This is a genomic window from Falsiroseomonas sp. HC035 (assembly GCF_050563525.1).
Taxonomy (GTDB): domain Bacteria; phylum Pseudomonadota; class Alphaproteobacteria; order Acetobacterales; family Acetobacteraceae; genus Falsiroseomonas.
In genome coordinates, this window is the sequence record NZ_JBNXUN010000018.1 from 1 (window position 1) to 54,555 (window position 54,555).

Consider the following 54,555-nt stretch of genomic DNA (forward strand, 5'->3'; position numbering starts at 1 on the left):
CCGGCGCCTCCGGCCCCGACGCCGGCTGCCCCGGCACCGCCACGTCCCGCGACACCGGCGCCGGCCGCGCCCGCCACGCCCGCACCCCCGGCGGATCGCCCGGTGCCGCTGCCACCGCCCGCCGCGCCACCCTCCACGCCGCAGGCCGCCGGCACCGGCACGACGCCGCCGGTGGCACGGCCGGAGGAGCGTTCGAACAGCGTGCTCAACACGCTGGAGCGCCTGCGCCAGCAGCAGGCCGCGAACCGTCCGCCGACCGCGCGCCCGACGCCGCAGCCCGGCCGCCCCGCACCGGCCGGCGGCGCCCCAACAGGCACGGACCTGCTGAATGCAGGGGAACGTGCCGCGGTAGGCGAACGCATCGCGGAATGCTGGCGCGTCGATCAGGGCATGCTCGGCCTGTCCGAGATGCGGGTCAGCCTGGTCGCCATCGTCGATCGCGCAGGCGTCATCCGGAATGTCGAGCCGGGGCCCGACGGGGTGCCGGGCGAACCGCGTGCGCGTGCGCTATATGAGCAGGCGCGCCGTGCGCTGCGTGACCCGGCCTGCAGCCCCCTGCCGGTGCCGCCGGGCCGCCTCCAGGCCGGTGAGAACCGGTTCCAGTTCAATTTCACTCCGAGGGGATTCCTCCGATGACACTGCCAGGCTTCGGCTTCACGCGCCGCACGGTGCTGACGGGTCTTGGCGGAACCGTGGTGGCGAGCCTGCTGCCCGATTCGCTTCATGCACAAGGTAGCGCCCAGACAACCGTCATCGACGTCACCCGTGCCCGCACCGACCCCGTGCCGATCGCGGTTCCGGACATGGCCGGCGCCAGCCCCGACGCGCAGCGCACCGGGCGCGACATCGCCCGCGTCATCCAGGCCAACCTGCGCAATTCCGGCCTGTTCCGCCCGGTGGACCGGCAGGCCTACATCCAGACGCCGGAGACCGCCGCCGCCAATCCACGCTTCCAGGATTGGCGCGTGATCGGCGCGCATGCCCTGACCACCGGGCGCGTCCAGGTCACCGGCGGCCAGGTGCGAGTGGAATTCCGGCTGTGGGACGTGCTCGCCGACACGCAGTTGCAGGGCACCGCCTTCACCGCCCCCGCCGCGCAGTGGCGCCGCATCGCGCATCTGATCAGCGACGTGATCTATGAGCGGCTGCTGGGCGAGAAGGGCTATTTCGATACGCAGATCGTCTATATCGCCGAGTCCGGCCCGCGCGACCGCCGCACGCGGCGCATGGCGCTGATGGACCAGGATGGGGAGAACCACCGCTTCCTGACCGATGGCAGCTTCCAGGCGCTGACGCCGCGCTTCCATCCGACGGCGCGGCAGGTCGCCTTCATGTCCTATTTCCGCAACCAGCCGCGCGTGTATCTGTTCAACCTTGACAGCGGCCAGCAGCAGGTGCTTGGCAGCTTCGGCGGCATGACCTTCAGCCCGCGCTTCGCCCCCGATGGTCGCAGCGTGATCCTGTCCGCCAGCCGCGGCGGCGATGCGAACATCTACGTCGTGGACATCGCCTCTCGCCGCGAACGGGCGCTGACTTCGGGCGGGTCGCTGGACGTCTCGCCCTGCTATTCGCCGGACGGCACGCAGATTGTCTTCAACTCGGACCGTGGTGGCGACCAGCAGTTGTACGTCATGTCCGCCGATGGTGGCGGGGCGCGGCGCATCTCCTTCGGTAATGGCCGCTACGCGACTCCGGTCTGGTCGCCGCGCGGCGACCTCATCGCCTTCACGCGCATCTCCGGCGGGCAGTTCGGCATTGGCGTGATGCGCCCGGATGGCTCCGGCGAGCGTATTCTCAGCGAGGGTTGGTCCATGGAGGGACCGAGCTTCGCGCCCAACGGCCGCGTGCTGGCCTTCTACCGGGAGACACCGTCGCGCGATGCGCGCGGCGGCGGCTATTCCTCCCGTCTCGCGCAGATCGACATCGCCGGCTTCAACGAGCGGCAGATGGTGACACCCACCGACGCCTCCGACCCCGCCTGGGGGCCTTTGCTTTCGTGATCACCCGATTGCCTTGTTGCCGCCACACGCAGTGTTGATAATGAGGCGTTGGGGCGTGTTCCGCATGGGCACACCCCAGACCCGACCTGAAGGATCCTGATCGCGATGAACACCAAGCTCCTCGGCGCGCTGGGCGCCGTGGCCCTGCTGGCTGCCTGCGGCAGCGGCACCGAGCAATCCTCCGCCGCGACCGGCGGCGGCGCCGAGACCACGGCCAGCGGCCCGCGCCCGGGCAGCCAGGAAGATCTGGTCGCCAATATCGGCGACCGCGTCTTCTTCGACACGGACCGCAGCAGCGTCCGCGCAGACCAGCGCGTGGTGCTGGATCGCCAGGCCGGCTGGCTGCAGCGCTACCCGCAGGTCCAGGTCTCCGTGGAGGGCCACGCCGACGAGCGCGGCACCCGCGAATACAACCTGGCGCTCGGCCAGCGCCGCGCCAATTCGGCTCGCGACGTGCTGGTCGCCGGCGGCGTTGCCCCGGCCCGCATCGAAGTGATCTCCTACGGCAAGGACCGTCCGGCCGCCCTCGGCTCGAACGACCAGGCCTGGGCGCAGAACCGCCGCGCCGTCACCGTCACCCGCTGACGCCACCAAGCCCTCTCCCCTTTTGGGGGAGAGGGTTGGGTGAGGGGGCCAGGCGCGCTACGAAGCCCGGGTCGGTTTGCCAGCCTCGGCACGACGCCCCAGGGACGACGACGAAGGAACCCATCATGCACCTGACCCGAGCCGTCCTGCTGTGGGCGCTGCTCCTGGCCGGCGCGCTGGCGCTGCCCGGGGCTGCGCGCGCGCAGATGGAAACGCGGGAAGGCATCGCCCTGCAGAACCAGATCCTGCAATTGCGCCAGGAAATCGAGATTCTGCGTCGTGGCGGCGCCACAACGCTGCCGCCGCCTAGCTCCGGTGGCTCCTCGCTCGGCGGCCGTCCGCCGGTGGCGGGCGTGGCGCCGCAGGGCGAGCTGGTCGGCGCGCTGCTCGACCGTGTTGCGCGGCTGGAGGAAGACCTCCGCATCCTGCGCGGCCGGGCGGAGGAAGCCGAGTTCCGCCAGCGCAGCCTCCAGGAAAGGCTGGAGAAGCTGGAAGGCGACATCGACTTCCGGCTGCGCCAGATCGAAGGCCAGCGCCAGGGCAGCGCGGCACCCACCGGCCCGGCCACGGCCGCCGCACCGCCCGCGGCCCGGCCTGCCACACCGCCGGCCACTACGCCCGCACAGTCCACGCCCGCACAGTCCACGCCCGCACCGGCCGCCGTCGCGCGGCCGCCACAGCGCGCGCTGGCCGAGGGCCAGGCGGCATTGGATCGCCGCAACTTCGCAGCGGCCGAGGCGGCGGCGCGCGAAGTGCTCGCGAGCCGCGAAACGGCACGCCATGGCGATGCGCAGATCCTGCTCGGCGGCGCCCTGGCTGGGAGGCGCGATTTTGCCGGTGCCGCGGTGGCCTATGACGACGCCTTCCGCCGCGCCCCGCGCGGCAGCCGCGCGCCGGAGGCGATGCTCGGCGTCGCCAATGCGCTGATCGGCCTGAACAACAACCGCGACGCCTGCGCCCAGTTGGCCGACCTCCGCGGCCGTTTCCCGGACCTGCGCGGCCCCGTGGCCGAACGCGTGGCCGATGCCCGCCGCCGCGCCCAGTGCCGCTGAGGCCCGCTTTCCCGACCTGACCCCCGGTGCCCCGGCCGCCGCCTTTGCGGAGGCGATGTCGCGCCTCGGCCCCTTCGGCCCCACCCCCGTCCTGATCGCCGGCGTTTCCGGTGGACCGCACAGCCTGGCGCTTGCGCTGCTGCTTGCGGCCTGGGTCGCGCCCTGCGGTGGCCGGCTGTTGGCCGGCATCGTCGATCACGGCCTGCGACCTGAGAGTGGCGCGGAGGCGGCGCAGGTCGCGGGATGGCTTTCGGCACGCGGTATCGACGCCCGGATCATCGCCCTCGGCCTGGCACAGGGCTCGGCTGCCCAGGCGCGGGCGCGGGCGGGCAGGCTGGAGGCACTGCTGCATTTGGCCCGCGAGCAGGGCGCGGGGTGGGTGGCGCTCGGCCAGCATCGGGGCGACCAGGCGGAAACCGTCCTGCTCCGGGCCTTGGCCGGTAGCGGCGCGTCCGGCCTCGCCGGCATGGCGCAGGACCGCAGCGCGGGCGACGCGCTGCTGATCCGCCCCCTGCTCGAGGCAAGCCCGGCGGCGCTGGAAGCGGTGGTGGCGCTGGCCGGACTCACCCCGCTGCGCGACCCGTCCAATGGGGATGCCCGCTTCACGCGCGTCCGCCTACGCGGGGCGCTGGATGACCGGGGCGGGCAGGGGACCGCTACCGAGGCCTTGGCCGTCGCCGCGCAAGCCTTCGCGCGGCGACGCGCGGATCTGCGGCGGGCCGTGGCAGCGCGGATTGCTGGCGCCGCCTGCATTTCGGAGGCTGGTTTCGCACGGCTGGACCTGCCGGCGCTTGGCCGGGACCCGGTGGCGTGCGCGGCGCTGGGCGCGCTGGTCCGCGCCATCGGCGGCGCCGAACACACGCCGGCCCCGTCGGCCGTGGCAGGTCTGCTGGAGCGTGCCGCCGGCAGCCTCGGCGGCGCTATTCTCGCCCGGGACGGCCTGCTGTTGCGGGAGGAAGCGGGGCTGGCGCCGGCGTGCGCGGCGCGGGATGGCGTGACCTGGGACGGACGCTTCCGCCTGTCCGGCCAGCCGGCGCCTGGCCTGCTGGTGGGCGCGCTCGGACCCGCGGCCGCCAGCCTGCCGCGCCCGCGCTGGCTGCCGGCCGCCGTGGCACGGACCCTGCCGGCTTTCTTCGCGGCCCATGACGGCGCGCTGGTCGCGGTGCCTTCTCTGTCCTATCCTTGGCCGGAATCCTGCCCTGGTGTCCGGCTGCGCTTCGCGCCGCGGGGCGGCGCGGTGGGGTAGCTGCCAGGAATATGCCGATCCCTGCCGTCACCGCGGCCGAATGGGATGGAAGCATGGCGCCGGGCACCTATGTTTGAAGTCGGAGCGGCCCTCCGTTGCGGGCTGGGTAGTGGCTCGGTCCAGCGGGGAAGCCCCAAAGGGATGCAAACGTGAACAATTTTGGCCGGAACCTGGCGCTCTGGGTCATCGTGGCGCTGCTGTTGGTGGCGCTTTTCAACCTGTTCCAACCGTCCGGCACCGCCACCCGTACGGCGCAGCAGGTCGCCTATTCGGACTTCCTGAACGAGGTCAACGCCGGGCATGTCCGGGACGTGACCATCCAGGGCCGCACCGTCACCGGTCAGCTCAATGACGGCCGCAGCTTCTCCACCTTCACGCCGGAAGACCCGCAGCTGGTCAGCCGCCTGACGGACAGGGGCGTGCGCGTCGTCGCGCGGCCGGAGGAGAGCGACGTCAACCCGCTGTTCCAGATCCTGATCTCCTGGTTCCCGATGCTGCTCCTGATCGGCGTCTGGATCTTCTTCATGCGCCAGATGCAGGGCGGCGGTGGCCGCGCCATGGGCTTCGGCAAGTCCAAGGCGAAGCTGCTGACGGAAAAGCAGGGCCGGGTGACCTTCGACGACGTGGCCGGGATCGAGGAAGCCAAGTCGGAGCTCGAGGAGATCGTGGAGTTCCTGCGTGACCCGCAGAAGTTCCAGCGCCTTGGTGGCAAGATCCCGAAGGGCGTGCTGCTGGTCGGCCCGCCGGGTACCGGCAAGACCCTGCTGGCGCGGTCGATCGCCGGCGAGGCGAATGTGCCGTTCTTCACCATCTCAGGCTCCGACTTTGTTGAGATGTTCGTGGGCGTCGGCGCCTCCCGCGTCCGCGACATGTTCGAACAGGGTAAGAAAAACGCCCCCTGCATCATCTTCATCGACGAAATCGACGCCGTGGGTCGCCACCGCGGCGCCGGCCTCGGCGGCGGCAATGACGAGCGTGAGCAGACGCTGAACCAGATGCTGGTGGAGATGGACGGCTTCGAGTCGAACGAGGGCGTCATCATCATCGCCGCCACCAACCGTCCGGACGTGCTGGACCCGGCACTGCTGCGCCCGGGCCGCTTCGACCGTCAGGTGGTCGTGCCGAACCCGGACGTGAACGGGCGGGAGAAGATCCTGCGGGTCCACATGCGGAAGGTGCCGTTGGCCTCCGACGTGGAGCCGAAGGTGATTGCGCGCGGCACCCCGGGCTTCTCCGGTGCCGACCTGGCCAACCTGGTGAACGAGGCGGCGCTGCTTGCGGCCCGTACCGGGCGGCGTACGGTCGGCATGGCGGAATTCGAGGCGGCCAAGGACAAGGTGATGATGGGTGCGGAGCGCCGCAGCCTGGTCATGTCCGAGGATGAGAAGCGGATGACCGCCTATCACGAGGCGGGTCACGCGCTGGTCGCGATGCACGAGCCGGAATGCGACCCCGTCCACAAGGCCACCATCATTCCGCGCGGCCGCGCGCTGGGCCTGGTGATGTCCCTGCCGGCCGGCGACCGCTATTCCAAGCACAAGTCCAAGATGAAGGCCGAGCTCGCCATGGCGATGGGCGGCCGTGTCGCGGAGGAGCTGATCTTCGGCCCGGACAAGGTTTCCAACGGCGCCTCGGGCGACATCAAGATGGCGACCGACCAGGCGCGCCGGATGGTGACGGAATGGGGCATGTCCGAGAACCTGGGCATGATCGCCTATGGCTCGAACGACCAGGAGGTGTTCCTGGGCCACAGCGTGACCCAGTCGAAGAACCTGTCCGAGGAAACCGCCCGGAAGATCGACGGCGAAATCCGCAGCATCATCGACGCCGCCTATGCCCGCGCCACCAAGGTCCTGTCCGAGAACATCGACGAACTGCACCTGCTGGCCAAGGGGCTGCTGGAGCACGAGACGATCTCCGGCGACGAGATCAAGCTGATCATCAAGGGCGAGCCCATCGTGCGGGTCCGCCCGGATGAGCCGGTGAACCAGGGCCGTGGCAGCGTGCCGACCAGCGGCCGCCCGAACCCGCGGCCGAGCGCCGGCCCCGGTCCTGGGCTGGCACCCGCGCCCGGAACCTGAGGTTCCGACCTGGCTTCGGAACGGCCCGCGCTGCAAGGCGCGGGCCGTTCCTGTTTTTGCGGCTTTGCCCGCCGACCTGGGCAGGGCATCGTCGCGGGTCATCGCAGCCGGGGGCCGCCGAGTCGTGACCGAAACCTGGGTCGAACCGCTCGGCCTGATGGGGGGCCAGGCCGCTGCCGCCGCGCTCGCCGCCGACCTCGCGCTGCCGCTGTCCGGTGGGCCGCTCGCCTTTTCCCTGGTCCGGCTGATCGGCCGCGATGCGCCGACCCTCCCCATCCCGCTCACCGAAGTGCCGGAGGCCTGGCAGCCCCAGGTGCTCGCCCTGACCCGCGCCCTGCCGCGCTTCGCCGGGCTGGAGATGCCGTGTGACTTGGGCCGGCCCCTGGTCATGGGCGTGGTGAACGTCACGCCGGACAGCTTCTCCGATGGCGGCCGCGGCATTGCCGAAAGCATCGCCGCCGGCCACGCGATGCTGGAGGCCGGGGCGGACCTGCTCGACATCGGCGGCGAAAGCACCCGGCCCGGCGCCACGCCGGTGGCGCCGGAGGAAGAGTGCCGGCGGGTGCTGCCGGTGATCCGCGAACTCGCCAAGGCGGCGACCATCAGCGTCGATACCCGCAACGCCGCGACAATGCTGGCGGCGCTCGAGGCCGGCGCCGAGATCGTCAACGACATCACCGCGCTGCGCCATGACCCCGCCGCCGCGCGCGTGCTGGCGCGGTCGGAGGCCAGCGTCATCCTGATGCACATGCTGGGCGAGGATCCCCGCACCATGCAGCAGGACCCGCGCTATGCCGACGTGGCGCTGGAGGTTGCGCAATTCCTGGCCGCCCGGGTGCAGGCGGCGGAGCGCATGGGCCTGCCGCGGGAGCGTCTCGCGGTGGACCCCGGCATCGGCTTCGGCAAGCGCCTGCCGCACAACCTGGCACTGATGGACCGCCTGCCGCTGCTGGCCGGCATCGGCTGCCCCATCGTCTTCGGTGCCAGCCGCAAGCGCTTCCTCGGCACGCTGGCGGGAATCGAGCAGGCCGCGGCGCGCGTGCTGCCTTCCGTCGCGGCCGCGCTGGCGGCGGCGGGGCAGGGGGCGGCCATCATCCGCGTGCACGATGTTGCGGAAACCGTGCAGGCTCTCGCGATCTGGAACGCGCTCGCCTCGGGCTTCGAGGCAGCCGACGAATCCTGAGGTCGTCGCGGCGTGTGGGGCCATCTGAAGCTTGACCTTGGCGTGCGCAAGGGCGGAGGCTTCGTGCAACCGCGGCCGTTCGTGCCGCCCGTCAGGGGAGAGAAACATGCACAACATGCTGTCGCGCCGGCTGCTCCTTGGCTCGGTCCTTGCCGCACCCGCACTGATCGCCCGCGCGCAGGGTCGCGGTCCCGTCGTCGGCGTCTCCTGGTCCAATTTCCAGGAGGAGCGCTGGAAGACGGATGAAGCGGCGATTCAGGCGGCGCTGCGGGCCGGCGGCGGCAGCTACCTTTCGGCCGATGCGCAATCCTCCCCGGCCAAGCAGTTGACGGATGTGGAAAGCCTGCTGGCACGCGGCGCCAAGGCGCTGATCATCCTGGCGCAGGATGCCGCCGCCATCCGCCCCGCGGTGCAGAAGGCGATCGACGAGGGCGTTCCGGTGCTGGCCTATGACCGCCTGATCGAGATGCCGGAGGTGTTCTACCTGACCTTCGACAATGTCGAGGTCGGCCGCATGATGGCGCGCAGCGTGCTGGCGCAGAAGGCCGAGGGCAACTACGCCTTCATCAAGGGCAGTTCCTCCGACCCCAACGCGGATTTCCTGTTTCGCGGCTCGATGGAAATCCTCAAGCCGCACATCGATGCCGGACGCATCCGCAACGTCGGCGAGGCCTATACCGATGGCTGGCTGCCCGCCAATGCGCAGCGGAACATGGAGCAGATGCTGACCCGCAACAACAACCGCATCGATGCCGTCGTCTGCGCGAATGACGGTACGGCGGGCGGCGCCATCGCGGCGCTGGCGGCGCAGGGCTTGGCGGGCAGCGTGCCCGTCTCCGGCCAGGATGCCGACCGGGCCGCGCTGAACCGCATCGCGCTCGGCACGCAGACCGTGACGATCTGGAAGGATTCGCGCGACCTTGGCAAGAACGCGGCCGAGATCGCGCTGCGGCTCGCCGGCGGCGCGCGTCTGGCGGATGTGCCGGGTGCGACGCAGTGGAACGAGGGCCCGCAGAAGCGCGCCATGACCGCGCGTTTCCTGACGCCCGTGCCGATCACGCGCGACAACCTCGGCACCATCATCGAGGCCGGCTGGGCGCCGAAGGATGCGGTGTGCCAGGGCGTCGCCGCGGGGCGCGTGCCGGCCTGCACCTGAACAGCGCGACGGCTTGAAGCCTTCGCCCCCAAGGGGGGAATCGGGTTGGGTGAGGGGAACTGCAGGATCTTGAACACGCTCGTCATCTGGCGCGGCCCTCCGCACCCGACCCTCTCCCCCCTTCGGGCGGAGAGGACGTTCGCGATCGGCTGCTGAGGGATGCGGCATCTCGAGGTCGATCCACGGCTGGTCGGCATGCTGGCGGCGCTGGCCGTCATCTGGGTGGGGTTCGACGTGCTGTCGGGTGGCGCCTTCCTGACGCCGCGGAACCTGTGGAACCTGTCGGTGCAGACCGCCTCCATCGGCATCATGGCCTGCGGCATGGTGCTGGTGATCGTGACACGGAACATCGATCTCTCGGTCGGCGCCATCCTCGGCTTCGTCGGCATGGTGGTGGGCGTGGTGCAGGCGCGGCTGCTGCCGGAGTTGCTGGGGCTGGAACATCCGGCGACGGCCTTCATCGCGGTCGCCGTCGGCATCGGCCTCGGCGGCCTCATCGGCCTGCTGCAGGGCGGGCTGATCGCCTATCTCGGCATCCCCTCCTTCATCGTCACGCTCGGCGGGCTGCTGGTCTGGCGCGGTGGGGCATGGTGGGTGACGCAGGGGCAGACGGTGGCGCCGATGGATGGACGCTTCCGGATGCTGGGCGGCGGCATCGATGGCGCCATCGGCGCCACGGCCTCCTGGGTCCTGGCCGCGCTGGCCTGCGCGGCCATCATCCTCGGCATGGTGATGCTGCGCCGCCGGCGCCTCGCCTTCGGGTTCCCGGTGCGCGCCGCCTGGGCGGAGGGCGCGCTGATGGGCCTGTTCTGCCTGACGGTGATCGGCGCCGTCGTGATCGCCAACGCCTACCCCATCCCGGCCGGCGTGGCGCGCCGCATGGCGGAGGCACAGGGCATCGCCTGGCCACCGGGTGGGCTGTTCATCCCGCATGGCCTGGCGCTTCCGGTGATCGTGGCGCTGGCCGTCGGCATCGCCATGACGGTACTGGCGACGCGCACGCGCTTCGGCCGCTACGTCTTCGCCATCGGCGGCAATCCGGAAGCGGCGGAGTTGTCCGGCGTCAACACGAAGCGCACCTTGGCCATGGTGTTCGGCCTGATGGGCGCGCTCGCGGGCCTGTCAGCCTGCATCGCCACCGCCCGGCTGAACGCCGCAACCAATGCCGCGGGCACGCTTGATGAGCTGTATGTCATCGCCGCAGCGGTCATCGGCGGCACCTCCCTCGCCGGGGGCCTCGGTTCCATCGCCGGCGCAATGCTGGGCGCGCTGGTGATGCAGTCGTTGCAATCCGGCATGGTGCTGCTCGGCGTCGACACGCCGTTGCAGAACATCGTGGTCGGGCTGGTGCTGGTGTTCGCCGTCTGGCTTGACGGCGCCTGGCGGAGGCGGCTGAAGTGAGCGCACCCCTCGTCGAGCTGCGCGACATCTCCATCGCCTTTGGCGGCATCAAGGCCGTTGATGGCGTCTCCATCGACCTGATGCCGGGCGAGGTCGTGGCCCTGCTCGGCCACAACGGCGCCGGCAAGTCGACCTTGATAAAAATCCTGTCGGGGGCCTATCGCGCCGATGCCGGGGAGATTCTGGTGGATGGCCAGAGGGCCGAAATCCACACGCCGCGCGACGCCAAGACCTACGGCATCGAGACGATCTACCAGACGCTCGCCTTGGCCGACAACGTCGATGCCGCCGCCAACATCTTCCTGGGGCGGGAGATCACGACGCGCTGGGGCATGCTGGACGATGCGGCGATGGAGGCCGAGACGCGCAAGGTGATGGCGCGCCTCAATCCACATTTCCGGCGCTTCAACGAACCGGTGCGCGCCCTGTCCGGCGGCCAGCGGCAATCCGTCGCCATCGCGCGGGCCATCCACTTCAACGCCCGCATCCTGATCATGGATGAACCCACCGCGGCGCTCGGCCCGGCCGAGACGGCGCAGGTGGGTGAACTGGTCAAGCAGCTGAAGGCGCAAGGCATCGGCATCTTCCTCATCAGCCACGACATCCACGACGTCTTCGACCTGGCGGACCGCGTCAGCGTCATGAAGAACGGACGGCTGGTGGGCACGGCGCCGACCAGTTCCGTGACCAAGGACGAGGTGCTGGGCATGATCATCCTGGGCAAATGCCCGCCGGCCGCGGTGCGCGGGCCGGGCGCCATGGCGGATTAGGCCGGCGGGAGGGAAGCCGGCGCGGCGTCGTTGCCCGTGGCCATGCCGCTCATCCTGCCCCCGCCTGCGCCACGCGGCCCTGCGCCAGTCGGACCGCGCGGCGATCAAGGGCCGCCCTGGGTCGTCACCGGTGCGTCCTCCGGCATCGGCCGTGGCGTCGCGGAACGCGCCGGGCAGATGGGTGCCAGCGTCGTGCTCGCCGCCCGCCGGGCGGAGGCGCTGGAGGATGTGGCCCGGACGATCCGCCACAATTGGCGGCCACGCCCTGGTCGTGCCCACCGATGTCAGCGACGCTGGCCAGGTCGCGGCGCGGGCCGAGGCCGCCCGGCGCCGCCCAGGGTCGAGAGCGGCTTCGTAGATCCCTGATGATGCAACAGGCGTCGCTGACGCAGGGTTGAGCGGCGCGACCGTGGACCCGATCGTTGCGCTGCGGTAGATCACGCCAACCGGCATCGGATTTGCCCGCCATGAGCACCCCTTCACGCAAACTCTTCGGCACCGACGGCATCCGGGGCACGGCGAACAAGCCACCGATGGATGCCGGCACGGCGCTGCGCCTCGGCCAGGCCGCCGGCAAGTTCTTCAACCGCGGCAGCCATCGGCATCGCGTCGTCATCGGTAAAGATACGCGCATTTCCGGCTACATGCTGGAACCGGCGATGACGGCCGGCTTCGTCGGCGCCGGCATGGATGTGATGCTGGTCGGCCCGCTGCCGACACCGGCCATCGCGATGCTGACCCGCAGCCTGCGCTGCGACCTCGGCGTGATGATCTCGGCCAGCCACAACCCGTTCGAGGACAACGGCATCAAGCTGTTCGGCCCGGACGGACTGAAGCTGTCCGATGCGCAGGAGGCCGAGATCGAGGCGCTGATGGAGGAGCCCAACTTCGCGACCTCCCTCGCCGCGCCGAAGAAACTCGGGCGCGCCAGCCGGCTGGACGATGCGCCCGGCCGCTACATCGAGGCCGCCAAGGCCGCCTTCCCGAAGGGCCGCAGCCTGGAAGGCCTTCGCATCGGCATCGATTGCGCGCACGGCGCCGCCTACAAGGTGGCACCGACCGTACTGTGGGAGCTGGGGGCGGAGGTGGTGTCCACCGGCGTCTCTCCGGATGGCTTCAACATCAACCACGATTGCGGCGCCACCGCCCCGGGCCGTCTGGCGGAGCTGGTGCGGGAACGCCGCGCCGATCTCGGCATCGCCCTCGATGGCGATGCGGACCGCGTGGTGCTGTGCGACGAGCGCGGCCGGATCATCGACGGCGACCAGATCCTGGCCGCCATCGCCGGTGCCTGGCACCGCGAGGGGCGGCTGACCGGCGGCGGCGTGGTGGCCACGGTGATGTCCAACCTCGGCCTGGAACGGCATCTGTCCGGCCTCGGCCTGGCGCTGCACCGCACCAAGGTGGGTGACCGCTATGTCGGGGAGAAGATGCGCGAGGCGGGCTGCAACCTGGGCGGCGAGCAGTCCGGCCACGTCATCCTCTCGGATTTCGCCACGACGGGAGACGGCCTGGTGGCGGCGTTGCAGGTGCTGGCGCTGCTGGTCGAGGAACGCCGCCCCGCCAGCGAGGTCTGTCGCCGCTTTGCACCGCTGCCGCAGCTGCTGGAGAATATCCGCTTCACCGGCAGCTCGCCGCTGGCGGATGCCGAGGTGACCTGCGCCATCGACGCCGCCGGCACCCGCCTCGGCACCCGCGGCCGCGTGCTGGTCCGCGCCTCGGGCACGGAGCCCCTGATCCGGGTGATGGCGGAAGCCGAGGACGAGGCGGAGATGCGGGCGACGGTCGCGGACCTATCCGCGCTGATCCGGGCGCGCGCCGCGGCGGGGGCGGTGAAGAAGGCGACCGCCGCCGAATGAGGCCGCAGGGCCGGGTCCTGGTCTGCGCCGGCTCCGATTCCGGGGGCGGCGCCGGCATCCAGGCGGATATCAAGACGATCACCGCACTCGGCGGCTATGCCGCCACGGCCGTCACGGCGCTGACGGCGCAGGACACGCGGGGGGTTCAGGCGGTGATCGGCGTGCCGGCCGACTTCATCCGGCTGCAGATCCGCATGGTGCTGGCCGATATCGGCGCGGATGCGATCAAGACCGGCATGCTGGCCGATGTCGCCACCATCATGGCCGTTTGCGACGCGCTTGCCGAATACGCCCCCGGCATTTCCCTCGTCGCCGACCCGGTGATGGTCGCCAAGGGCGGCCACCGGCTGCTGGCGGAGGATGCCGTCGCGACGCTGTCCGAACGCCTGCTGCCCATGGCGGCCCTCATCACCCCAAACCTGCCGGAGGCCGAGGCGCTGGTCGGCTTCCCGGTGGTCGATGTGGCGTCGATGCACCGCGCGGCGGAGGCGTTGCTGCGCCGCGGCGTGCGTGCCGTGCTGCTGAAGGGCGGGCACCTGGATGGAGCCCTGCTGACGGATATCCTGGCGACGCCGGATGGCACCGAGACCTTCGAGAGCCAGCGCATCGCCAGCCGCAGCACACATGGCACCGGCTGCACCCTGGCTTCCGCCATCGCCTGCGGCCTGGCGCAGGGCATGCCGCTGCGGGACGCGGTGCGGCGCGGCCGCGCCTATGTCCGGGCTGCCATGCTGGCCGCGCCGGGCCTCGGCCACGGGCATGGACCGCTTGGGCATGGCGTGACATTTGACCCCGCGCGACTGCGGGAGTTGGACGGGTGCGACGCTACGACTTCGTGACGGTGGACGTGTTCACCGACCGCCGCTTCGGCGGCAATCCACTGGCCGTCTTCCCCGATGCGCGCGGCATGACGACCGCCGAGATGCAGGCGCTGGCCGCCGAGTTCAACCTCTCCGAGACCACCTTCGTGCTGCCGCCGGCGGATCCCGCCAACACCGCGCAGGTCCGCATCTTCACCCGCACGCGGGAGATGCCGTTCGCAGGCCACCCGAATGTCGGCACCGGCTTCGTTCTGGCGGACCGTGCCGTCAGCGGTGTCCTGCGCTTCGAGGAGATCGCGGGGCTGGTCGAAGTCCGGCTGCAGGATGGCATCACCACCATTGCCGCGCCGCAGCCCTTGACGCTCGGCGCCGAGTTCCCCGCCGCCACCATCGCGCTGTGTGCCGGGCTGGAGCCGTGGGAGGTGGTGACCGACCGCCACGCGCCGGTGCTGGCCTCCGTCGGCAATCCCTTCGTGCTGGCGGAGGTCGAGCCCGCCGCGCTCGGCCGCGCCGCGCCGGATTTCGCCGCCTTCCGCGCCGCGCTGGCCGCCGCGCCGGCGCTGGAGGGGCGGCTCGCCCTGTACCTCTACGCCCGCGAAGGTGCCGGCGTACGCGCCCGCATGTTCGCACCGCTCGGCGGCACGCTGGAGGACGCGGCGACTGGCAGCGCGGCGACGCCGCTGGCCGCGCTGCTGCTGCACCTGTCCGGTGAGGCCGAGGGCTCCTGGGACATCACCCAGGGTGTCGAGATGGGCCGCCCCAGCCTGCTGCGCACCACCGCCCGCCGCGGTCCCGACGGCATCCGCGCCACCGTCGGCGGCGGCTGCGTGCCGGTGCTGCGTGGGGAGGCGCTGCTGTGAGCGGTACCCGCAAGCCGCGCGCAGCGAAAAACAACGCGAAGCCGCCGAAGCGGGTCGTGGCGGTCCCGGCCGAGGCCGCGCCGATCGACGCCGGTGCCCGCCCCGCTGTCGCCATGCCGACGCCTCCCTTGCCGGCGCCCGCGCCCATCGCCGCCGTTCCCGTGCCCGCCGCGCCGCCCGGCCTGGCCCACCTTCCGATGCCGCTGCTGGTGCTGCCCATGGGCCTCGGCGGTGCCGGCCTGGCCTGGCGCGCGGCGGCCACGACGCTCGGCGCGCCGAGCTTCGTGGGAGAGGCGCTGCTGCTGCTGACGGCGCTGGCCTGGTTGGTGCTGGTCGGTGCGCAGGTGCTGCGCGGCCTGCGCCATCCACAGGCTGTCCTGGCGGAGACGCGGCACCCGGTGCGCGTCGCCTTCGCGGCCGCGCCGACCATCGGCCTGATGATCCTGGCCTCCGCCGCCTTTCCCTACTGGCCGACCCTGGGTGCCACACTTTGGTGCATCGCGGTGCCTCTGCACCTGGTGTTCGCGATGCTGCTGCTGCGCCGCCTGCTCGCGGGCCGCGGCGAGGCCGCAATGTTGGCGCCGCCGCTGCTGATCCCCTTCGTCGGCAGCATCCTGGCGCCGGCGCTCGGCGTGCGGATGGGCTTCGTCGAGGCCTCCTGGATGATGTTCGGCGTCGGGCTGGTGATGTGGCTGGTGCTGCTGCCGCTGCTGTTGCACCGGCTGGTGGCCGGGCCGCCGCTGCCGGGGCCGATGCGGCCGAGCCTCGCCATCTTCCTAGCCCCACCGGCTGTCGGCGCGCTGGCGCTGCTGGAATTGACCGGGCAGGCCAGCGGCTTCGCGCTCGCCCTCGTCGGCGTGGCGCTGTTGGTGGCGGCCACGCTGCTGTCCCTGGCGCGGGAAATCGCGGCGACGCCATTCAGTCTCTCCTGGTGGGGCGTCACCTTCCCGAGCGCGGCCTTCACCGTGATGGTGCTGGATTTCGGCTTCCACCCGCTGCTCGGCTGGCTGGCACTGGCGCTGAACGCCGCGCTGACGATCTGGGTGGCCTGGCGCACCCTGCGCGCCGCGCGGGCGGGCATCTTCCTGCGGCCCGAGGCGGCCTGACCGGGCCGCTTCACCGGGCCGCTTCACCGGGCCGCTTCACCGGGCCAATTTACCGGGCCGCTTGCAGCTTCCGTGACGCAGGTCTAACCCTTCCGGCGGGCCACGCCCCCCCACCGGGGCGCATCTGCTTCTGGAAGGGAGCCGCTTATGACCGCCAAGCCGGACCTGCGTCCGCACAATCCCCGCTTCTCGTCTGGTCCCTGCGCCAAGCGTTCCGGCTGGACGCTGGCGGCGCTGGAGGGCGCCGAACTGGGTCGCAGCCATCGCGCCGCCAGCCCCAAGGCGCGGCTGAACGAGGTCATTACCAGGTCCAAGGCGATCCTCGGCATGCCCGCGGATTGGCGCCTCGGCATCGTCCCGGGCTCCGACACCGGCGCGGTCGAGATGGCGATGTGGTCGCTGCTTGGTGTGCGCGGCGTCGAGATCCCGGCCTGGGAATCCTTCTCCGCCGACTGGGCGGCCGATGTGGTGAAGGAGTTGAAGCTGGCCGATGCGCGGGTGCTGAAGGCGCCCTACGGCCAGTTGCCGGACTTGGCCGGGCTGGATTGGTCGCGCGATGTCGTCTTCGTCTGGAACGGTACCACCAGCGGCGTGCGCGTCCCGAACGCGGACTGGATTCCGGCGGACCGCGAGGGCCTCGCCATCTGCGATGCCACCAGCGCCGCCTTCGCCATGGACCTGCCTTGGGACAAGCTCGATGTGGTGACCTGGTCCTGGCAGAAGGTGCTGGGCGGGGAGGCGGCACATGGCATGCTTGCGCTGTCGCCGCGTGCCGTCGCCCGGCTTGAATCCCATACGCCGCCTTGGCCGATGCCGAAGGTGTTCCGCCTCGCGAAGGGCGGCAAGCTGGCGGAGGGCATCTTCAAGGGCGAGACCATCAACACGCCCTCCATGCTCTGCGTCGAGGACGCGCTCGACGGGCTGCGCTGGGCCGAAGGCGTCGGCGGCCTGAAGGGGCTGGTCGCACGTTCGGAAGCCAACCTCGCCGCCATCGCCGCCTGGGTCGCGAAGACGCCTTGGGTCGACTTCCTGGCGGAGGATGCGGCGACGCGGTCCTGCACCTCGATCTGCCTGAAGATCGTGGCGCCCTGGTTCCAGGCGCTGGACGCCGAAGGGCAGGCCACGGCCGCGAAGAAGCTTGCGGGGCTGTTGGAAAAGGAGGGCGTGGCGCTCGATGTCGCGAACTATCGCGATGCGCCGCCGGGGCTGCGCATCTGGGGTGGTGCGACCGTCGAGACCAGCGACATCCAGGCGCTGCTGCCCTGGCTGGACTGGGCGTTTGCGGAGATCGAGACCGCACAGAACAAGGCCGCCGCCTGATGCCCCCGAAGGTCCTGATCAGCGACAAGCTCTCGCCCGCCGCCATCGCGATTTTTCGGGCGCGTGGGATCGAGGTCGACTTCAAGCCCGGAATGAAGCCCGCCGAGTTGCGGGAAATCATTGGTGGCTATGACGGCCTTGCCATCCGCAGCGCCACCAAGGTGACGCGGGAGGTGCTGGATGCCGCGCCGCGCCTGCGCGTCGTGGGCCGCGCCGGCATCGGCGTCGACAATGTCGATGTCTCCTCCGCCACCGCACGCGGCGTCGTGGTGATGAACACGCCATTCGGCAACGCCATCACCACCGCCGAACACGCCATCGCCATGATGTTCGCCCTTGCCCGGCAGATCCCGGAGGCCTCGGCATCCACCAAGGCGGGGAAGTGGGAAAAGAACCGCTTCATGGGCGTCGAGCTTTCCAGCAAGACGCTCGGCCTGGTCGGTGCCGGCAACATCGGCAGCATCGTCGCCAACCGCGCCATCGGCCTGCACATGAAGGTCATCGCCTTCGACCCCTTCCTGTCCGAGAAGCGCGCGCTGGAGATCGGCGTGGAGAAGGTCGACCTCGACGCGCTGGTGGCGCGCGCCGACTTCATCAGCATCCACGCCCCGATGACGGAGCAAACTCGGGGCATCCTGTCGCGGGAGCGCATCTTCGCCATGAAGAAGGGCGCGCGGCTGATCAACTGCGCCCGCGGCGGCCTGATGGACGAGGCGGCGCTGCACGATGCGCTGGTGCAGGGCCACCTGGCCGGCGCCGCGCTCGACGTCTTCGAGACGGAGCCCGCCACCGACTCGCCGCTGTTCGCGCTGGAGAACGTGGTCTGCACACCGCATCTGGGTGCCGCGACGGCCGAGGCGCAGGAGAACGTGGCGTTGCAGGTGGCCGAGCAGATGAGCGACTTCCTGCTGTCCGGCGCCGTCTCCAACGCCATCAACATGCCCTCCGTCACGGCGGAGGAAGCACCGCGCCTGCGACCCTACATGGAATTGGCGCGGCAGCTCGGCGCGCTGGCCGGGCAGCTCACGGTGGAACAGGGCGCCGCCATCAAGGCGATCCGCGTGGAGTATGAAGGCCAGGCGGCGGAGCTGAACCAGCGCCCGCTGACGGCCGCGGCGCTGGCCGGCGTGCTGACGCCGATGATGGGCGCGGTGAACATGGTGAACGCGCCCGTGGTGGCGCGCGAGCGTGGCATCGAGGTGGCGGAGACGGTGACCGAGCGGCGCGGTGACTACGCCACGCTGGTCCGCGTGACGGTGGTGACGGAGGGGCTGGACCGCAGCGTCGCCGGCACGCTGGTCGGCACCGGCCGCCCGCGCCTGGTCGAGATCAAGGGCATCGCGGTGGAGGCCGATTTCGCGCCGCACATGCTGTACGTCACGAACCAGGACAAGCCCGGCTTCATCGGCCGCTTCGGCACGACGTTGTCGGAAGCGGGCATCAACATCGCGACCTTCCACCTCGGCCGCGACAAGCCGGGCGGCGATGCGATTTGCCTGGTCGGGCTGGATGCGGCCGTGCCGGATGCGGTGCTCGCCACGGTCCGCGCGCTGCCGCTGGTGGTCCGCGCCGTCCCTCTGGCCTTCTAAGACAACGCCCTCTCCCCCGCTCGGAGGGAGAGGGCTGGGTGAGGGGGGCCTTCAGGCGGCCGCGTTGTTCAGCGCCTCGCCGAGTTCCCTGATCTTCTCGGCCTTGGCGCCTTCGCTGCGGCCGGCCATCGTCACCGTCTCCTTGCCCAGCTTGGCCACCACGGTCTTCACCGCCTCGCCGTCGATCTCCTCGGCCTGGAGGAGCTTCTTCAGGCGTTCCAGGTCGCGCACCATGGTCTTGGCGCCGGTCACCTCCATCTTGCCGAGCGTCTCCTCCCAGCCTTCGATGTTCTTCACCGCGGCGCTGATCGTGAAGCCCTTAACGCCTTCCTTGATGTGCTTGATGGTGGCTGCAAATTGCGGCATCTGCGTTCCTCTCCGTGTGACGCGGGCTGCGTCGTCCTGCGGGGAAAAGCGCCGCGTTGCCGGGCTGGTTGCGGAAGTTTATTTCGCAACGTGCCATCTTGCGGGTTGGCGCGGCGGCCCACGCGAACGAACGTCACGCTTCGTGACGTGACGCACGGCCGCGCCCGCGCCCAGATGCGCCGCACTCCGGAGGTTCGCATGCTCCTCATCCCGCGCCGCGGCCTGATCCTCGCCGCCCCCGCCTTGCTGCCCGGCCTGGCCTGCGCGCAGCCGCTGGTTCAGGGCACGCCGTCGCAGACGGAAGGCCCCTACTACCCCGCCGCCATCCCGCAGGACGCCGATGCCGACCTGCGCCACGTCGCCGGCGCGGCGCGGGAAGCGTCCGGCCGGCCGCTGCTGCTGACCGGTCTCGTGCGGAACCTGGACGGCGCGCCGCTGCCCGGCGCACGGGTCGAAATCTGGCAGGCGGACGAGGCCGGCATCTACCTGCACCCGCGCGACGGGCGCCAGGCGCAGCGCGATACGGGCTTCCAGGGCTATGGCCGTGCCGTTGCCGATGCCGGGGGGCGCTACGCCTTCCGGACCATCCGGCCCGGTCGCTACCCTGGCCGCACGCCACACATCCACCTGCGCGCCCACCCGCCGCGCGGCACCGCGCCGCTGACCACGCAGGTGTATTTTCCGGATGAGCCGCAGAACGCCCAGGACGGCCTGCTGCGCCGCGTGGCAGAGGCGCGGCGTGCCCTGCTGCTGGCACGGCTGTCGCCAACGGACGAAGGCCAGCGCGCGGAATTCGACGTCGTCCTGGCGTAAAGCCCCGCAGGGGTTGCCCCGGGAGCGCCCCCCTGCCACACACGCGCCCGTCACGCGCCCAGACCCGCATGCGCTCCAGAACCGAATGACCGACGATCCTCCGAATCCCGCCCTGCTGCCCGCCGGCCTCATCGATGTCCTGCCACCCGAGGCGGAGCGGGAGGCGATGCTTGTGGAGGTGCTGGCGGAGACCTTTGCCCGTCATGGCTATGAGCGGGTGAAGCCGCCGCTGCTGGAATTCGAGGATTCGCTGCTGGCCGGCTCCGGAGCCGCCGTCGCCGACCAGACCTTCCGGCTGATGGACCCGGTCAGCCATCGCATGATGGGACTGCGCGCGGACACCACGCCGCAGGTCGCCCGCATCGCCGCAACCCGTCTCGCCCGCATCCCGCGCCCGCTGCGGCTGAGCTATGCCGGCCAGGTGCTGCGGGTGCAGGGCACGCAGTTGGCCCCAGCGCGGCAATTGCCGCAGGCGGGCATCGAGCTGATCGGCCCGCAGAGCCCGGAGGCTGATGCGGAGGTCGCCGCCGTGGCGGCCGAGGCGCTGGCCGCCGTCGGCATCACCGAGGCCTCGCTCGACATCACCCTGCCACGCCTGGCGCCGGCCTTGCTGGATGCCGCCGGCGTGCAGGGCGAGGACCGCCGCCGCCTGGCCCGGGCGCTGGACCGCAAGGATGCCGCCGCCGTTGCCGAACACGCGACCGCGGCCGGTGGCGCCGCGCTGCTGCTGCCTGCGCTGCTGGCGGCCGCCGGCCCTGTCGATGCGGCGCTGGCCGTGCTGCATGCGGAGGCGCTGCCGGCCGCTGCCCGGACCATCGCCGACCACGCCGCCGCCGTGGTGGTCGCGATCCGCGCCCGCGCGCCGGGCCTCCGCATCACGCTGGACCCGCTGGAGTTCCGCGGCCTGCGCTACCACACCGGCGTCGCCTTCACGATCTTCGGCGCCGGCCGCACCGGGGAACTGGCGCGCGGTGGCCGCTACCTGTCCGGCGAGGAGCCCGCAACCGGCATGACGCTGTACCCGGACGCCGTGCTGCGCGCCGTGTCGCCGCTGCCGCAGCGGCTGCGCGTGTTCCTGCCGGAGGGCGCCGATGCCGCGCAGGCCGCGGCGCTGCGCGCCGCCGGACACGCCACCCTGGCGCGGCTCAGCCCCGCCGATACCGCGCAATCCCTGCGCTGCACGCATGTCATGGACGGCACCGGCGCACCGGTCCCGGTTGAGGAGCAGTAGCGATGGCCAATGTCGCCGTCATCGGCGCCCAGTGGGGCGACGAGGGCAAGGGGAAGGTCGTGGACTGGCTCGCCAGCCGGGCCGACATCGTCGTGCGCTTCCAGGGGGGCCACAACGCCGGCCACACGCTGGTGGTGGGCAACCAGACCTACAAGCTGTCGCTGCTGCCCTCCGGCGTGGTGCGCGGCAAGCTCGGCATCATCGGCAACGGCGTGGTGCTGGACCCGGACGCGCTTTTGTCCGAGATCGCCCGCGTCACCGCGCAGGGCCTGTCCGTGACGCCGCAGAACCTGCGCATCGCGGAGAACGTGCCGCTGATCCTGCCGGTGCATCCGGCGCTCGACATCGCGCGGGAAAAGGCGCGCGGCGCCAGCGCCATCGGCACCACCGGGCGGGGCATTGGCCCGGCCTATGAGGACAAGGTCGCCCGCCGCGCCATCCGCCTGTCGGACCTCGCTGAGCCGGAGGTGCTGGCGCACAAGCTGGATGAGCTGCTGCTGCACCACAACACCCTGCTGCGCGGCCTCGGCGCCGAGACCTTCGAGAAGCAGGCGCTGCTCGATCGGCTGCTGGAGTTGGCGCCGAAGCTGCTGCCATTCGCCGAGCCGGTCTGGCAGTTGCTGGACGCCGCGCATCACGAGGGCAAGCGCGTGCTGTTCGAGGGTGCGCAGGCGGTGATGCTGGATGTCGACCACGGCACCTACCCCTATGTCACGTCATCGAACACCGTCGCCGGCAACGCCGCGGCGGGGGCGGGCGTCGGGCCGAAGCAGATCGGCTACGTGCTGGGTATCGCCAAGGCCTACACCACCCGCGTTGGCAGCGGCCCGTTCCCGACCGAATTGTCGGACGCAACCGGGCGTCTGCTGGGGGAGAAGGGGCGCGAATTCGGCACTGTCACAGGGCGTCCGCGCCGCTGCGGCTGGTTCGATGCCTGCATGGTCCGCCAGGCGGTGAAGGTCGGCGGCGTGGAGGGCCTGGTGCTGACCAAGCTCGACGTGCTGGACGGGCTGCCCGAACTGCGCATCTGCACCGGCTACCGGGTGGATGGCGAGTTGCTCAACCGCCTGCCGGCCTCGATCGCCGCGCAGCAGAAGGCGGTGCCGGTCTATGAGGTGCTGAACGGCTGGCCCGGCTCGACCAAGGGCGCCCGCAGCTATGCCGAACTGCCGGCCGAGGCGGTAAAGTATGTCCGCCGCATCGAGGAACTGGTGGAGGCGCCGGTGGTGCTGCTGTCCACGAGCCCGGACCGCGACGACACGATCATGCTGCGCGACCCCTTCGCGGGGTGAAGCCCGCGTAATACGTCTAGACGTCTGGTTGTCTGACAAGCCGCGGCCTGTCACAGTCGTGACATGCCGAAGCTCCGCGACAGCCGCCCGGACGACATTCCCGCCATCACGGCGATCTACGGCCACTGGGTCACCCACGGCCTCGCCAGCTTCGAGCTGGCGCCACCCGACGCGCCGGAGATGGCGCGGCGGCGCCAGGCCGTGCTGGACGCCGGTTATCCGCATCTGGTCGCAGTGGATGCGGCCGGCCGCGTACTCGGCTACGCCTATGCCAGCGCCTATCGCCCGCGCACGGCGTATCGCTTCGCGGTGGAGAACAGCGTCTACGTCGCCCCGGACGCCGGGCGCGGCGGCATCGGCCGGGCGCTGCTGGCCGGACTGATCGAGCGCTGCACCGCCAGCGGGCACCGGCTGATGGTCGCGGTGATCGGCGATTCAGCCAACGCCGCTTCCATCCGTCTGCATGAAGCCGCCGGCTTTACCCGGGCCGGGCTGATCCCCGCCGTCGGCTGGAAACACGAGCGCTGGGTGGACAGCGTGCTGATGGTGCGCCCGCTCGGAGAGGGCGCCGCGACGCCACCCACACCATGACCCGCGCCGAGGCCGATCGCGCCTCCCGCGACGCGTCCATCGTGCTCGGCCTGACCCTGCCGGGCGACACGGTGCTGTACCTGCTCCTGCCGCTGCACGCCGCGGCCTTCGGTGTCTCGCTGGCCGAGGCCGGGTTGCTGCTGGCGGCGAACCGGCTGGTGCGCATCATCGGCTATGGCTGGGTGGCCCGCGCGTACGAGCATTTCGGGCCACGCCGAGCCTGCCTGGTGGCGGTGCTGGCGGCCGCCTGCGCCACGGCAGGCTATGCGGTGCTGCCGGGGGTCTGGTGGCTGCTGCCGGCCCGCCTGCTTTGGGGTCTCGCCTTCGCCGCCATGAATATCGCCACCCAGGCACTGGCCACAGCGGAGACGGGCGGGGCGGCCCGCCGTAGCGGCACCTCCCGCGCCATCATCGCGACCGGGCCGATGCTCGGCCTGCTGGCTGGCGCGGTGCTGGCGGAATTCGCCGGGCCGCGCGTGGTGTTCCTGTGCCTCGGCGCCGTCTCGCTGCTGGCGCTGCCCTTCGCCTGGCGGCTGCCGGACGAGGAGGGGGCCAGGCTGCGTTCCGGCGGCCCGCGATTCGCGCTGCCGAAGCCGCTGGATGTCTGGTCCTTCGTGCAGGGGCTCGCGCTGGATGGGCTGTTCGTGCTCGGCCTTGCCTTCCTGGCCGCCGCCGCCCTGCCGGAGGGAGCGGCGCTGGCCGCCGGCGCGGCGCTGGCGGCGCGCTACCTGGCGGAGGTGCTGCTGGGCCAGCCAGCCGGGCGCCTGGCGGAACGCTTCGGCGCTGCGCGGGTGCTGCTGCTGGTCTCACTCGGCTCGGCGGTGGGGCTGGCGGTGATTGGCGTCGGGTGGCTCTGGGTCGGCAGCCTGCTGGTGGTTGGGCTGCGCGGTCTGCTGCAGCCGCTACCGGCGCCGGTGGCGGCCGCTCGTGCACCGGTGGAGGAACGTGTGGCGGCTTTGGCGCGGCTCGCCACCTGGCGGGACATCGGCGCCGGCGTCGGGCCGCTGGTGGCGGGCGTGCTGCTGCCGCTGGTGCCGGCGGTGGTTCTTTATCTTGGGGCCGCCGCCCTGCTGGCGGCGGCCTCGATCGTGGCGCTCAGCCCGCCTCGGCCAGCAGCGCCCGCAGGTCCAGGCGCTTCGTGACCATGGCAAGGGTGCCGTCCGGCTGGCGCGGCCAGTCGGCGCGTGGCCGGTCTCGGTACAACTCCACACCGTTGCCGTCCGGGTCACGCAGGTACAGCGCTTCCGACACGCCATGGTCGGAGGCGCCTTCCAGTGGCCAGCCGGCCTCCGCCAACTGCTTCAGGGCGCGCGCCAGGGCCCGGCGGTCCGGATACAATAGCGCCACATGGTACAGGCCGGTGGTGCCGAAGCCGGGCGGGCTGCCGCCGGCGCTTTCCCAAGTGTTGAGCGCGATGTGGTGGTGATAGCCGCCGGCCGAAAGGAACACCGCCTGGTCGCCGATGCGCTGCTGCACCTCCAGCCCGATCAGGTCGCGCCAGAAGGACAGGCTGCGCTCCAACTCTGCCACCTTCAGGTGGACATGGCCGATCCGGGTTTCCGCGGCGACGGTGTAGGGCGCGGCGGGAGCCGGCGCTTCGATGGTGGCCGACATGGCGAGTCTCCTCGTGTTCGTGCCACCAAGATGCGGAGTCGGGCCGTCCGGTTCCAATCCGCGCTTCGGATACGCCTCATGGTCCCGGCTGATGACGCGAAAAGGGCGCCCACCCTGCGGTGAACGCCCCTTCCAAGCTTCAGGCTGACAGCATCAGGCGACGCCGAGGCGGCGCTCCACAATCTGTGTCTTCATGCTCTTCTGCAGCTTCTCGAAGGCGCGGACCTCGATCTGGCGCACGCGCTCGCGGCTGATGTTGTACTGCTGCGACAGCTCCTCGAGCGTGGTCGGCTCGTCCTTCAGGCGCCGCTCGATCAGGATGTGGCGCTCCCGATCATTCAGCGTCTTCAGCGCCTCGCCGAGCAGCTCGCGGCGGTTGGTCATGTCCTCCCGCTCGGCCAGCTCGGTTTCCTGGCTCTCGCCGTCATCCACCAGCCAATCCTGCCACTCGCCATCACTGTCCGCGCGAACCGGCGCGTTCAGGCTGTTGTCGGGCGAGGCGAGGCGGCGGTTCATGGAGATGACGTCGGCTTCCGGCACGGCCAGGACACGGGCGATCTTCTCCACCTGCTCCGGCTTCAGGTCGCCTTCCTCCAGCGCCGCCATCTGGCCCTTCAGCCGGCGGAGGTTGAAGAACAGCTTCTTCTGTGCAGCCGTCGTCCCCATCTTCACCAGAGACCAGCTGTGCAGGATGTACTCCTGGATCGCGGCACGGATCCACCACATGGCGTAGGTCGCCAGGCGGAAGCCACGGTCCGGGTCGAAGCGCTTGACGGCCTGCATCATGCCGACATTGCCTTCGGAGATCAGCTCGCCGACCGGCAGGCCGTAACCGCGATAGCCCATGGCGATCTTGGCAACCAGGCGAAGATGCGACGTGACCAGACGATGGGCGGAGGGCTCGTCACCCTCGTCCTTCCAGCGCTTGGAGAGGTTGTACTCCTCATCCGGCGTCAGCATCGGGAACTTGCGAATTTCCTGAAGGTACCGGGACAGGTTGCCCTCGGGCGCCATCGGGATGGACATGGTGGAAGCCATGATGAGAACTGCCTCCTTCGTCGCCTGGTGCCCCCCGTGACGGCGGAGCCCGTGGCGGCTGTGCTGTTCTGCCAACGTCGACCGGGCCCTCCCTTTCCATGGACACCCCGGTCACGACGGCGTGAGGCATGGTGGGCGCTCTCGTTCCGGATCTTGAAATCCGAGGAGCGAGGGTGCGAAGCGGCACCCGACCGATTCTGGCTTGACGCTTTTCTAGGACCAATCCAGGCCGGGATCAAGAGAAACCCGACCTGCAAGGTAGGTTTACGTTTGGTTACCTCGCTGTAACACCCGCCTCCAGAAGCCGCAGCAGCGCAATCATATCGGGCGGCAATTCCGCCGAGAAGGATAGCGCCTCACCCGTTACCGGATGGCGAAAGCCCAGGGTTGCCGCATGCAGCGCCTGCCTGGGGAATGCGAGGAGTGCTTCGCGCGGGGCCTCGGGAAGGTTACGCGCGGCGGCAGGGGTGCGGCGCAGATACACAGGGTCGCCGACCAGCGGGTGGCCCAGATGCGCCAGGTGGACGCGGATCTGGTGGGTCCGCCCGGTCGCCAGCCGGCAGCGCAGCAAGGCGCAGGCAGCGCCGAAGCCGCGTTCGGTGCGGTAGCGGGTCAGCGCGTGCTTGCCGTTGCGCGCCACCACCGCCATCCGCTTGCGGTCCATCGGGTGGCGGCCGATGTCCCCCTCGATCTCGCCGGCCGCCGGTGCCGGCAGGCCCCAGACCAGGGCGAGGTATTCCCGGTCCAGGTCGCGCGCGGCGAAGGCTTCGGACAGCGCCGTGTGCGCCCGCTCCGACTTCGCGACGACCATGACGCCGGAGGTGTCCTTGTCCAGCCGGTGGACGATGCCCGGCCGCTTCTCCCCGCCGATTCCCGTCAGATCCTCAGCCGCATGGGCCAGCACGGCATTCACCAAGGTGCCGTCCCGGTTGCCGGGGGCGGGGTGCACGACAAGGCCCGCGGGCTTGTCCAGAACGATCAGGTGCCGGTCCTCGAACAGCACCGTCAGCGGGATGTCCTGCGGTTGCGGCACCGCATCTTCCGGCGGTGGCAGGTGCAGGGCGTACAATTCGCCCGGCCGCACCGGCTCCGCCGGGTCGTGCACCCGCACGCCAGCCCGGCTGGCCTGGCCGGCCTCAATGAGAGCCTTGACCCGGGACCGCGACAGCCCGCCTATCGCATCCGTCAGGAAGCGGTCGGCGCGCAGGCCGGCAGCCTCGGGCGGGGCGAGGATTTCGCGGGTTTCGCCCAAGGGATGGTCCTGTGCATCGGCGGAAAGGGGAGTTTGCGTGGCGGCGCTCAAATGGTTGGTTGGCGTTATGGGGGTTCTGATCGTGCTCGGCACGGTGGGCCTGGTTTTCGTCCTCGTCCAGCGCCTCGGTGGTGCGGCGGGCGAAGTGGCGCTGCCGCCGGCCTCGCTCGGGCAGCCGGCGGGGACGCGGATGCTGTCGCTGGCGACGGTTGAGGGCCGACTCGCGGTGCTGGTGGCGCGACCGGATGGCACGGAACGCGTGCTGCTGCTGGATGCGCGGCGCAGCCGGGTGGTCGGCGAAGTGCGGGCCGCCGATTGATGGCGCACAACAAGGCGACGCTGCCCGAGAAGATCTGCGCCGCCTGCGCCCGGCCCTTCGCCTGGCGCCGGAAATGGGCGCGGGACTGGGACCAGGTCCGCTTCTGCTCCGACGCCTGCCGCAGCGGCCGCCGCGATGTGGCGCTGGCCGAGAAAACCGCCAAGGGGCGTCTTGATCCGGCGGCCCGGGGGCGCTAATCAGCCCGCCTCGCGACGTTCCAACGTCGCGGGTTGTCTGGGTCCCCTTCGTCTAGAGGCCTAGGACACCGCCCTCTCACGGCGGTAACAGGGGTTCGAATCCCCTAGGGGACGCCATCGACTCTCGATCGCGCTCACGCAGTGGCTGCGTCAACATGCGGTCGATCCGCAATTCGCGTGGATCGCGGAATTGCGCGATTCCCACCGTCATCGCCGCGTGCCCCGCGGCTGGCTGCGCGCGGTAGGTGCCGAAAAGCCGGTCCCAGAATGCCAGGTTGAAGCCGAAGTTGCTGTCGGTTTCCTGCGGCAAGACGGAATGGTGCACCCGGTGCATGTCCGGTGTCACCACAACCAGGCGCAGCCCGCGGTCGAGCCAGGCGGGCAGGCGCAGGTTGGCGTGGTTGAACATTGAACTCGCGTTCAGCAGCACCTCGAAGACCAGCACCGCGACGGCGGGCGCGCCCAGCGCCACCACCACCATGAGCTTGATGATCGTGGACAGGATGATCTCGACAGGGTGGAAGCGCAGCCCCGTCGTCACGTCGAAGTCGAGATCCGCATGGTGCATGCGATGCAGGCGCCACAGCGCCGGCACGGCGTGGAACAGCACGTGCTGGAGGTAGATGGCGAGGTCGAGCAGGACCACCGCCACCAGCACCGCCATTGGCTGCGGCAGGTTCATCCAGGGCAGCAGGCCAAAGCCCTGAGCCTCCACCGCCAGGGCGACGCCGACCGCCGCGGTCGGGAAGAGAAAGCGGACGACCAGCGCGTCAAGGGCGACTACGCCAAGGTTGCTCGGCCAGCGCCGCAGCCGAGCGAAGGCGCGTGCCCGGCGCGGCAGGCCTGCTTCCAACCCCGCCATCACGGCCAGCACGCCGGCGAAGACGCCGAGGCGGATCAGGGGCTCGTTGGTGAGCAGGGCATCCATGCTGCGCGTCCGGCGGCTTAATGCGAGGTTTGGCTGACGCTGCCGGCTCAGCGCAAGCCGAACAGCGGCCGCAGCCGGATGCCGACCCAGCAACCCGGCATTGCCGCCAGGACCCAGACGAAGCCATGCAGGCTGCCGGAGGACGCGCCGCCGAGGAACGCGCCGACATTGCAGCCGAAGGACAGCCGGGCGCCCACCCCCATCAGCAGACCGCCGATCGCCGCGCCGGCCGCGCCGCGCCAGCCGATTGGCGTGCCGTGGCGCAGCCGCCCCTGCGCCGCCGCCGCCAGCAGGGCGCCGAGCACCAGGCCGATGTTGGTCAACGAACCGTGCAGGGCCAGCAACGGGCCCTCCAGCGCCTCCCGCGTCCAGCCGCCCGCCCAGAATTCGAAGCGCGTCAGATCAAGGCCCAGCGCCTGCACCGCCTGGCCGCCCCACAGCGTCAGCCCCATGGTGATGCCCCAGGGCATCCCGGAGACCAGGAACAGCAACACCACCACGACGCCGACCGCGAGTCCGGCCAGCACCTTGTCCCGCTGCGGCCGCGCCCCGCGCAGGACCAGCAGCGCGCCCGCCAGCAGCAGGCCCTCCGTCACGGCAAGCCCGCCCCAGGTTCCGAACACAGCCGGCAGGTCGACCGCGCCCAGGTTCGGCAGGCGCAGCGCCGCCGGCAGCACCAGGCTGCCCAGCACGCCGCCCAGGCAGAAGAACGGCAGCGCCACCCACATGCGGCGCGATCCCTGTCCCATCGCGACCAGCGTGCCGGAACCGCAGCCACTGGCGATCTGCATGCCGATGCCGAACAGCGCCGCGCCGACCACCAATGGCGGCCCGATCGGCGCGACGAAGCGGCCAAAGCCCTCGACCAGCGTCCCAATCGGCAGGATCGCCAGCGCCGCCACCGCCGGCACGATGAAGCTGGCGCCGAGGGTCCGGCCATCCCGGTCCACCAGCAGGCGGCGGAAGCCACCGGTGAAGCCGTAGTCCAGCACCACGAACATCGCCCCCAGCAGCATCGCCACTGCCAGCAACGGCAGCAGCGCCGCGTCGCCGAGGCCCAGCACGGCGAGGGCCGTTCCGACGACGCCCAGCAGCAGGCCCGGCAGGTGCGCCCGCGGCGGTGCGGCCGCGAGCGCGCCCGCCATGCTAAGCCGCCGCCTTGCGCACCAGCCCTGCCAGGAAGGTCTCGGTGTTGCGCTGGCCCTCCGGCGGAACCGTCACGCCGTGGCGCGCGAAGACCCGCGCTGCGAGGTCGGCGCCGGTGCTGCGGGTGAGGAAGGTGCGGCCCTGCTCATCCTCCCACACCAGGATGCGCATCGGCAGGTCCAGCGCCAGCGTCGGGTTGGCGGCCATGCCTGGCGTGCCCGCGCGCGGGCTGCCGAACAGCAGCACGGTGCGCGGCCGCAGCGTCATGCCGACCTCGCGGGCGGCGGCGAGAAGGAGGCGGCGGCGCATCAGCCTGCCCGTCGGTGCGGCCATGATGGGCGAGGCGGCTTCGACATTGCGGGGTCCTCCTCGGGATGAAGGCGCAGCCGGATGCGTCGCCACCAGCGCCGCCAAGGTTACGGTACCTCGCCCGGCACCATGACCATGAAGGGCTGAACCTCCACCGCCGCGCCGGGCCGTGCCACCAGCACATGGTTGGCCGCCACTGGCTGCCAGCCGGCGTTGCGCTCATCCACCGGCTCCGACACCACCAGCACGTTGCCGCCGACGCGGCGCCAGTACAGCGAGGGGGGCCTGTGGTCCGACGACCAGCGGAAGCAGGTCAGGGTGGTGCCATCGCTCTGCGCGGCGGCGAAGCGCAGCGGCTGTGTGCTGCCGGCCTGGCGCATCAGCGCCAGCACGCGGCCGAGGGTGCGGGACAGGGCGCCGACCGGGTCCTCCGCAAGCCCATCCGCCATGGCGGCCAGGAAGATCGCCTCGGTGTCGCCGGTGCCCAGGCGGTGCTCGTACAGCCGGTCGGGGATCAGCTCCTCGATCCGCCGCTTGACGCGGGCATAGTCGCCAACCTGGCCGTTGTGCATGAACAACTGCCGGCCGAGGCCGAAGGGATGGCAGTTGGCGCGGGTGGTGGAGGTGCCGGTCGAGGCGCGGACATGCGCGAAGAACAGGCGCGAGCGCACCTGCTCGCACAGCGAGCGCAAATTCTCATCCGACCATGCCGGGCGGATCTCCCGGTACAGGCCGGGTTCCTCCCGCTCGCCGTACCAGCCCAGGCCGAAGCCGTCGCCATTGGTCGGCGCCTTGCCCTCGTCGGCATGCATGGATTGGTGGATCAGCGAATGCGCTGGGGCGCAGACCAGGTCGGACAGGAAGATCGGTTCGCCGAGATAGGCGAGGAAGCGGCACATCGTGGCGTGGTCCGGAGGGTGGCAACGCCGCAGGTTGCGACCGCCCCGAGGCGGGAGCAAGGCCTGGAGTCAGCCCCCGCGTAGCGGCCATCCCCAATGCGGCGGCGGATGGCCGGCGACCGGCATCGGCGTGCGCATGATGCGGTCCGCCAGCAGGCAGCCCAGCCAGGCTTCCCGCCGCCCCGGCCCGGCGAAGGCGAGGGAGGAGACGTTGGCGAGCGGGCTGCCGCCGGCCTCCGCCATGTCCTGCGGCGCCAGCGTACCGGCGGCGCTGCCGCGCGCGATGCGCGCGATGTGCTCGGGCACGCCGGCATCGAGGTGGCGGGTGACGCGGCCTGTGGTGGGGTCCACCCGCAGCAGGCGGTTGGCGACGATGGCGGTGACCCAGACCTGGCCTTCCTCGTCGAAGGCTAGGCCGTCCGGATATTCACCCGCTGCGAATTCCGCCACCACCTGCTTCGGGCCGAGCGTGCCGTCCGCGCGCAGCGGGAACCGCGACAGCTTCTGCGTGTAGGTCTCGTTCACATACAGGTAGCGGCCATCGGGGGAGGGCATGCACTCATTGGTGTAGCCCAGGCCATCCGCCACGATGCGGCTGCCACGCTCGTCCTGCAGCACGATGAAGCCGGTGCAGGCGCGCGGCGTCCAGTCCAGGTGCCGCGGCGACAGGCGGGTGGAGACGGTGGCCCAGAGCCGCCCTGTGGCATCGCGCACCGCGTAGTTCGTCGGCGGCAGCGCTACGCCATCGACCTCGCGCAGCAGCGGGGTCACCTGGCCGTCGCGCGCTAGCCGGAACACGCCGCCCTCTGCGTTGCCGAGATGCGCCAGGATGAAGGCACCATCCGGCTCGAAGGCGATGCCGTTCGGCTTCAGCCCATCCGGCAGCTCCGCCGTCTCGCCGCGGATGAGCCGGTGCGATCCATCCGCCGCCAGTGCTGCAACGCCGCCCCGGAAATCCGCGCTGAACACCGCGCCGTCCGGCGCCACCAGCACGCATTCCGGGCGCACCAGCCCACTGCCGTGAAAGGAGACATCCTGCATCTGCATCAGCGGAACCATGCGACGGGGGCCATGACGAAGGCGGGGAAGTAGGTGACGATCACCAGCACCAGGCAGCACAGCGCGAACATCGGGCCAAGCTCCTTGGTGATGCCCCACATGCGGGCATCGGCGATCTTCGCCGAGACGAACAGCGTGCCACCGACCGGCGGCGTGAACAGCCCGATCGCCAGGTTGCACACCATGATGAGCCCGAGATGCACCGGGTCGATCCCGAGGTCGCGCGCCACCGGCAGCAGCAGCGGTGCCGTCAGGATCAGCGCCGGCACCGGCTCCAGGAAGATGCCGAGCAGCAGCAGCGCGATGTTCACCACCAGCAGGAATTCCCACTTGCCGAGGTCCCAGGCGCGCAGGATCGCGACCAGGTCCATCGGCACACCCTCCATCGTCATCACCCAGGCAAAGGCGGTGGTGGCGCCGATGACCAGCATGACGGTGGCGGAGGTGATGAAGCTGTCGCGCAGGATGCGCGGCACATCGGCCAGCGCCAGTTCGTTATAGACGAAGCGGCCGACCAGCAGCGCGTAGAACACCGCAACGGCCGCGGCTTCCGTCGGGGTGAACACGCCGCCGAAGATGCCGCCCAGGATCACCACCGGAAACAGCAGCGCCGGGATGCAGCCCTTGAAGGATGTGATGAGTTCGTCGGCGGAAGTACGCTGCCCGCCCGGGTCCCAGCCGCGGGATTTGCCGACATGCATGCACCACAGGATCAGCGCGCCGCCGAACAGCAGGCCGGGCACGAAGCCGGCCAGGAACAGCTCCTTCACCGAGACATTGCCCATGAAGGCGAAGATCACCATCGGGATGGAAGGCGGGATGATGATGCCGATGGTGCCGGCCACCGCGACCAGTGCCGCGGCGAATTCCTTCGTGTAGCCGCGCTGCTTCATGCCCGGGATCATGACGGAGCCGATCGCCGCGCTGTCCGCGACCGCGGAGCCCGAGACACCGGAGAACAGCATGGAGGAGGACACCGTCACCACGCCCAGCCCGCCACGCAGGAAGCCGAGCGCCTTGGAGGCAAAGTCGATCATCCGCCGGCCGACGCCGCCGGCCACCATGATCTCGCCGGCCACGATGAACATCGGCACGGCGAGCAGGTGGAACGGCTCGACGCCGCCGATGAAGGACAGCAGCATGCCCTCCATCACGTAGAAGTTGTCCGACATCTGCATGTAGGCGAAGGTCGCGATCAGCATCGCCCAGACCAGCGGCACGCCGAGCATGGCGATTGCCATGAACAGCGCGAAGATCGTCAGGAACAGCGACATCAGGCAGCCCTTTCCCGCACCGGGCCGCACAGCAGGCGCTGCGCGATGAACAGCAGGCCGAGCACCGATCCCACCGGCATCGCGGCATAGGCCAGGCCCATCGGGATGTAGGTGACCGACAGCGTCTGCTGCATCATCTGCGCCGACAGGCTCCAGCCATAGACCAGCAGCGTGACCAGTACGCCCGCCGCCGCGGCGTCGGCGATCCAGCCGAGCAACCGGCGCAGCCTGGGCCCGGCGGCATCCACCATCTCCGTGATCGAGAGATGCGCGCCAAGTTGCAGCGCCCGCGCACCACCCAGGAAGGTGAGCCACAGGAAGACGAACTCGCCGATCTCGTTCACCCAGGCGAGCGACAGGTTGAAGACGTAGCGGGCGATGACGTTGACCAGCACCACCAGGCACAGGCCACCACCGCCGATGGCGAGGAACAGATCCAGCGCGCGCCCGAGCAGGGCACAGCCGCGGTCGAGCGCGCGCATCCCTCAGGCCCGCGCGCGCAGTGCGGCGGCTTCGGCCATGAAGGCGTCCACCTGTTCCTGGCCGTATTCCTGCCGGGCCCGCGCGATAGCGCCCTGCGAGGCATCACGCCACGGGCCGAGCTCCGGCCGCGCGATGGTGGCGCCCTTTTCCGTCATCTGCCGCAGCAGCGCCTCGTCATTCGCCGCAACCTGCTGGCGATTGTGCTGGCCGCTTTCGCGCCCGGCCTGCATCAGCGCCTCGCGCGCCTTTTCCGGCAGCGACTGCCAGACGCGCTCCGAGGCACAGAGCCACAGCGGGGAGTAGATGTGGTTGGACAGCGTGATGTGCTTGGCGACTTCGTGGAAGCGCTGGCTGAAGATGGTGTCGATGGGGTTTTCCTGGCCGTCCACCGTGCCCTGCTGGATTGCGAGGTAGACTTCCGTCACCGGCAACACCACCGGGTTCCAGCCCTGACTTTCCATGATCCAGCGGATCATGTCGACCGGCGCGATGCGCAGCTTGCGGCCGCGCACCGCAGCCGGGGAGGGCAGGGCGAAGGTGGTGGAGAAGCAGCGGAAGCCGGCTTCCCAGTCGCCCACGATGCGCATGCCGCGGCCGATCAGTGCCTGCTTCTGGGACGCGATGAAGCGGCTTTCGTCGTAAAGCCGCCAGCCCTGCTGGTAGTTCTCCGCCAGGTAGGGCAGCGCGATCAGGTTCAGCGGGCGCGTGTGCGTGGCGTAGGTGACGACGCCGGTGATGGCGAGGTCGATGGACCCCACCGCGACCTGTTCCAGGCTGCGCGCGTCGTTGGCGAGCTGTCCCGAATGGAACACCTGCACACGGTACTGCCCCTCCGTCAGTTCCTGCACGCGGCGCCCGAACAGCAGGGCGGCTTCCTGCCGTGCGCCGATGTCGGTGTCCGTGTGGTTCAGGCGCAGTGTGCGGACACGCCCCTGCGCCGTTGCGATGGCGGGCGCCGCGAGCAGCCCCGCGGTGCCGAGCAGCGCGATGCGCCGCGTGGTCCTGATCTGGTCCATTGTTGCTTCCTCCCCTTCTATTGCGTGGCAGGCTAGACAGGCACGAGACGACCCTCCGCGGCGGAGCGGTAGATGGCCTCCTCGATCTCCATGTTGCGTAGCCAGGCGCGGCCGGTATTCGGCACCGGTGCCTGCTTCGCCACATGCGCCAGCGCGGCGCGGGACTGGCGGAACACGCAGTCCCCGCCATAGCCGCGGCGTTCCCAGGCGTAGGCGTGCTCGGCTTCCGTACCGCCATGCGGGCGCAGGAACAGGCGGCCATGGCCATCCAGGCGCAGCTGCCCGCCGGTGCCCTCCACCAGCAGCACGCCGTTCGTCATGCGCGGGTCGTCGCTCGGGTGGTCGATCAGGCGGTTGCCGTCGACGATCCCGCTGCGGCGCGGCTCCGCGAAGCTGAACAGCACGGTCGCCGCGTCCTCGCCGACGATGGCCGGGTTCAGCGTGCGCAGCCGCGCGAACACGCCGGCAACCTCGCCGAACAGCAGGCGGAACACGTCGATCAGGTGGATGATGGTTTCATGCACCAGGAAGCGCGGCATCGTGCGGAAGTAGGGCTGGCGGGACAGGTAGGCGTCCGGTCCCTGGCCGTCCCCGGAGCGCAGGCGGAAGGACAGGTCCAGCGGCTCGCCAATGGCACCGGCCCGCACCAGCCGCGCGGCTTCTTCGAACCATGGCATGAACCGGAAATTCTCATGCACGATCAGCGGACTACCGGCCTGCTCCGCCTGCCGCACGATGGCCAATGCCGTTTTGTAGTCCGGCGCCAGCGGCTTCTGGCAAATCACCGGGATGCCGCGCGTGGTGCACAGCCCCACCAGCGCCGCATGGGTTTCGGGCGGCGTCACGATATCGACCAGCCCCGGCCGCACCGCATCCAGCATCTCCGCCGCATCCGTGAAGCCACGGGCCGGCGGGAAGCGCGCCGCTGCTTCCTCCGCCTTGGCGCCGGCCCGGTCGCAGATCGCGGCAAGCTCCACCGGCAGCCGCGACCACGCATCGTGGTGGAACTGCGCGAAGTAGCCTGCCCCGATCACGGCGACCTTCATGCCGGGATCTGCGCCGCCACGGCCTTCGCCACCTCCATGGTGCCGACGCCGCCGAACTCCGCTGTGCGAAGGCCCTGGGCGAAGGCGGCATCCACCGCCGCCTCCAGCTCCGTCGCCGCATCGGACCACGCCTGCCCGGCGCCGCGCGTGCCCAACCAGTCCAGCATCAACGCGGCCGACAGCAGCATCGCCGTCGGGTTCGCCACGCCCTTGCCGGCGATGTCCGGCCCGGTGCCGTGGCTCGGCTGGAACACGGCGTGCGTGTCGCCGATATCGGCCGAGGGCGCGTAGCCCATGCCGCCGACCAGCCCGGCGCCGAGGTCGGAGATAATGTCGCCGAACATGTTCTCCATCGGCAGCACGTCGAAATCCCAGGGCCGCCGCACCAGGTCCAGCGCCATCGCGTCGATGTAGTGGTGGCCGGAGGGTACGCCGGGGAACTCGGTCGCCACTTCCTCGAAGATGCGGCGCATGAAGGCCATGCTGAGGAAGACGTTCGCCTTGTCCACCAGCGTCACCTTCTGCGGCCGCCGCAGTCGCTCGGCGCGGCGCTCCGCCAGGCGGAAGGAAAAGCGCGCCAGGCGTTCGGTGGTGGCGCGGGTTATGACCATGGTGTCGCGCGCCTCGCGATCCTCGATCATCTCGCCGCGGCCGCGCGCCCAGAACAGGCCCTCGGTGCTCTCGCGCAGGATCACCAGGTCGATCTTTTCCGCGCGGGGATCACGCAGCGCCAGCGGCACGCCGGGGATGGCGCGGATCGGGCGCACGCCGGCATAGAGGCCGAGGCGAAACCGCAGGTCGAGCTGCGGCGCGATCTCGGTGCCATCGGGGTAGCGGATGCCAGGCCAGCCCATGGCGCCGAGCAGGACGGCATCGGAGGCTTCCGCCTGCCGGAACACCTCCTCCGACATCGCCGTGCCGGTCTCCTTGTAGACGAAGGCGCCGGCGGCGAGCGTTTCCGTCCGCAGGCCGAGCCCGTGCCGGCGTACCAGCTTCTCCAGCACCGCCGTGGTGGCGTCCGTCACTTCCACGCCGATGCCGTCCCCCGGCATCACGGCGATGCGGACGGCGTTCGAGTTCATAGCCATGCAAGGCCGCTCCGTTCGATCAGGGCAATCAGTTCGGCACCGCCACGGCGGCGGTGCTGGCGGTACAACTCGCGGGCGCCATCGGCGTCCCCGGCGCGAATCGCGACCAGCGTCGCGCGGTGCTCGGCGGTGGACCGGGCGGGCAGGGGGCGCATGTTCAACGTGAACATCCGCGCGCGGTGGGACTGGTCCCACACCTGCATGACCATGGCCGACAGCCGCCGGTTGCCGCAGCTTTCGGCGAGGCCGAGGTGGAAGGCCTCGTCCGCCCGCGCCCAGCCGGTGCGGTCCTCGGCGGCGATCGCCGCCTCCATCGCGTCGCAGGCCTCCGCCAGCGGGCGCAGGGCGAGGTCGGACAGGCGGCGGCGGGCCAGCAGTTCGGCCGCGGTCGGCTCCAGGCTTTCCAGGACGTCGTAGATGTCGCGCATGTCGGCGGTCGAGATAGCCTGCACGCGCATGCCGTGGCGCGGCGTCACCGTCACCAGCCCGTCCTGCTGCAACCGCAGCATCGCCTCCCGCACCGGGGTGCGGGACAGGCCGAGCTGGACGGCGAGTTCCGCCTCCAGTCGCTGCTCGCCGGGGGGCAGCAGGTTGTCGAGGATCATCGCCTTCAGCCGCAGGTAAGCGGTCTCGGCGGCGGTCACCTGGCGTGGGGGAGAGGCTTTGAGGGCGTTCACTCATGCATTAGCGCATACGCTATTGCGTGCGGCAAGTGGTGTCCTGGTCGTCGTAACCGTGTTCGCCGCCGTGGCGAAGCCCCCGCAGCAGCCACAGGATGACCGATGACCAGCCCAAAGGACGGTCCGCCCGCACGACGCCCGGAACTGCGCGGCGGAGCCCTGCACGCCGACCTTTGCATCATCGGCGCGGGTTCCGCCGGCCTGTCGGTTGCCGCCGGCGCCGTGCAGATGGGTGCCTCCGTCGTGCTGGTCGAGAAGCACCTGATGGGCGGCGACTGTCTGAACACCGGCTGCGTGCCCTCCAAGGCGCTGCTGGCCGCCGCGCACGCCGCTTCGGCGGTGCGCGAGGGCGGCCGCTTCGGCGTCAACGGCCACGAACCCGCCATCGATTTCGCGGCCATCCACGCGCATGTGCACGGCGTCATCGCGGCCATCGCGCCGCATGATTCGGTGGAGCGGTTCGAAGGCCTCGGCGTCACCGTCCTGCGCAGCGCCGCGCATTTCACCGGCCCGGAGGAACTGGAGGCCGGCGGCCAGCGCATCCGTGCACGGCGCTTCATCCTCGCCACCGGCTCCTCCGCCGCCGTGCCGCCGGTGCCGGGCCTGGCGGACGTGCCGTTCCTGACCAACGAGACGATCTTCGGCCTGACCGACCGGCCGAACCATCTGGTCGTGCTCGGCGGCGGCCCGATCGGTGTCGAGATGGCGCAGGCCTTCCGCCGCCTCGGCGCCGCCGTCACCCTGGTGGAACGCGAGCACATCCTGCCGAAGGACGAGCCGGAGGCCGTCGCCATCCTGCGCGCGGCCCTGCTGCGGGAGGGCATTGCCCTGGAGGAAAAGGCCGCCGTCACCCGCATCGACCGTGCCGGGAACGGCGTGGAACTGACGCTGGAGGGCCGGCCGCCGATCCAGGGCAGCCACCTGCTGGTCGCCGCCGGCCGCAAGCCGAACATCGTGGGTCTCGGGCTGGAGGCGGCCGGCATCGAGGCGACGCCGCGCGGCATCACGGTGGATGCCGGGCTGCGCACCAGCAATCGCCGCGTCTTCGCCATTGGCGATGTCGCGGGTGGCCCGCAATTCACCCATGTCGCCGGCTATCACGCCGGGCTGGTGATCCGCGCCGCGCTGTTCGGCCTGCCGGTGAAGACCGATTACGCCGCGCTGCCCTGGGTGACCTATGCCGACCCCGAACTTGCCCATGTCGGCCTGACCGAGGCCGAGGCACGGCAGGCCGGCCACCGAGTCTCCCTGCTGACGCGGCCGCTGTCCGGCAACGACCGCGCGCAGGCGGAAGCGGCGACGGAGGGGCTGATCAAGGTCGTGCTCGGCCGCCGCGGGCGCATCCTGGGCGCCACCATCGTGGCCCCGCGCGCCGGGGAGATGATCGGGATGTGGGGTCTTGCGATCCAGAAGAAGCTGGGTATCGGCGCCATCGCCGCCTCGCTTGCGCCCTATCCGACCATGTCAGAGATCTCCAAGCGCGCTGCCGGCGGCTACTACACGCCAAGCCTGTTCGGGCCGCGCACGCGCCGGCTAGTCGGCCTGATCCAGAGGGTGCTGCCGTGACCCTGTCCCGAATCCTGTCCGACCGGCGCCTGTGGATCCTGCTCGCCGTGATCGCCCTGATCCTGGCGATCCGCGCCACCGGCCTGTCCGATCACCTGTCGCTCGACACGCTGGCGGCCCACCGGGAAACACTGGTGGGGCTGGTGGCGCGCCATGCACTGCTGACCGGGCTGGCCTATGTGCTGGTCTATGTGGCGGCTGTGGCATTCTCCCTGCCTGGGGCTGTGTTCCTGACGCTGGCCGGAGGCTTCCTGTTCGGCGCCGCGCTGGGCACCGCGCTGACCGTCATCGGCGCGACGCTCGGCGCCACGTTGGTCTTCCTGTTCGCGCGCGCGATCTTCGGCGCCGATGCGCTGGACCGGCTTGGCGCCACCGCCCAGAAGCTGGCGGAGGGCATCCGGCGCAACGCGGCCTCCTACCTTCTCGTGCTGCGGCTGGTGCCGCTGTTTCCGTTCTGGCTGGTCAACCTGGTGCCGGCCTTCGTCGGCGTGCGGCTGCCCGTGTATGTGCTGACCACGCTGTTCGGGATCCTGCCGGGGACCGCCGTGTTCAGCCTGGCCGGCGCCGGCCTTGGCGATGTGCTGACCGTGGGCGGTGCGTTCGAGGTGCGGTCGGTGCTGACGCCGCAGATCCTCGGTGCGCTTCTGGGCCTGGCTGCCCTGTCGCTGGCTGCCATCCCCCTCAAGGCGAGGTTTGCCCGCGCATGATCACCCGCCGCTTGCTGCTCGCCACCCCCGCGCTCGTCCTCGCCCCCGCCGCCCAGGCCGCGGAGCCGGCCCTGGATGCCCTGCTCGCCCGCCATGTCGTGCCGCATCCGGATGGCGTGAACCGGGTGCGCTATGCCGCCTGGAAGGCCGCGCCGGCCGATTTCGCGGCGCTGCAGGCCTGGATCGGCGAGGCCGCCGCGCGCCGGCCCTCCTCCATGCCGCGGGACGAGTCCTTCGCCTTCTGGGCCAACCTGTACAACGCCCTGACGCTGAAGGTGGTGCTGGAGGCCTATCCGGTGCGCTCCATCCGAGACATCCGCTCCACCGGCGTGCCTTTCGACCCGAAGGGCTGGTTCGGCCCGTGGCGGACCCGGCTGGTGACGGTGGAGGGCCGCCGCCTGTCGCTGGACGACATCGAGCATGAGGTGATGCGCCCCACATTCCGTGACCCGCTGGTGCACTACGCCGTGAACTGCGCCTCCATCGGCTGCCCTAGCCTGCCGCCGCGCGGCTGGCGGGTGGCGACACTGGCCGCCGACCTCGCCACGGCGGCCGCCGCCTATGTGAACCACCCGCGCGGCGCCACGGTACTGCCGGATGGGTCGCTGCGCGTCGCCTCCCTCTACACCTGGTTCCGCGAGGATTTCGGCGGCACGGAGGCCGGGGTGGTGGCGCATCTGCGCCGCCATGCCGCGCCGGCGCTGGCCGCCCGCCTGCGGCCGGAGTCGCGGATCGCCGAGGATGCCTATGACTGGGGGTTGAACGACGCGGTGGCCTCCATCGGCTGAACCACGCTTCCGGGGGCTTGCCAGCGTCCCCGCCGCCTTACATGACAAACCCATGTCACAAGTATTCGACCTGCTGGTCATCGGCGGCGGCATCAACGGCGCCGGCATCGCGCGCGACGCGGTGGGACGCGGGCTGACCACCTGCCTGGTGGAGCGCGGCGACCTTGCCGGCGGCACCTCCTCCAACTCCTCCAAGCTGGTGCATGGCGGGTTGCGCTACCTGGAACACTACGAGTTCCGCCTGGTGCGGGAGGCGCTGGCGGAGCGCGAGGTGCTGCTGCGCATCGCGCCCCACATTGTCTGGCCGATGCGCTTCGTGCTGCCGCATCGCGCCGAGATGCGGCCGCGCTGGCTGATCCGCGCCGGCCTGTTCCTGTATGACAACCTGGCACGCCGGGTCAGCCTGCCGGGGGCGGAGAGCCTGGATTTCCGCAGGCACCCCTTCGGCGCGCCACTGTCGCCGGCCATCGCCAACGGCTTCGCCTACTCGGATTGCTGGGTCGAGGATTCGCGCCTGGTGGTGCTGAACGCCAAGGACGCGCAGCGCCGCGGCGCCGAGATCCGCACCCGCACCGCCTTCATTGGCGCCGATCGCCGGCCGGACGGCTGGGATGTGCGCCTGCGGGACGAAGCCGGCGCCGAGACCACCCCGCGCTGCCGTGCCCTGGTCAACGCCGCCGGCCCCTGGGTGCTGGCGGCGCAGGATTCCGCGCAGGCCAAGCGGGCCGGCAGCGTGCGCCTGATCCGCGGCAGCCACATCGTGCTGCCGGCGCTTTACGAGGGCGAGCAAGCCTACATCCTGCAGAACGACGACCGCCGCGTGGTCTTCGTCATCCCCTACCAGGGCCGCTTCTCCCTGGTCGGCACCACCGACGTGCCGCATGAGGGCGACGCCGCGACCGCGCACTGCACGCCGGAGGAAGCGGCCTATCTCTGCGCCGCGGTCTCCCGCCAGTTCCGCAAGCCTGTCACGCCGGACCAGGTGGTCTGGTCCTACTCCGGGGTCCGTCCGCTCTACGACGATGGCTCGGACGACCCCTCCGCCATCACGCGCGACTATGTGCTGAAGCTGGACGAGGCGGCGGCGCCGCTGCTCAGCATCTATGGCGGCAAGATCACGACGTACCGCCGGCTGGCGGAGGAAGCGGTGGAGCGGATCGGCAAGGCGCTGGGGCGGGAGGCGCCACCCTGGACCGGCAACCAGCCGCTGCCCGGTGGCGAGTTCGGCGGCCGCGACCTGCCGGGCTACGAGGCCGACTTCGCCACTCGATTCCCCTGGCTGCCCGCGCCGCTGCGCGCCCGGCTGCTGCGGGCCTACGGGTCGGAGACGGCAGCACTGCTTGGCGACGCCGCCTCGCTGGCGGACCTTGGCCGCGACTACGGCGCGGGGCTGACGCAGCGCGAGATCGACTGGCTGGTGCGGGAGGAATGGGCACGGACCGCGGACGACGTGCTGTGGCGCCGGTCCCGCCTCGGCCTGCACATGACGCCGGCGCAGCGGGAGGCCGTGGCGGTGGCGATGGGCTGGAACCCGGCCTGCGCGCCGCCAGGGCCGGGCGCCGTGGCGGCCATCAGCCCTGGCGCCGGGGGCTGACAGGCCGCGACAGCGGCCATGGCTACCCCTGCGCGATCACCTGCATCACGCCCGGCACCGCGAGCGCCGCGAAGTGCTGCGCGGTGGCGATGTCGCCCTCCTCATACCAGCCGGCCTGGTGCAGCAGGTTGATGGTGCCGATGCTGCTGCCGTTCCAGCGCACCGGCACGTTCAGCACGCTTTCGCAGCCGAGGCTGCGGATCAGCTCATGGTCGTAGAAGACATCGGTGATGTCGGCATAGTCGCGGCCGATATAGGGCACGCCGTCGCCCAGCACCTTCTGGAACCAGTGCGTCGGGTTGATCGGCTTGCGGCCGCCGACCGGGTATTCGTCCGGCATGTTGGAGTAATAGCGCTGGCTTTCCTGGGCGCCGGGATGGATCACCAGGATGGTGAACAGCTTGTGGCCGATGGCGTGGCCCATGGCGGCATCGAGCGCGGCGAACAGAGCCTGCGGCTGGCCGGGCGCGGCGCTGGCGGCGACGACGGGGGTATAGTCGGGAGCAGGCCGGTTCATGGGGTCGCCTTGGTACGGGTTTTCTCGGGGATCAGGCCCTGCGGCCGGAAGCGCAGCAGCAGGATCAGGCTCAGCGCAATCGCGCCTTCGCGCAATGCCGCCTTCTGCACCGGGCTGACGCCGGGGATGGTGGCGGACAGAAAGCGGGTGCCTTCAAGCAACGCGATAACGAACAGCGCACCGATGATCGCGCCGCGCATCGCGCCAACGCCGCCTGCGGTCAGCGCCAGGACGATGTAGATGGTCAGCAGCGGCGCGAAGCCATCGGGGGCGATATACGCGTTGCAATGCGCATACAGCGCGCCGGCCCCGCCGAGCACCGCGGCGCCGATGGTGAAGGCGCGGACCTTGAACCACAGCACCGGCTTTCCGGCGACGGCGGCGATGTCCTCATCCTCCCGGATCGCGCGCAGCACGCGGCCGAAGGGCGAATGCGACAGCCGCGCCAGCAGCACGAAGACCACCGCCACGGCGGACCAGACGATGCCGAGGTAGATCAGGTTGAAGTCCTGCGGCGAAACCTCTCCGCGCCAGGGGCCCGGGATTCCGGAGATGCCGTCCGTGCCGTTGGTCAACCAGATCTCGTTGGCGGCGACCAGGCGGATCACCTCGGCGAAGCCGAGTGTGACGATGGCAAGGTAGTCGCCGCGCAGCCGCGCCACGATCAGGGCCATGATGCCGCCCGCCGCCGCCGCCAGCACGGCGCCTGCCGCCCAGCCCAAGGGCATCGGCCAGAACAGCTTCGTGGTCAGCAGGGCGGAGCCATAGGCGCCGACCGCGAAGAAGCCGACCAGCCCGAGGTTGACCATGCCGGTCAGCCCCCAGATCACGTTCAGCCCCAGTGCCATCAGCGCATAGATGCCGGCGAAGACCAGCATGGCGACCAGGTAGGCATCCATCAGCTTCGTGCCCCGAGCAGGCCCTGCGGGCGAAACATCAGCACCAGCAGGATGGCCAGGAAGGCGGTGACGGTGCGGTAGGCGGGCGAGAGCAGCACGCCGGCGAATTCCTCGCCTACGCCGACCACCATTGCCCCCAGCGCCGCGCCGGGGATCGATCCAAGTCCGCCCACCACCGCCGCGGCAAACACGGACAGCACCACGCGGAACCCGGTCAGCGGGTCGATCGAGGTATCGATGCCGATCAGCATGCCGCCGCAGCCGGCCAGCCCGCCGCCGATGAACACGGCGACGCGCGCGATGCGGTTGGGATCGACGCCCTTAATATCCGCCAGCACCGGATTATCCGCGACCGCCCGCATCGCGCGGCCCAGTCGCGAAAACCCCAGCAGCAGGAACAGCCCCCCCGCCGCGACGATGGCATAGCCTGTATTCGTCAGTTGCTGCGGGTTCACCCGGATGCCGTCGAACCGCCAGTCGCGCAGGATCGGCAGGTCGTAGCCGCGCAGGTCGTTGCCGAAGCCGAAGCGGATGACGTTCTCCAGCAGGATGGTCATGGCGACGGAGGCGATGGCGACGGTCAGCGGCCCGGCCGGGCGCAGCGGCCGGAAGGCAATCTCCTCCGCCGTCAGGGACACCAGCCCCGCCACCAGGAAGGCCAGCGGCAGCGCCAGCCCCACCGGCCAGCCATAGACCACGTTCGCCACCCAGCCGGCGAAGGCGCCGACGGTGGCGAAGCCGGCGATGGCGAAGTTCGGGTACCGCAGCACGGCAAAGATGCAGTTGAAGCCGATGGCGGGCAGCATCAGCACGCTGCCCGCCATGACCCCATTCAGCAGAACCTGCGCGAGGTCACGCCAGTCTTCCATCATCGGGCCGGCATTACGCCAGTTCGAGCATCCGGAACCGGCCGCCCTCCGCGATGTCGTAGCGGAACTTCGTGCCGCGGATGTCGCCGCGCTCGTCGAACTCGCAGGGGCCGGAGGCACCCTCGAAGTTCACCGCGCGACCGGCGGCGATCAGGCGCAGCCCGTCCGTCACGTTGTCCACCTTCTCCCCGTCGCCCTGGCAAATCTTGCGGACGTTGTCGCGGATCGCGGTGCCCGTCACCTCGCCGGCTTGCGCCGCGGCCAGGATCGCCATGCTGGCGTGGTCGTGCACCTGCGCGGAGTAGGGATCGACCTCGGCATTGCCGAACGCCGCCTTCAGGCGGTTGAAGGCGGGGCTGTCGAGGTCGGGGCTCGGCTGGAAGGTGGTCAGCCCGTTGGTCACCTCGTTCGGCAGCGACTGGAAGACGCTGGGCGGCGCGGCATAGGCGAAGGTGAAGCGGCGGCCGTCGAAGCCGGCACGGAACAACTCCCGCAGCAGGATCGTCACGTCCGGCAGGTAGCCGTTCAGCATCACGGTGTCGGAGCGGCTGCGCATGATTTGGTCGACCTCCGACCGGAAGGCCGTCTTCTCCCGCTCATAGACGATGAAGCCGGAGACGGCGCCGCCACCGGCCCGGAAGCGCTCGGTCATCACGTCCTGGCTCGATTGCGCGAAGGGGCTTTGCGCGGCCATGTGGAAGACGCGCTTGGCACCCTTGCCGATCAGCCAGTTGCTCGCCGTCTCGATCTGCAGGCGGCTGTTCGGCTGGGTGCGGAAGATGTGGCCCTGGTGCGGCAGCAGCGTGATGCTGTCGGCACCCGAGACGGTGAACAGCGGCACCCGGTTCTCCCAGCACAGCGGCGCGACCGCGGTGGTGACGGAGGACGCCCAGGTGCCCATCAGCGCCGAGACGCGGTCCACGTCGATCAGCTTCCGCGCGCCACGCACGCCGGCATCCGGATTGGTCTGGTCGTCCTCGAACACCAGGCGGATCTGGCGGCCCTTGATGCCACCGGCGGCGTTGGCCTGTTCGACCACGCCCTGGATGGCACGCAGCATGGCCGGGCCATAGGGCCCGCCGGCGCCGGTCAGCGGCGGCAGCGCGCCGAACACCACCGGGTTGGACTGGGAGAACGCCTTGCCGCCGATGGCGAAGCTGGAAACGGCGCCCGCCGCGCCGAGCAGGGCGCCGCGGCGCCCGATTGTGATGCCTGTCATTTCTTTGAAGCCCCCATGATTGGTCACGAACTATCCGCCGAGAAACAGCCGGCGCACCTCGGGATCACTGGCCAGCACCGAAGCCGGCCCGGTGCGGGCGACGCGGCCGTCGACCAGCACGATACCGTCCTCCGCAATCGCCAGCGCCTCCAGCGCATTCTGCTCCACCATCAGGATGGCGGTGCCCTCGGCATGGATGGCGGCGATGCCGTCGAACAGGCTTTCAGCCGCCTTCGGGCTGAGACCCGCCGAAGGCTCGTCCAACAGCAGCAGCTTCGGGTCCACCATCAGTGCCATGCCCATCGCCAGGATCTGACGCTGGCCGCCGGACAGCGTCCGCGCGGCGCGGCGGCGCTTTTCGGCCAGCATGGGAAAACGGGTGAATAGGCCCTCGACCCGCCGGATGACGGTGGCGCGAGGCTCCAGGTAGCCGCCCATCTCCAAATTCTCCCGCACCGAGAGGCTCGGGAAGATGTTGGCCTCCTGCGGCACGAAGGCGACGCCCCGGGCGGCCACGCCACGCGGCGGCAGCCCGGTCAGCAATTCACCGGCCATCCGCACGCTGCCGGATTTCGGGCGGAGCAGCCCGGCGATGGCCTTCAGCAGCGTGGATTTGCCGGCGCCGTTCGGCCCGACGATCGCCGCCATGCGGCGCGGCGCCAGCGCCACGGTGATGCCTTTCAGGATCTCATCCGCGGCGCCATAGCCGCCGACCAGGGCCTCGACTTCGAGAAGCGCGGTCACGCGTGCACCCTGCGGCCCATATAGGCCTCCTGCACCCGCGCATCCTCCGCGACTTCGGCGAAGCTGCCCTCGACCAGCTTGCGGCCCTCCGCCATGACGATGACGGGGTCGCAGAGCGACGCCACGAAATCCATGTGGTGCTCGACGATAAGCACCGTCATGCCCTCGTCGCGCAGGCTCGCGATGTGGCTGGCGATCTCGGCGGACAGGCTGGGGTTCACGCCAGCCACGGGTTCGTCGAGCAGCAGCAGGCGAGGCTCCGCCATCAGCGCGCGGCCGATCTCCATCAGCTTCTTCTGGCCGCCGGACAGCGCGGCGGCCTGGTTGTCCAGCACGCGCGTCAGGTTCAGCCGCGCCGCGACCACCCGCGCCCGCTCCCGCAGCACCTCCTCCCGCGCCCGCATCTGGCCGGGGCGCAGGATGGCGGGCAGCACGGATTCGCCGGGCTGGGCCTGGCCGTACAGCAGCAGGTTCTCCAGCACCGTCAGACGCGGGATGCCGCGGGCGATCTGGAAGCTGCGCACCAGGCCGGAGGCGGTGATGCGGTCCGGTCGGCGGCCGGTGATGTCCCGCCCGGCGAAGGTCACCTGGCCGGAATCGGGTGCGATGACGCCGGAGATGCACTGGAACGCCGTGGATTTTCCTGCCCCGTTCGGGCCGATCAATGCCGTGACGGTGCCTGGCCGCACCGCCAGGTCCAGCCCATCCAGCGCCACCACGCCGCCGAAACGTCGCCGCAGGCCCCGGACTTCGAGGATCGGCGCGCTGGTCGCGGCGGCGGGCGGGGCGTTCATCTCCGAAACGCTACACCGCACGACGCGGCGCCGGAAGCGGCTTGTGACGCGGGATTATTGCGTCGCAGCAGATAACCGAAAGCTATCGGGCGAGGCTGCCGACCGAGGCCGGGGCACCGTCTCGGCGCGGCGGGCGGCGGCGCGCTGCTCCGCCGCGCGTGCCTCCATCACACGCGCCAGGGCTGCCGCCTCCTCTGGCGATGCCTCCCGCAACAGGCCCGAAGCGAGCAATCGCTCGCGCCGGAACGCCTGGTCCTCCATGACAACCTCCATCGATCCCGAAAGGGATGATCCTCGTCCATCCTGGGCACGCCTTAGCTGGCCATCGCGTCAGCCATCGGGCAGGGGCATGACGTACCGGTGACACGTTCTCGGTTAAGGCCCCCTGAAGCGGAACCTATTCCGTCCAGCCATGCGGCTCACCGGCCAGCCAGCGGCGGCCGGCGGCGTACAGCGCCTGCACGCGGTCGCCCTTCAGACCCGGCATGTCCGTCTTCACCTCGTAGCCGATGCCGGTCTGCAGGTAGGCGAGGTGGCGGTAGCCCTCGGGGAAGCGCGCCAGCAGCGCCGGATCCAGCGCCAGCTTCGCGGCCGGGTCCACCGGGTCCATCCGGTCCTTCTCGTAGATCGGCTGGCGCAGCACGATGCCCCACTTGGGTCCATTCTCGCTTGGACGCTGCTCGATGAAGTCGTGGAAGCGGCCGGTGCAGACCACGTCCACCAGCACGCCATGCACCTCTGCCCGCTGGCTGATGGTCATCTTGGTCTGGGCGATGGCGCGGTTGCCGGAAAGATCCACCGCGCACCCCCCGAGGAAATGCAAGATCGAAACACCGCGCGCCCAGCCGGCCTTCGATGCCGCAATAAAATCCGTGGCGGAGGCCTGGCACCAGGTGGCCATCATGCGCCCGTCCTCGTGCCAGCAGGTGGCGAAGCGGTCCCAATCCCCGGCGTCGCGCCACACCGCCCAGTTCTGCACCAGCTCGGAGACCTGGAGGCGGCGGAGGAACTCGGCGTCGGACATCGGGATTCCCGTTTCTTTCTCGGATTTGCGCGGCGGGTAGACCAGCCGGCGCCGCGCCGCAAGCAGGCTTGACCTGCCATGCGGCTGCGGTCAGGGAGAACGCAACGAACGAGCGCAACGGGAGAACGTCGTGATGCCAGCCCTGACACGCCGAGGCGCGCTCGGCGCCGCGCTGATCCTGCCGATGGCCGCCCAGGCCCAGCCAGCCTGGCCCGACCGCCCGGTGCGCTTCATCCAGGGCTTCGGCGCCGGCGGCACCACGGATATCGTGGCCCGGCTGATGGCGCCGCAGATGTCGGCGGCCCTCGGCCAGCCCGTGGTGGTGGAGAACCGGCCGGGCGCCGGCGGCACGCTGGCGGCCAACACGCTGGCCCGCGCCAATGACGGCCACACGCTGATGCTGCTGAACAACGGCTTCGCCGTTGCCGCCGCGCTGTACCGCACGCTGCCCTATGATCCGCGCACGGACATCCTGCCGGTGGCGATGGTCGCCCAGACCGGCCTGGTGATCCTGGCGGGGCCGCAGGGTCCGAAGGACATGGCCGAGCTGGTGGCGCGCGCGAAGGCGCAGCCCGGAGCCATCAACTTCGCCACCGTCGGCGTCGGCAGCACGCAGCATTTCGTGGCGGAGGCGGTGCAGACCGCCGGCGGCTTCCGCATGACCCACATCCCCTATCGCGGCACGCCCGCCGCCATCATCGCGCTGCGCAACGGGGAGGTGCAGGTGGTGGCCGAGACGGCGTCGGCCGTGCTCGGCCAGATCCGGGGCGGTGAGGTGCGGGCGCTCGCCATCACCTCCGGCACCCGCTCCCCCCTGCTGCCGGAAGTACCGACGGTGGCCGAGGCGCTGGGCCAGCCCGGCTTCGACATCGTCACCTGGTATGCCATAGGCGTCCCGGCCGGCACGCCGCCCACCGTCGTGGCGCGCATCACGCAGGTGGCACAGGCCATGCACGACAACGCGGAACTGCAGGGCCGCCTCGGCGCGCTCGGCCTGACGCCGCGCGCGCCGGGCACGCCGGCCGAGACCCGCGCCGCCGTGCATGCCGAGATGGCCCGATGGGCCGAGATCGTCGAGCGGACCGGCATGGAACGCCAATGAAGGATATTTGCGAGTGACCGAGAAGACCGCACCCACTGCCTACCCCATCCACCCGCTGCTGGCCGCCCGCTGGAGCCCGCGCGCCTTCACCGGCGCGCCGGTGACGGCCGAGCAGGAAGCCAGCCTGCTGGAGGCTGGTCGCTGGGCCGCCTCCTGCTTCAACGAGCAGCCCTGGGTCTTCGTGACCGCCCGCAAGGAAGCCGAGCCCGAGGCATTCGCAAAGCTGCTGTCGCTGCTGTCGGTGAACAACCAGGCTTGGGCGCCGGCCGCTGGCCTTCTGGTGATCGGCTTCGCGCGCACGAAGTTCGCGGCCAACGGCAACCCGAACGCAGTGGCGTACTACGACCTCGGCCAGGCCGTGGCGCAGATGGCGTTGCAGGCGGTGGAGCTCGGCCTCGGCAGCCACCAGATGCGCGGCTTCGACGTGGAGCGGGCCAGGGTGGAACTCGGCGTGCCAGCGGACCACGATCCGGTGGTAGCGGTGGCCTTCGGCGTGACCGGAACACCGGACCTGCTGCCGGAAGCACTGGCGGCGCGCGAGAAGGCGCCGCGGGTGCGTAAGCCGATCACCGAATTCGCCCATGTCGGCGCCTTCGGCACGCCCGTGAAGGTGTAGGCTTCAGTCCACGATGAACAGCCGCGCCCCGGTCGGGGTGCGGCTGCGATGCGGCTCGGCGTTTTCCGCCACCTGGTAGGAACAGCCCTGGGTCATGGTGAAGACCCGGCCATCGGCCAGTTCGGTCTCCAGCGTCCCCTCCAGCACCAGCAGCACATGGCCGCGGGAGCACCAGTGGTCCGCCATGTAGCCGGGCGAGTACTCGACCATCCGCACGCGGATGTTGCCGACCTCCAGCGTCCGCCACAACGCGTGCCCAGTTTCGCCTTCATGACGGGTTTCCGGCCAGCCGGACCAGTCGGCGACCTGGAACGGGACGCCCTCGATGATCATGCGGGTTCGCGGTCCCGGTCCGCCATCATCCGCTTGTAGGCCGGCCGCGCATGGCAGGCGGCGAGCCAGGCCTTCAGGTTCGGGTTGTCCGCGAACAACTCCGGCGCCGGCAGGGCGTAGCGCACCACCTCCGCCACGTTGATGTCGGCAACCGTGAAGCGCCCACCGACCAGGAAGCCGGTTTCCGCCACCGCCTGATCCAGGACCGCAAAGGGTGCACGCAGCGCGGCGATGGCCGCGTCCGCCTTCGCCGCGTCACGCTCCGCGGGTGGCTTGCCGACCCGGTTGTACAGCACCTCGATCGTGTGCGGCTCCGCCTCCGTCGCCGCCCACAGCGCCCACATGCCCATCAGCCCGTCCTCGGCCTGGTTCGCCGGCCCGAGGTCGGCGCCGTAGGCCCGGGCGAGATACAGGTTGATGGCGAGGCTTTCGTGCAGCACCAGCGCATCATCGACCAGCGTCGGGATGTGCCCGTTCGGGTTCACCTTGAGAAACTCCGGCGACCGCGTGTGCATCGGCGCATCCGCCGCGGCCGGATCTGCCACGCGGTAGTGCTGCAGCACCGGCACGTGCCGGAAGTCCAAGCCCGCCTCATGCGCCAGCCACACATTGCGCGAGGCCCGCGAGCGCAGGCAGCCATAGATCGTCAGCATCGGATTCAGTCCCTCCCGAACGGATCATCGACGGATTTCGCCGGCGGCGTAAGCCAGGCGGCGCCGGTCTCCGTGATGACGATGTGGTCCTCCAGGCGGATGCCGAACTCGCCATAGATGGCGATGGTCGGCTCGATGCTGCCGGTGACGCCGGCGGCCAGAACCTCGGTGCCGCCCTTCACGAAATAGGGCGCCTCATGCACGTCCATGCCGATGCCATGCCCGGCGCGGTGCGGCAGGCCGGGAACCTTGTGGCCCGGGCCGAAGCCGGCCGCGACCACCACGCCGCGCACCGCATCGTCGATCGCGCCGCCGGTGATGCCGGGCTTCGCCACAGCGATGCCGGCCGCCTGCGCCGCGTGGTCCAGGTTCCAGATGTCGCGCTGGCGCTGGCTCGGCGTGCCAAACACATAGCTGCGCGTGATGTCGGAGACGTAGCCGTGCAGCGGCGCGCCAGTATCGATCAGCACCACGTCGCCGTCGCGCAGCGTCTGCGGATAGGGCACGCCATGCGGGTAGGCACTGGCCTCGCCGAACAGCACCAGCGAGAACATCGACCCGGTGTCGAAACCCGCCTTGCGATGCGCGGCGTCGATGAAGGCGGCAACCTCCGTGGTGGTGACGCCTTCGCGCATGCATCGCGCGGCCGCCGCCTGGATTTCCAGCGTCATGCCCATCGCCTGGCGCAGCAGCGCGACCTCGTGGTCCGACTTGCGCTGGCGCAGGTGGCTGGTGACGGGGCCGCTGGCGATGAAGTGGTGGTTCGGCAGTGCCGCGCGCATCCCCTCCGCCACGAACATCCGCGCCATGTCGTCCAGCGCCACGGTGCCACCGGCGACGTCGGTGGCCCGCAGGATGTCGGAGAACAGCGCATAGGGGCTCTCGTCTTCTTCCCAGCCGCGCACCTCGCCGGGAATCGCCAGCATCGTCTTCAGCTTCTCCACCTCGAATTCCGGGCAGAGATAGGTCAGCGCACCGCGCACCGGCAGCACCGCGCCGACCGGGCGTTCGGACTGGCCGTGCCGCAATCCGGTCAGCCAAGCGAGGTTGGTGGTGCCATCCAGCCACAGCGCCGCGATGCCGAGTTCAGCCATCCGCGCCTGCGCCGCCGCGACGCGCCGTGCATGCTCCTCCGCCCCGATCGGTGGCACCGCATCACGCTGGCTGCGAATCGTCGCGAGTTCCGTGGCGAAATCCGATCCGCCGACGCCGATGGTCATCCCTCGATCTCCTCACGCAGCATTTCCAGGCGCAGCCAGTCTTCCTCGGCGGCGTCGCGTTCCGCCTGCTTCTTCGCCAGCAGGTTCGAACGCGCCGTGAATCCCGGCGGGTCGCTGGTGTAGAGGTTCGGGTCCGCCAGCGCCTTCTGCAGCACGGCGATCTCGCGGTCCAACTGGGTGATCCGCTTGGGCAGCGTCTCAAGCGTATGCTTGTCCTTGAAGGACATTTTCGGCCGCGCCTCGACGCGGGCGCCGGCGGGCCCGCGTTCGGCGACCGCCGCTGCGGCGCGCGTCTTGGCCTGCACGCCGCGGCCGCGCTGCGCCACCGTGTCCGAATACCCACCGGCATAATCCTGCCAGTGGCCGTTGCCTTCCGAGGCGATGATGTTGGTGGCGACGCGGTCCAGGAAGTCGCGGTCGTGGCTGACGACGATGACGGTGCCGGAATACTCGGACAGCAGTTCCTGCAACAGGTCCAGCGTCTCCAGGTCCAAATCGTTGGTCGGCTCGTCCAGCACCAGCAGGTTGGATGGCGTCGCCAGCGCACGCGCCAGCATCAGCCGCCCGCGCTCACCGCCGGACAGCGCGCCCACCGGCGTCCGCGCCTGTTCCGGCAGGAACAGAAAGTCCTTCATGTAGCCAACGACGTGCTTCGCCTCGCCGCCGATCCGCACCACGTCGCCGGACCCGCCGGTCAGCGCGGATTGCAGCGTCGTCGTCGGGTCCAGGCTTTCGCGATTCTGGTCCAGCGTCACCATTTGCAGGCTGGCCCCCAGCCGCACCGTACCGGAATCCGGCGGCAGCGCGCCGGTCAGCAGGTTCAGCAGCGTGGTCTTGCCGGCGCCGTTGGGACCCACGATGCCGACCCGGTCACCCCGCATGATCCGCGTGGTGAAATCCCGCACCACCGGCTCGGCCCCCGGATAGCCCTTGGTCACACCCTCCAGCGCCGCGACCAGGCTGCCGGAGGCATCGCCCTCGCTCGCCGCCATCCGCACCGTCCCCGGCGCCGTCACCCGTTCCTTGCGGCGCTTGCGCAACTCGTGCAGCCCGGCAAGCCGCTTCACGTTGCGCTTGCGCCGTGCGGTGACGCCGTAGCGCAGCCAATGCTCCTCCCGCACGATCTTGCGGGAGAGCTTGTGCGCCTGGGTTTCCTCTTCCTCCAGGACCTGGTCGCGCCAGGCTTCGAACTGGCCGAAACCTTGTTCCAGGCGGCGCGTGGTGCCGCGGTCGAGCCAGACCATCGCCTTCGACAGACGCTCCAGGAAGCGGCGGTCATGGCTGATCAGCACCAGCGCGCTGCGCAGCGGGCCGAGTGCCTGTTCCAGCCATTCGATCGCCGGCAGGTCCAGGTGGTTGGTCGGCTCGTCCAGCAGCAGGATGTCGGGCTCCGGCGCCAGGGCGCGGGCCAGTGCGGCACGGCGGGTCTCGCCGCCCGAGAGGTTCTCCGGCGATTCCTCTCCGGTCAGCCCCAGCCCCTCCAGCAGCACCCGCGCCCGGTGCGGGTCGTCGCCAGGTCCGAGGCCCGCCGCGACATAGGCGCCGGTGGTGGCGAAGCCGGAGATGTCCGGCTCCTGCGCCAGATAGCGGATGGTGGCGCCGGGCTGGATGAAGACGGTGCCCGCATCCGGCTCGATGATCCCGGCCGCGATCTTCAGCAGCGTGGATTTCCCCGATCCGTTGCGCCCGACCAGCGCCAGCCGGTCCCCGGCCGAGACGGCGATCTCGGCGCCGTCCAGCAACTGGGTGGAACCGAGGCGCAGGCGGATGTCACGCAGGTGCAGCAGGGGGGGGAGGGCCATGGCCTGGGATTGGGGGCGCCCGCGTCCTGCGTCAAGCGGCATGGCTTGCCCGCCGGCCGCATCGCGTGTCCCTTTGGACGGAGATCGCAACGGACCCTACGGATGACGCAAGCGGATTACGGAGCCGGGGCCAATCCGGACCTGCTGTCCCGCATCCCCTTGGATGCGCGGCTGGTCCTCGATGTCGGCTGCGGCGCCGGCGGGCTTGGCGCGGCGTACCGGCGGCGCAATCCTGCCACGCGCCTGCTGGGGATCGAGTCCGATGCGGCGCTCGCAGACCGCGCTGCCGCGCATTACGACGCGGTGCATCGCCTGGATATCGAGGCGACGCCGCCGCCGGTCGCACGTGGCAGCCTGGATGCGCTGGTGTTCGGTGACGTGCTGGAACACCTGCGCGACCCTTGGGCCGTGCTGGCGCGCGACGCGCCGCTGCTGGCC

At 70.7% G+C, this 54,555-nt stretch carries 57 protein-coding genes, 1 tRNA gene and 1 pseudogene (1 of these 59 only partly in view); 33 read left to right on the top strand and 26 right to left on the bottom strand.

From position 1 onward, the window contains the following. The 17 genes and pseudogenes from ACLF3G_RS24645 to serA form a co-directional block, all read left to right on the top strand. A pseudogene (locus tag ACLF3G_RS24645) lies at positions 1 to 636 on the top strand (hypothetical protein); the annotation flags it as partial. Further along, positions 633 to 2,000 carry a Tol-Pal system beta propeller repeat protein TolB gene (gene tolB / locus ACLF3G_RS24650; RefSeq protein ID WP_430672050.1) on the top strand — a complete coding sequence of 456 codons (1,368 nt, stop codon included), beginning with the start codon at positions 633 to 635 and terminating at the stop codon, positions 1,998 to 2,000. The pseudogene ACLF3G_RS24645 and the gene tolB, both read left to right, overlap by 4 nt. A 105-nt stretch (positions 2,001 to 2,105) precedes the next feature. Then, positions 2,106 to 2,585, top strand: coding sequence for a peptidoglycan-associated lipoprotein Pal (pal, locus tag ACLF3G_RS24655; protein ID WP_430672051.1), 480 nt, complete (start codon positions 2,106 to 2,108; stop codon positions 2,583 to 2,585). Between the two features lie 125 nt (positions 2,586 to 2,710). Continuing rightward, positions 2,711 to 3,637, top strand: coding sequence for a tetratricopeptide repeat protein (locus ACLF3G_RS24660; RefSeq protein ID WP_430672052.1), 927 nt, complete (start codon positions 2,711 to 2,713; stop codon positions 3,635 to 3,637). Further along, positions 3,609 to 4,883: a tRNA lysidine(34) synthetase TilS gene (gene tilS / locus ACLF3G_RS24665; protein WP_430672053.1), complete on the top strand. Its 1,275-nt coding sequence runs from the start codon at positions 3,609 to 3,611 to the stop codon at positions 4,881 to 4,883. Before ACLF3G_RS24660 ends, tilS begins: the two co-directional genes overlap by 29 nt. A gap of 149 nt (positions 4,884 to 5,032) precedes the next feature. Further along, positions 5,033 to 6,964, top strand: coding sequence for an ATP-dependent zinc metalloprotease FtsH (gene ftsH, locus ACLF3G_RS24670; RefSeq protein WP_430672054.1), 1,932 nt, complete (start codon positions 5,033 to 5,035; stop codon positions 6,962 to 6,964). Between the two features lie 124 nt (positions 6,965 to 7,088). Next, positions 7,089 to 8,147, top strand: coding sequence for a dihydropteroate synthase (folP, locus tag ACLF3G_RS24675; RefSeq protein WP_430672055.1), 1,059 nt, complete (start codon positions 7,089 to 7,091; stop codon positions 8,145 to 8,147). Between the two features lie 106 nt (positions 8,148 to 8,253). Further along, on the top strand, positions 8,254 to 9,303 hold the full coding sequence (gene xylF, locus ACLF3G_RS24680; RefSeq protein ID WP_430672056.1) for a D-xylose ABC transporter substrate-binding protein: 1,050 nt from the start codon (positions 8,254 to 8,256) through the stop codon (positions 9,301 to 9,303). Between the two features lie 159 nt (positions 9,304 to 9,462). Further along, positions 9,463 to 10,704, top strand: a complete 1,242-nt coding sequence (locus ACLF3G_RS24685) for a sugar ABC transporter permease (RefSeq protein ID WP_430672057.1) — start codon at positions 9,463 to 9,465, stop codon at positions 10,702 to 10,704. After that, positions 10,701 to 11,474: an ATP-binding cassette domain-containing protein gene (locus ACLF3G_RS24690; RefSeq protein WP_430672058.1), complete on the top strand. Its 774-nt coding sequence runs from the start codon at positions 10,701 to 10,703 to the stop codon at positions 11,472 to 11,474. The genes ACLF3G_RS24685 and ACLF3G_RS24690 overlap by 4 nt, the downstream gene beginning before the upstream one ends. Before the next feature lie 42 nt (positions 11,475 to 11,516). Further along, positions 11,517 to 11,840 (top strand): SDR family NAD(P)-dependent oxidoreductase, encoded by a 324-nt coding sequence (locus ACLF3G_RS24695; protein ID WP_430672059.1) that lies wholly within the window; start codon positions 11,517 to 11,519, stop codon positions 11,838 to 11,840. 101 nt (positions 11,841 to 11,941) lie between these two features. Next, positions 11,942 to 13,333: a phosphoglucosamine mutase gene (glmM, locus tag ACLF3G_RS24700; RefSeq protein WP_430672060.1), complete on the top strand. Its 1,392-nt coding sequence runs from the start codon at positions 11,942 to 11,944 to the stop codon at positions 13,331 to 13,333. Continuing rightward, on the top strand, positions 13,330 to 14,172 hold the full coding sequence (gene thiD / locus ACLF3G_RS24705) for a bifunctional hydroxymethylpyrimidine kinase/phosphomethylpyrimidine kinase (protein WP_430672061.1): 843 nt from the start codon (positions 13,330 to 13,332) through the stop codon (positions 14,170 to 14,172). Before glmM ends, thiD begins: the two co-directional genes overlap by 4 nt. After that, positions 14,151 to 15,014 (top strand): PhzF family phenazine biosynthesis protein, encoded by an 864-nt coding sequence (locus tag ACLF3G_RS24710; protein ID WP_430672062.1) that lies wholly within the window; start codon positions 14,151 to 14,153, stop codon positions 15,012 to 15,014. The genes thiD and ACLF3G_RS24710 overlap by 22 nt, the downstream gene beginning before the upstream one ends. Further along, positions 15,011 to 16,120 (top strand): hypothetical protein, encoded by a 1,110-nt coding sequence (locus ACLF3G_RS24715; protein WP_430672063.1) that lies wholly within the window; start codon positions 15,011 to 15,013, stop codon positions 16,118 to 16,120. The genes ACLF3G_RS24710 and ACLF3G_RS24715 overlap by 4 nt, the downstream gene beginning before the upstream one ends. Positions 16,121 to 16,267: 147 nt before the next feature. Next, positions 16,268 to 17,440, top strand: a complete 1,173-nt coding sequence (locus ACLF3G_RS24720; RefSeq protein ID WP_430672064.1) for a phosphoserine transaminase — start codon at positions 16,268 to 16,270, stop codon at positions 17,438 to 17,440. Next, positions 17,440 to 19,029, top strand: coding sequence for a phosphoglycerate dehydrogenase (gene serA / locus ACLF3G_RS24725; RefSeq protein WP_430672065.1), 1,590 nt, complete (start codon positions 17,440 to 17,442; stop codon positions 19,027 to 19,029). Before ACLF3G_RS24720 ends, serA begins: the two co-directional genes overlap by 1 nt. 51 nt (positions 19,030 to 19,080) lie before the next feature. On the opposite strand, the gene ACLF3G_RS24730 is transcribed toward serA, so the two are convergent. Continuing rightward, positions 19,081 to 19,395: a hypothetical protein gene (locus tag ACLF3G_RS24730; protein WP_430672066.1), complete on the bottom strand. Its 315-nt coding sequence runs from the start codon at positions 19,393 to 19,395 to the stop codon at positions 19,081 to 19,083. A 198-nt stretch (positions 19,396 to 19,593) separates the two neighbouring features. Here ACLF3G_RS24730 and ACLF3G_RS24735 point away from each other — a divergent pair, with 198 nt between their 5' ends. The 5 genes from ACLF3G_RS24735 (at position 19,594) to ACLF3G_RS24755 (ending at position 24,464) form a co-directional block, all read left to right on the top strand. Further along, entirely contained in the window at positions 19,594 to 20,208 is a 615-nt protein-coding gene (locus tag ACLF3G_RS24735) for a hypothetical protein (RefSeq protein ID WP_430672067.1), read from the top strand. An 85-nt stretch (positions 20,209 to 20,293) separates the two neighbouring features. Further along, positions 20,294 to 21,439: an ATP phosphoribosyltransferase regulatory subunit gene (locus tag ACLF3G_RS24740; RefSeq protein WP_430672068.1), complete on the top strand. Its 1,146-nt coding sequence runs from the start codon at positions 20,294 to 20,296 to the stop codon at positions 21,437 to 21,439. A 2-nt stretch (positions 21,440 to 21,441) separates the two neighbouring features. Continuing rightward, positions 21,442 to 22,731, top strand: coding sequence for an adenylosuccinate synthase (locus tag ACLF3G_RS24745; RefSeq protein WP_430672069.1), 1,290 nt, complete (start codon positions 21,442 to 21,444; stop codon positions 22,729 to 22,731). A gap of 63 nt (positions 22,732 to 22,794) precedes the next feature. Continuing rightward, positions 22,795 to 23,322, top strand: a complete 528-nt coding sequence (locus ACLF3G_RS24750) for an N-acetyltransferase family protein (RefSeq protein ID WP_430672070.1) — start codon at positions 22,795 to 22,797, stop codon at positions 23,320 to 23,322. Then, positions 23,319 to 24,464 (top strand): MFS transporter, encoded by a 1,146-nt coding sequence (locus tag ACLF3G_RS24755; protein ID WP_430672071.1) that lies wholly within the window; start codon positions 23,319 to 23,321, stop codon positions 24,462 to 24,464. The genes ACLF3G_RS24750 and ACLF3G_RS24755 overlap by 4 nt, the downstream gene beginning before the upstream one ends. On the opposite strand, the gene ACLF3G_RS24760 is transcribed toward ACLF3G_RS24755, so the two are convergent. The 3 genes from ACLF3G_RS24760 to ACLF3G_RS24770 form a co-directional block, all read right to left on the bottom strand. Continuing rightward, the gene (locus ACLF3G_RS24760; RefSeq protein WP_430672072.1) at positions 24,418 to 24,936 is read right to left on the bottom strand and encodes a VOC family protein; all 519 of its coding nucleotides are present in this window, start codon (positions 24,934 to 24,936) and stop codon (positions 24,418 to 24,420) included. The genes ACLF3G_RS24755 and ACLF3G_RS24760 overlap by 47 nt on opposite strands. Before the next feature lie 153 nt (positions 24,937 to 25,089). Then, positions 25,090 to 25,974: an RNA polymerase sigma factor RpoH gene (rpoH, locus tag ACLF3G_RS24765; RefSeq protein WP_430672073.1), complete on the bottom strand. Its 885-nt coding sequence runs from the start codon at positions 25,972 to 25,974 to the stop codon at positions 25,090 to 25,092. 274 nt (positions 25,975 to 26,248) lie between these two features. Further along, complete coding sequence (locus ACLF3G_RS24770) at positions 26,249 to 27,226, bottom strand: RluA family pseudouridine synthase (RefSeq protein ID WP_430672074.1); 978 nt, start codon at positions 27,224 to 27,226, stop codon at positions 26,249 to 26,251. A gap of 37 nt (positions 27,227 to 27,263) precedes the next feature. Between ACLF3G_RS24770 and ACLF3G_RS24775 the strand changes: the two genes are divergently transcribed. The 3 genes from ACLF3G_RS24775 (at position 27,264) to ACLF3G_RS24785 (ending at position 27,859) form a co-directional block, all read left to right on the top strand. Then, positions 27,264 to 27,545, top strand: coding sequence for a DUF6476 family protein (locus ACLF3G_RS24775; RefSeq protein ID WP_430672075.1), 282 nt, complete (start codon positions 27,264 to 27,266; stop codon positions 27,543 to 27,545). Further along, the gene (locus ACLF3G_RS24780) at positions 27,545 to 27,742 is read left to right on the top strand and encodes a DUF2256 domain-containing protein (RefSeq protein WP_430672076.1); all 198 of its coding nucleotides are present in this window, start codon (positions 27,545 to 27,547) and stop codon (positions 27,740 to 27,742) included. The genes ACLF3G_RS24775 and ACLF3G_RS24780 overlap by 1 nt, the downstream gene beginning before the upstream one ends. 41 nt (positions 27,743 to 27,783) lie before the next feature. Beyond that, positions 27,784 to 27,859, top strand: a tRNA-Glu gene (locus ACLF3G_RS24785). On the opposite strand, the gene ACLF3G_RS24790 is transcribed toward ACLF3G_RS24785, so the two are convergent. Next, entirely contained in the window at positions 27,819 to 28,352 is a 534-nt protein-coding gene (locus ACLF3G_RS24790; RefSeq protein WP_430672129.1) for a sterol desaturase family protein, read from the bottom strand. The genes ACLF3G_RS24785 and ACLF3G_RS24790 overlap by 41 nt on opposite strands. On the opposite strand from ACLF3G_RS24790, the gene ACLF3G_RS24795 reads away from it, so the two are divergent. Beyond that, on the top strand, positions 28,260 to 28,691 hold the full coding sequence (locus ACLF3G_RS24795) for a hypothetical protein (RefSeq protein WP_430672077.1): 432 nt from the start codon (positions 28,260 to 28,262) through the stop codon (positions 28,689 to 28,691). The genes ACLF3G_RS24790 and ACLF3G_RS24795 overlap by 93 nt on opposite strands. Before the next feature lie 26 nt (positions 28,692 to 28,717). Here ACLF3G_RS24795 and ACLF3G_RS24800 read toward each other — a convergent pair whose 3' ends face one another. From ACLF3G_RS24800 to ACLF3G_RS24845, 10 genes are all read right to left on the bottom strand, one after another. Next, on the bottom strand, positions 28,718 to 29,815 hold the full coding sequence (locus ACLF3G_RS24800) for a YeeE/YedE thiosulfate transporter family protein (RefSeq protein ID WP_430672078.1): 1,098 nt from the start codon (positions 29,813 to 29,815) through the stop codon (positions 28,718 to 28,720). 1 nt (position 29,816) lies between these two features. Further along, a complete protein-coding gene (locus ACLF3G_RS24805) occupies positions 29,817 to 30,125 on the bottom strand; it encodes a DUF302 domain-containing protein (RefSeq protein WP_430672079.1) in 309 nt (102 codons plus the stop codon). 107 nt (positions 30,126 to 30,232) lie between these two features. Further along, positions 30,233 to 31,024, bottom strand: coding sequence for a class II glutamine amidotransferase (locus ACLF3G_RS24810; RefSeq protein WP_430672080.1), 792 nt, complete (start codon positions 31,022 to 31,024; stop codon positions 30,233 to 30,235). 69 nt (positions 31,025 to 31,093) lie between these two features. Further along, entirely contained in the window at positions 31,094 to 32,083 is a 990-nt protein-coding gene (locus ACLF3G_RS24815) for an SMP-30/gluconolactonase/LRE family protein (protein ID WP_430672081.1), read from the bottom strand. Further along, complete coding sequence (locus tag ACLF3G_RS24820; RefSeq protein WP_430672082.1) at positions 32,071 to 33,357, bottom strand: TRAP transporter large permease; 1,287 nt, start codon at positions 33,355 to 33,357, stop codon at positions 32,071 to 32,073. The genes ACLF3G_RS24815 and ACLF3G_RS24820 overlap by 13 nt, the downstream gene beginning before the upstream one ends. After that, entirely contained in the window at positions 33,357 to 33,839 is a 483-nt protein-coding gene (locus ACLF3G_RS24825; RefSeq protein WP_430672083.1) for a TRAP transporter small permease, read from the bottom strand. Before ACLF3G_RS24825 ends, ACLF3G_RS24820 begins: the two co-directional genes overlap by 1 nt. Before the next feature lie 3 nt (positions 33,840 to 33,842). Continuing rightward, positions 33,843 to 34,856 (bottom strand): TRAP transporter substrate-binding protein, encoded by a 1,014-nt coding sequence (locus ACLF3G_RS24830; RefSeq protein ID WP_430672084.1) that lies wholly within the window; start codon positions 34,854 to 34,856, stop codon positions 33,843 to 33,845. Between the two features lie 32 nt (positions 34,857 to 34,888). Next, the gene (locus ACLF3G_RS24835) at positions 34,889 to 35,902 is read right to left on the bottom strand and encodes a Gfo/Idh/MocA family protein (RefSeq protein ID WP_430672085.1); all 1,014 of its coding nucleotides are present in this window, start codon (positions 35,900 to 35,902) and stop codon (positions 34,889 to 34,891) included. Next, positions 35,899 to 36,990 (bottom strand): isocitrate/isopropylmalate dehydrogenase family protein, encoded by a 1,092-nt coding sequence (locus tag ACLF3G_RS24840; protein ID WP_430672086.1) that lies wholly within the window; start codon positions 36,988 to 36,990, stop codon positions 35,899 to 35,901. The genes ACLF3G_RS24835 and ACLF3G_RS24840 overlap by 4 nt, the downstream gene beginning before the upstream one ends. Then, positions 36,981 to 37,667 (bottom strand): GntR family transcriptional regulator, encoded by a 687-nt coding sequence (locus tag ACLF3G_RS24845; protein WP_430672087.1) that lies wholly within the window; start codon positions 37,665 to 37,667, stop codon positions 36,981 to 36,983. The genes ACLF3G_RS24840 and ACLF3G_RS24845 overlap by 10 nt, the downstream gene beginning before the upstream one ends. 105 nt (positions 37,668 to 37,772) lie before the next feature. Between ACLF3G_RS24845 and ACLF3G_RS24850 the strand changes: the two genes are divergently transcribed. From ACLF3G_RS24850 to glpD, 4 genes are read left to right on the top strand one after another with little or no spacing between them, the layout of a single operon-like run. Beyond that, positions 37,773 to 39,236, top strand: coding sequence for a dihydrolipoyl dehydrogenase family protein (locus tag ACLF3G_RS24850; RefSeq protein WP_430672088.1), 1,464 nt, complete (start codon positions 37,773 to 37,775; stop codon positions 39,234 to 39,236). Further along, positions 39,233 to 39,943 (top strand): TVP38/TMEM64 family protein, encoded by a 711-nt coding sequence (locus ACLF3G_RS24855; RefSeq protein ID WP_430672089.1) that lies wholly within the window; start codon positions 39,233 to 39,235, stop codon positions 39,941 to 39,943. The genes ACLF3G_RS24850 and ACLF3G_RS24855 overlap by 4 nt, the downstream gene beginning before the upstream one ends. After that, complete coding sequence (locus tag ACLF3G_RS24860; protein ID WP_430672090.1) at positions 39,940 to 40,731, top strand: DUF547 domain-containing protein; 792 nt, start codon at positions 39,940 to 39,942, stop codon at positions 40,729 to 40,731. Before ACLF3G_RS24855 ends, ACLF3G_RS24860 begins: the two co-directional genes overlap by 4 nt. Before the next feature lie 52 nt (positions 40,732 to 40,783). Beyond that, positions 40,784 to 42,325: a glycerol-3-phosphate dehydrogenase gene (glpD, locus tag ACLF3G_RS24865; RefSeq protein WP_430672091.1), complete on the top strand. Its 1,542-nt coding sequence runs from the start codon at positions 40,784 to 40,786 to the stop codon at positions 42,323 to 42,325. A 22-nt stretch (positions 42,326 to 42,347) separates the two neighbouring features. Here glpD and ACLF3G_RS24870 read toward each other — a convergent pair whose 3' ends face one another. From ACLF3G_RS24870 to ACLF3G_RS24900, 7 genes are all read right to left on the bottom strand, one after another. Continuing rightward, positions 42,348 to 42,842, bottom strand: a complete 495-nt coding sequence (locus ACLF3G_RS24870) for a GAF domain-containing protein (RefSeq protein ID WP_430672092.1) — start codon at positions 42,840 to 42,842, stop codon at positions 42,348 to 42,350. Next, complete coding sequence (locus ACLF3G_RS24875; protein ID WP_430672093.1) at positions 42,839 to 43,741, bottom strand: branched-chain amino acid ABC transporter permease; 903 nt, start codon at positions 43,739 to 43,741, stop codon at positions 42,839 to 42,841. Before ACLF3G_RS24875 ends, ACLF3G_RS24870 begins: the two co-directional genes overlap by 4 nt. Then, positions 43,741 to 44,613: a branched-chain amino acid ABC transporter permease gene (locus tag ACLF3G_RS24880; RefSeq protein WP_430672094.1), complete on the bottom strand. Its 873-nt coding sequence runs from the start codon at positions 44,611 to 44,613 to the stop codon at positions 43,741 to 43,743. The genes ACLF3G_RS24875 and ACLF3G_RS24880 overlap by 1 nt, the downstream gene beginning before the upstream one ends. 10 nt (positions 44,614 to 44,623) lie before the next feature. Next, positions 44,624 to 45,829 carry an ABC transporter substrate-binding protein gene (locus tag ACLF3G_RS24885; protein WP_430672095.1) on the bottom strand — a complete coding sequence of 402 codons (1,206 nt, stop codon included), beginning with the start codon at positions 45,827 to 45,829 and terminating at the stop codon, positions 44,624 to 44,626. 30 nt (positions 45,830 to 45,859) lie between these two features. After that, entirely contained in the window at positions 45,860 to 46,573 is a 714-nt protein-coding gene (locus tag ACLF3G_RS24890) for an ABC transporter ATP-binding protein (RefSeq protein ID WP_430672096.1), read from the bottom strand. Next, positions 46,570 to 47,367 carry an ABC transporter ATP-binding protein gene (locus ACLF3G_RS24895; RefSeq protein ID WP_430672097.1) on the bottom strand — a complete coding sequence of 266 codons (798 nt, stop codon included), beginning with the start codon at positions 47,365 to 47,367 and terminating at the stop codon, positions 46,570 to 46,572. The genes ACLF3G_RS24890 and ACLF3G_RS24895 overlap by 4 nt, the downstream gene beginning before the upstream one ends. A 397-nt stretch (positions 47,368 to 47,764) precedes the next feature. After that, the gene (locus ACLF3G_RS24900; RefSeq protein WP_430672098.1) at positions 47,765 to 48,391 is read right to left on the bottom strand and encodes a nuclear transport factor 2 family protein; all 627 of its coding nucleotides are present in this window, start codon (positions 48,389 to 48,391) and stop codon (positions 47,765 to 47,767) included. 133 nt (positions 48,392 to 48,524) lie between these two features. On the opposite strand from ACLF3G_RS24900, the gene ACLF3G_RS24905 reads away from it, so the two are divergent. Together ACLF3G_RS24905 and ACLF3G_RS24910 are read left to right on the top strand one after the other, a co-directional pair. Next, complete coding sequence (locus ACLF3G_RS24905) at positions 48,525 to 49,493, top strand: Bug family tripartite tricarboxylate transporter substrate binding protein (protein WP_430672099.1); 969 nt, start codon at positions 48,525 to 48,527, stop codon at positions 49,491 to 49,493. Positions 49,494 to 49,506: 13 nt separating this feature from the next. Continuing rightward, positions 49,507 to 50,109: a nitroreductase family protein gene (locus tag ACLF3G_RS24910; protein WP_430672100.1), complete on the top strand. Its 603-nt coding sequence runs from the start codon at positions 49,507 to 49,509 to the stop codon at positions 50,107 to 50,109. A 3-nt stretch (positions 50,110 to 50,112) separates the two neighbouring features. Here ACLF3G_RS24910 and ACLF3G_RS24915 read toward each other — a convergent pair whose 3' ends face one another. Genes ACLF3G_RS24915 through ACLF3G_RS24930 form a run of 4 tightly spaced genes read right to left on the bottom strand, consistent with a single transcriptional unit; the run spans position 50,113 to position 54,117 of the window. Then, positions 50,113 to 50,442, bottom strand: coding sequence for a DHCW motif cupin fold protein (locus ACLF3G_RS24915; protein WP_430672101.1), 330 nt, complete (start codon positions 50,440 to 50,442; stop codon positions 50,113 to 50,115). Continuing rightward, a complete protein-coding gene (locus ACLF3G_RS24920; protein ID WP_430672102.1) occupies positions 50,439 to 51,095 on the bottom strand; it encodes a glutathione S-transferase family protein in 657 nt (218 codons plus the stop codon). Before ACLF3G_RS24920 ends, ACLF3G_RS24915 begins: the two co-directional genes overlap by 4 nt. A gap of 5 nt (positions 51,096 to 51,100) precedes the next feature. After that, entirely contained in the window at positions 51,101 to 52,315 is a 1,215-nt protein-coding gene (locus tag ACLF3G_RS24925; protein WP_430672103.1) for a M24 family metallopeptidase, read from the bottom strand. After that, the gene (locus ACLF3G_RS24930) at positions 52,312 to 54,117 is read right to left on the bottom strand and encodes an ABC-F family ATP-binding cassette domain-containing protein (RefSeq protein ID WP_430672104.1); all 1,806 of its coding nucleotides are present in this window, start codon (positions 54,115 to 54,117) and stop codon (positions 52,312 to 52,314) included. Before ACLF3G_RS24930 ends, ACLF3G_RS24925 begins: the two co-directional genes overlap by 4 nt. Positions 54,118 to 54,219: 102 nt before the next feature. Here ACLF3G_RS24930 and ACLF3G_RS24935 point away from each other — a divergent pair, with 102 nt between their 5' ends. Next, positions 54,220 to 54,555, top strand: the 5' portion of a protein-coding gene (locus ACLF3G_RS24935; RefSeq protein ID WP_430672105.1) for a methyltransferase domain-containing protein. The gene runs 1,356 nt beyond the window's last position; 336 of the gene's 1,692 nt are visible here — the first part of the coding sequence; it begins with the start codon at positions 54,220 to 54,222; the stop codon falls past the right edge of the window.

Bases quoted from the DNA above. Each gene is read 5' to 3' on its own strand.
- ACLF3G_RS24660 (WP_430672052.1), top strand. From the start codon at position 2,711: ATGCACCTGACCCGAGCCGTCCTGCTGTGGGCGCTGCTCCTGGCCGGC.
- xylF (WP_430672056.1), top strand. From the start codon at position 8,254: ATGCACAACATGCTGTCGCGCCGGCTGCTCCTTGGCTCGGTCCTTGCC.
- ACLF3G_RS24780 (WP_430672076.1), top strand. From the start codon at position 27,545: ATGGCGCACAACAAGGCGACGCTGCCCGAGAAGATCTGCGCCGCCTGC.
- ACLF3G_RS24920 (WP_430672102.1), bottom strand. From the start codon at position 51,095: ATGCTGACGATCTATGGCTGCCTGCGCTCGCGGGCCTCGCGCAATGTG.
- ACLF3G_RS24885 (WP_430672095.1), bottom strand. From the start codon at position 45,829: ATGACAGGCATCACAATCGGGCGCCGCGGCGCCCTGCTCGGCGCGGCG.
- ACLF3G_RS24875 (WP_430672093.1), bottom strand. From the start codon at position 43,741: ATGGATGCCTACCTGGTCGCCATGCTGGTCTTCGCCGGCATCTATGCG.
- ACLF3G_RS24830 (WP_430672084.1), bottom strand. From the start codon at position 34,856: ATGGACCAGATCAGGACCACGCGGCGCATCGCGCTGCTCGGCACCGCG.
- ACLF3G_RS24930 (WP_430672104.1), bottom strand. From the start codon at position 54,117: ATGGCCCTCCCCCCCCTGCTGCACCTGCGTGACATCCGCCTGCGCCTC.
- ACLF3G_RS24860 (WP_430672090.1), top strand. From the start codon at position 39,940: ATGATCACCCGCCGCTTGCTGCTCGCCACCCCCGCGCTCGTCCTCGCC.
- pal (WP_430672051.1), top strand. From the start codon at position 2,106: ATGAACACCAAGCTCCTCGGCGCGCTGGGCGCCGTGGCCCTGCTGGCT.
- thiD (WP_430672061.1), top strand. From the start codon at position 13,330: ATGAGGCCGCAGGGCCGGGTCCTGGTCTGCGCCGGCTCCGATTCCGGG.
- ACLF3G_RS24810 (WP_430672080.1), bottom strand. From the start codon at position 31,024: ATGTGCCGCTTCCTCGCCTATCTCGGCGAACCGATCTTCCTGTCCGAC.
- ACLF3G_RS24720 (WP_430672064.1), top strand. From the start codon at position 16,268: ATGACCGCCAAGCCGGACCTGCGTCCGCACAATCCCCGCTTCTCGTCT.
- ACLF3G_RS24800 (WP_430672078.1), bottom strand. From the start codon at position 29,815: ATGGCGGGCGCGCTCGCGGCCGCACCGCCGCGGGCGCACCTGCCGGGC.
- ACLF3G_RS24685 (WP_430672057.1), top strand. From the start codon at position 9,463: ATGCGGCATCTCGAGGTCGATCCACGGCTGGTCGGCATGCTGGCGGCG.
- ACLF3G_RS24915 (WP_430672101.1), bottom strand. From the start codon at position 50,442: ATGATCATCGAGGGCGTCCCGTTCCAGGTCGCCGACTGGTCCGGCTGG.
- ACLF3G_RS24760 (WP_430672072.1), bottom strand. From the start codon at position 24,936: ATGTCGGCCACCATCGAAGCGCCGGCTCCCGCCGCGCCCTACACCGTC.
- ACLF3G_RS24840 (WP_430672086.1), bottom strand. From the start codon at position 36,990: ATGGCTATGAACTCGAACGCCGTCCGCATCGCCGTGATGCCGGGGGAC.
- ACLF3G_RS24695 (WP_430672059.1), top strand. From the start codon at position 11,517: ATGCCGCTCATCCTGCCCCCGCCTGCGCCACGCGGCCCTGCGCCAGTC.
- ACLF3G_RS24740 (WP_430672068.1), top strand. From the start codon at position 20,294: ATGACCGACGATCCTCCGAATCCCGCCCTGCTGCCCGCCGGCCTCATC.
- ACLF3G_RS24755 (WP_430672071.1), top strand. From the start codon at position 23,319: ATGACCCGCGCCGAGGCCGATCGCGCCTCCCGCGACGCGTCCATCGTG.
- ACLF3G_RS24905 (WP_430672099.1), top strand. From the start codon at position 48,525: ATGCCAGCCCTGACACGCCGAGGCGCGCTCGGCGCCGCGCTGATCCTG.
- ACLF3G_RS24870 (WP_430672092.1), bottom strand. From the start codon at position 42,842: ATGAACCGGCCTGCTCCCGACTATACCCCCGTCGTCGCCGCCAGCGCC.
- ACLF3G_RS24900 (WP_430672098.1), bottom strand. From the start codon at position 48,391: ATGTCCGACGCCGAGTTCCTCCGCCGCCTCCAGGTCTCCGAGCTGGTG.
- tolB (WP_430672050.1), top strand. From the start codon at position 633: ATGACACTGCCAGGCTTCGGCTTCACGCGCCGCACGGTGCTGACGGGT.
- ACLF3G_RS24805 (WP_430672079.1), bottom strand. From the start codon at position 30,125: ATGCGCCGCCGCCTCCTTCTCGCCGCCGCCCGCGAGGTCGGCATGACG.
- tilS (WP_430672053.1), top strand. From the start codon at position 3,609: ATGCCCGCCGCCGCGCCCAGTGCCGCTGAGGCCCGCTTTCCCGACCTG.
- ACLF3G_RS24750 (WP_430672070.1), top strand. From the start codon at position 22,795: ATGCCGAAGCTCCGCGACAGCCGCCCGGACGACATTCCCGCCATCACG.
- rpoH (WP_430672073.1), bottom strand. From the start codon at position 25,974: ATGGCTTCCACCATGTCCATCCCGATGGCGCCCGAGGGCAACCTGTCC.
- ACLF3G_RS24730 (WP_430672066.1), bottom strand. From the start codon at position 19,395: ATGCCGCAATTTGCAGCCACCATCAAGCACATCAAGGAAGGCGTTAAG.
- ACLF3G_RS24745 (WP_430672069.1), top strand. From the start codon at position 21,442: ATGGCCAATGTCGCCGTCATCGGCGCCCAGTGGGGCGACGAGGGCAAG.
- ACLF3G_RS24925 (WP_430672103.1), bottom strand. From the start codon at position 52,315: ATGACCATCGGCGTCGGCGGATCGGATTTCGCCACGGAACTCGCGACG.
- glmM (WP_430672060.1), top strand. From the start codon at position 11,942: ATGAGCACCCCTTCACGCAAACTCTTCGGCACCGACGGCATCCGGGGC.
- ACLF3G_RS24880 (WP_430672094.1), bottom strand. From the start codon at position 44,613: ATGATGGAAGACTGGCGTGACCTCGCGCAGGTTCTGCTGAATGGGGTC.
- ACLF3G_RS24825 (WP_430672083.1), bottom strand. From the start codon at position 33,839: ATGCGCGCGCTCGACCGCGGCTGTGCCCTGCTCGGGCGCGCGCTGGAT.
- ACLF3G_RS24850 (WP_430672088.1), top strand. From the start codon at position 37,773: ATGACCAGCCCAAAGGACGGTCCGCCCGCACGACGCCCGGAACTGCGC.
- ACLF3G_RS24835 (WP_430672085.1), bottom strand. From the start codon at position 35,902: ATGAAGGTCGCCGTGATCGGGGCAGGCTACTTCGCGCAGTTCCACCAC.
- ACLF3G_RS24820 (WP_430672082.1), bottom strand. From the start codon at position 33,357: ATGTCGCTGTTCCTGACGATCTTCGCGCTGTTCATGGCAATCGCCATG.
- glpD (WP_430672091.1), top strand. From the start codon at position 40,784: ATGTCACAAGTATTCGACCTGCTGGTCATCGGCGGCGGCATCAACGGC.
- ACLF3G_RS24895 (WP_430672097.1), bottom strand. From the start codon at position 47,367: ATGAACGCCCCGCCCGCCGCCGCGACCAGCGCGCCGATCCTCGAAGTC.
- ACLF3G_RS24815 (WP_430672081.1), bottom strand. From the start codon at position 32,083: ATGGTTCCGCTGATGCAGATGCAGGATGTCTCCTTTCACGGCAGTGGG.
- serA (WP_430672065.1), top strand. From the start codon at position 17,440: ATGCCCCCGAAGGTCCTGATCAGCGACAAGCTCTCGCCCGCCGCCATC.
- ACLF3G_RS24735 (WP_430672067.1), top strand. From the start codon at position 19,594: ATGCTCCTCATCCCGCGCCGCGGCCTGATCCTCGCCGCCCCCGCCTTG.